48 protein-coding genes and 4 pseudogenes are annotated in these 49,856 nt (G+C 69.5%); 26 read left to right on the forward strand and 26 right to left on the reverse strand.

The genetic code is table 11. From position 1 onward, the window contains the following. Window positions 1-158 precede the first annotated feature (158 nt). Both ACIBN2_RS45935 and ACIBN2_RS45940 read right to left on the reverse strand, forming a co-directional pair. Window positions 159-389 (reverse strand): hypothetical protein, encoded by a 231-nt coding sequence (locus ACIBN2_RS45935; protein ID WP_399143761.1) that lies wholly within the window; start codon window positions 387-389, stop codon window positions 159-161. 37 nt (window positions 390-426) lie between these two features. Then, the gene (locus tag ACIBN2_RS45940) at window positions 427-1,080 is read right to left on the reverse strand and encodes a TetR/AcrR family transcriptional regulator (protein WP_399143762.1); all 654 of its coding nucleotides are present in this window, start codon (window positions 1,078-1,080) and stop codon (window positions 427-429) included. A gap of 187 nt (window positions 1,081-1,267) precedes the next feature. On the opposite strand from ACIBN2_RS45940, the gene ACIBN2_RS45945 reads away from it, so the two are divergent. The 6 genes from ACIBN2_RS45945 to ACIBN2_RS45970 all read left to right on the forward strand — a co-directional run bounded on the left by ACIBN2_RS45945 (window position 1,268) and on the right by ACIBN2_RS45970 (window position 5,846). Continuing rightward, complete coding sequence (locus tag ACIBN2_RS45945) at window positions 1,268-1,816, forward strand: carboxymuconolactone decarboxylase family protein (RefSeq protein ID WP_399143763.1); 549 nt, start codon at window positions 1,268-1,270, stop codon at window positions 1,814-1,816. Window positions 1,817-1,899: 83 nt separating this feature from the next. Next, on the forward strand, window positions 1,900-2,724 hold the full coding sequence (locus ACIBN2_RS45950; RefSeq protein WP_399143764.1) for an isocitrate lyase/phosphoenolpyruvate mutase family protein: 825 nt from the start codon (window positions 1,900-1,902) through the stop codon (window positions 2,722-2,724). A 55-nt stretch (window positions 2,725-2,779) separates the two neighbouring features. Further along, window positions 2,780-3,427: a nitroreductase family protein gene (locus ACIBN2_RS45955; RefSeq protein WP_399143765.1), complete on the forward strand. Its 648-nt coding sequence runs from the start codon at window positions 2,780-2,782 to the stop codon at window positions 3,425-3,427. Between the two features lie 52 nt (window positions 3,428-3,479). Continuing rightward, complete coding sequence (locus tag ACIBN2_RS45960; RefSeq protein WP_399143766.1) at window positions 3,480-4,397, forward strand: NADP-dependent oxidoreductase; 918 nt, start codon at window positions 3,480-3,482, stop codon at window positions 4,395-4,397. A gap of 122 nt (window positions 4,398-4,519) precedes the next feature. After that, entirely contained in the window at window positions 4,520-4,903 is a 384-nt protein-coding gene (locus tag ACIBN2_RS45965; RefSeq protein WP_399143767.1) for an MmcQ/YjbR family DNA-binding protein, read from the forward strand. A 55-nt stretch (window positions 4,904-4,958) separates the two neighbouring features. Further along, on the forward strand, window positions 4,959-5,846 hold the full coding sequence (locus tag ACIBN2_RS45970; RefSeq protein ID WP_399143768.1) for an SDR family oxidoreductase: 888 nt from the start codon (window positions 4,959-4,961) through the stop codon (window positions 5,844-5,846). 739 nt (window positions 5,847-6,585) lie between these two features. On the opposite strand, the gene ACIBN2_RS45975 is transcribed toward ACIBN2_RS45970, so the two are convergent. The 3 genes from ACIBN2_RS45975 to ACIBN2_RS45985 form a co-directional block, all read right to left on the reverse strand. Next, window positions 6,586-7,059: a GNAT family N-acetyltransferase gene (locus ACIBN2_RS45975; protein WP_399143769.1), complete on the reverse strand. Its 474-nt coding sequence runs from the start codon at window positions 7,057-7,059 to the stop codon at window positions 6,586-6,588. A gap of 183 nt (window positions 7,060-7,242) precedes the next feature. Then, window positions 7,243-7,977 carry an SDR family oxidoreductase gene (locus tag ACIBN2_RS45980; RefSeq protein WP_399143770.1) on the reverse strand — a complete coding sequence of 245 codons (735 nt, stop codon included), beginning with the start codon at window positions 7,975-7,977 and terminating at the stop codon, window positions 7,243-7,245. Beyond that, window positions 7,974-8,225, reverse strand: a complete 252-nt coding sequence (locus ACIBN2_RS45985; protein WP_399143771.1) for a hypothetical protein — start codon at window positions 8,223-8,225, stop codon at window positions 7,974-7,976. The genes ACIBN2_RS45980 and ACIBN2_RS45985 overlap by 4 nt, the downstream gene beginning before the upstream one ends. A 311-nt stretch (window positions 8,226-8,536) precedes the next feature. On the opposite strand from ACIBN2_RS45985, the gene ACIBN2_RS45990 reads away from it, so the two are divergent. The 3 genes and pseudogenes from ACIBN2_RS45990 to ACIBN2_RS46000 form a co-directional block, all read left to right on the forward strand. Continuing rightward, window positions 8,537-9,076: a winged helix-turn-helix domain-containing protein gene (locus tag ACIBN2_RS45990; protein WP_399143772.1), complete on the forward strand. Its 540-nt coding sequence runs from the start codon at window positions 8,537-8,539 to the stop codon at window positions 9,074-9,076. After that, window positions 9,073-9,585: pseudogene (locus tag ACIBN2_RS45995) on the forward strand (transposase); the annotation flags it as partial. The gene ACIBN2_RS45990 and the pseudogene ACIBN2_RS45995, both read left to right, overlap by 4 nt. A gap of 423 nt (window positions 9,586-10,008) precedes the next feature. Further along, a pseudogene (locus ACIBN2_RS46000) lies at window positions 10,009-10,442 on the forward strand (transposase); the annotation flags it as partial. Between the two features lie 10 nt (window positions 10,443-10,452). Here the strand turns inward: ACIBN2_RS46000 and ACIBN2_RS46005 are convergent. The 4 genes from ACIBN2_RS46005 to ACIBN2_RS46020 all read right to left on the reverse strand — a co-directional run bounded on the left by ACIBN2_RS46005 (window position 10,453) and on the right by ACIBN2_RS46020 (window position 14,084). Then, complete coding sequence (locus tag ACIBN2_RS46005; RefSeq protein WP_399143773.1) at window positions 10,453-11,385, reverse strand: hypothetical protein; 933 nt, start codon at window positions 11,383-11,385, stop codon at window positions 10,453-10,455. 85 nt (window positions 11,386-11,470) lie between these two features. Continuing rightward, complete coding sequence (locus tag ACIBN2_RS46010) at window positions 11,471-11,641, reverse strand: YbdD/YjiX family protein (protein ID WP_399143808.1); 171 nt, start codon at window positions 11,639-11,641, stop codon at window positions 11,471-11,473. 20 nt (window positions 11,642-11,661) lie between these two features. Then, window positions 11,662-13,809: a carbon starvation CstA family protein gene (locus ACIBN2_RS46015; protein ID WP_399143774.1), complete on the reverse strand. Its 2,148-nt coding sequence runs from the start codon at window positions 13,807-13,809 to the stop codon at window positions 11,662-11,664. A gap of 59 nt (window positions 13,810-13,868) precedes the next feature. Then, window positions 13,869-14,084, reverse strand: coding sequence for a DUF3311 domain-containing protein (locus ACIBN2_RS46020; protein ID WP_399143775.1), 216 nt, complete (start codon window positions 14,082-14,084; stop codon window positions 13,869-13,871). A gap of 168 nt (window positions 14,085-14,252) precedes the next feature. On the opposite strand from ACIBN2_RS46020, the gene ACIBN2_RS46025 reads away from it, so the two are divergent. The 5 genes and pseudogenes from ACIBN2_RS46025 to ACIBN2_RS46045 all read left to right on the forward strand — a co-directional run. Next, window positions 14,253-15,794, forward strand: a complete 1,542-nt coding sequence (locus ACIBN2_RS46025; protein WP_399143776.1) for a sodium:solute symporter — start codon at window positions 14,253-14,255, stop codon at window positions 15,792-15,794. Then, window positions 15,791-16,378: a sigma-70 family RNA polymerase sigma factor gene (locus ACIBN2_RS46030; protein WP_399143777.1), complete on the forward strand. Its 588-nt coding sequence runs from the start codon at window positions 15,791-15,793 to the stop codon at window positions 16,376-16,378. Before ACIBN2_RS46025 ends, ACIBN2_RS46030 begins: the two co-directional genes overlap by 4 nt. Further along, on the forward strand, window positions 16,375-16,683 hold the full coding sequence (locus ACIBN2_RS46035; RefSeq protein WP_399143778.1) for a hypothetical protein: 309 nt from the start codon (window positions 16,375-16,377) through the stop codon (window positions 16,681-16,683). The genes ACIBN2_RS46030 and ACIBN2_RS46035 overlap by 4 nt, the downstream gene beginning before the upstream one ends. Before the next feature lie 11 nt (window positions 16,684-16,694). After that, window positions 16,695-16,793, forward strand: a pseudogene (locus tag ACIBN2_RS46040) (IS5/IS1182 family transposase); the annotation flags it as partial. Window positions 16,794-16,845: 52 nt separating this feature from the next. Then, window positions 16,846-16,956 (forward strand): annotated as a pseudogene (locus tag ACIBN2_RS46045) (LysR family transcriptional regulator); the annotation flags it as partial. 12 nt (window positions 16,957-16,968) lie between these two features. Here ACIBN2_RS46045 and ACIBN2_RS46050 read toward each other — a convergent pair. The 10 genes from ACIBN2_RS46050 to mftA form a co-directional block, all read right to left on the reverse strand. Continuing rightward, window positions 16,969-17,532 (reverse strand): adenylate kinase, encoded by a 564-nt coding sequence (locus tag ACIBN2_RS46050; RefSeq protein WP_399143779.1) that lies wholly within the window; start codon window positions 17,530-17,532, stop codon window positions 16,969-16,971. A gap of 44 nt (window positions 17,533-17,576) precedes the next feature. Continuing rightward, a complete protein-coding gene (locus tag ACIBN2_RS46055) occupies window positions 17,577-18,251 on the reverse strand; it encodes an SDR family oxidoreductase (RefSeq protein WP_399143780.1) in 675 nt (224 codons plus the stop codon). Window positions 18,252-18,277: 26 nt separating this feature from the next. Beyond that, window positions 18,278-20,233, reverse strand: a complete 1,956-nt coding sequence (acs, locus tag ACIBN2_RS46060; RefSeq protein WP_399143781.1) for an acetate--CoA ligase — start codon at window positions 20,231-20,233, stop codon at window positions 18,278-18,280. 124 nt (window positions 20,234-20,357) lie between these two features. Next, window positions 20,358-21,854: a mycofactocin biosynthesis glycosyltransferase MftF gene (gene mftF, locus ACIBN2_RS46065; RefSeq protein ID WP_399143782.1), complete on the reverse strand. Its 1,497-nt coding sequence runs from the start codon at window positions 21,852-21,854 to the stop codon at window positions 20,358-20,360. Beyond that, entirely contained in the window at window positions 21,851-22,636 is a 786-nt protein-coding gene (locus ACIBN2_RS46070) for a mycofactocin-coupled SDR family oxidoreductase (protein ID WP_399143783.1), read from the reverse strand. Before ACIBN2_RS46070 ends, mftF begins: the two co-directional genes overlap by 4 nt. Beyond that, window positions 22,633-23,436, reverse strand: a complete 804-nt coding sequence (gene mftE / locus ACIBN2_RS46075) for a mycofactocin biosynthesis peptidyl-dipeptidase MftE (protein WP_399143784.1) — start codon at window positions 23,434-23,436, stop codon at window positions 22,633-22,635. The genes ACIBN2_RS46070 and mftE overlap by 4 nt, the downstream gene beginning before the upstream one ends. A 136-nt stretch (window positions 23,437-23,572) precedes the next feature. Beyond that, window positions 23,573-24,745, reverse strand: a complete 1,173-nt coding sequence (mftD, locus tag ACIBN2_RS46080; RefSeq protein ID WP_399143785.1) for a pre-mycofactocin synthase MftD — start codon at window positions 24,743-24,745, stop codon at window positions 23,573-23,575. Between the two features lie 48 nt (window positions 24,746-24,793). Then, the gene (gene mftC / locus ACIBN2_RS46085) at window positions 24,794-26,014 is read right to left on the reverse strand and encodes a mycofactocin radical SAM maturase (RefSeq protein ID WP_399143786.1); all 1,221 of its coding nucleotides are present in this window, start codon (window positions 26,012-26,014) and stop codon (window positions 24,794-24,796) included. Next, window positions 26,011-26,304 carry a mycofactocin biosynthesis chaperone MftB gene (mftB, locus tag ACIBN2_RS46090; RefSeq protein ID WP_399143787.1) on the reverse strand — a complete coding sequence of 98 codons (294 nt, stop codon included), beginning with the start codon at window positions 26,302-26,304 and terminating at the stop codon, window positions 26,011-26,013. The genes mftC and mftB overlap by 4 nt, the downstream gene beginning before the upstream one ends. Window positions 26,305-26,312: 8 nt before the next feature. Beyond that, window positions 26,313-26,426, reverse strand: coding sequence for a mycofactocin precursor MftA (mftA, locus tag ACIBN2_RS46095; protein WP_399143788.1), 114 nt, complete (start codon window positions 26,424-26,426; stop codon window positions 26,313-26,315). Between the two features lie 379 nt (window positions 26,427-26,805). On the opposite strand from mftA, the gene mdo reads away from it, so the two are divergent. The 5 genes from mdo to ACIBN2_RS46120 all read left to right on the forward strand — a co-directional run bounded on the left by mdo (window position 26,806) and on the right by ACIBN2_RS46120 (window position 32,582). Further along, entirely contained in the window at window positions 26,806-28,098 is a 1,293-nt protein-coding gene (gene mdo, locus ACIBN2_RS46100) for an NDMA-dependent methanol dehydrogenase (protein ID WP_399143789.1), read from the forward strand. 74 nt (window positions 28,099-28,172) lie between these two features. Beyond that, window positions 28,173-29,348: an AAA family ATPase gene (locus tag ACIBN2_RS46105; protein WP_399143790.1), complete on the forward strand. Its 1,176-nt coding sequence runs from the start codon at window positions 28,173-28,175 to the stop codon at window positions 29,346-29,348. 14 nt (window positions 29,349-29,362) lie between these two features. Continuing rightward, window positions 29,363-30,898 carry a VWA domain-containing protein gene (locus ACIBN2_RS46110; RefSeq protein ID WP_399143791.1) on the forward strand — a complete coding sequence of 512 codons (1,536 nt, stop codon included), beginning with the start codon at window positions 29,363-29,365 and terminating at the stop codon, window positions 30,896-30,898. Between the two features lie 25 nt (window positions 30,899-30,923). Continuing rightward, on the forward strand, window positions 30,924-31,850 hold the full coding sequence (gene mftM, locus ACIBN2_RS46115; protein WP_399143792.1) for a mycofactocin oligosaccharide methyltransferase MftM: 927 nt from the start codon (window positions 30,924-30,926) through the stop codon (window positions 31,848-31,850). A gap of 75 nt (window positions 31,851-31,925) precedes the next feature. Beyond that, entirely contained in the window at window positions 31,926-32,582 is a 657-nt protein-coding gene (locus ACIBN2_RS46120; protein WP_399143793.1) for a GPR1/FUN34/YaaH family transporter, read from the forward strand. Window positions 32,583-32,620: 38 nt separating this feature from the next. Here ACIBN2_RS46120 and ACIBN2_RS46125 read toward each other — a convergent pair whose 3' ends face one another. The 3 genes from ACIBN2_RS46125 to ACIBN2_RS46135 are packed head-to-tail and all read right to left on the reverse strand — an operon-like array spanning window position 32,621 to window position 35,928. Next, the gene (locus tag ACIBN2_RS46125; protein WP_399143794.1) at window positions 32,621-33,286 is read right to left on the reverse strand and encodes a response regulator; all 666 of its coding nucleotides are present in this window, start codon (window positions 33,284-33,286) and stop codon (window positions 32,621-32,623) included. Next, on the reverse strand, window positions 33,276-34,652 hold the full coding sequence (locus ACIBN2_RS46130; RefSeq protein WP_399143795.1) for a sensor histidine kinase: 1,377 nt from the start codon (window positions 34,650-34,652) through the stop codon (window positions 33,276-33,278). The genes ACIBN2_RS46125 and ACIBN2_RS46130 overlap by 11 nt, the downstream gene beginning before the upstream one ends. 10 nt (window positions 34,653-34,662) lie before the next feature. Next, on the reverse strand, window positions 34,663-35,928 hold the full coding sequence (locus ACIBN2_RS46135; RefSeq protein WP_399143796.1) for an iron-containing alcohol dehydrogenase: 1,266 nt from the start codon (window positions 35,926-35,928) through the stop codon (window positions 34,663-34,665). A 232-nt stretch (window positions 35,929-36,160) separates the two neighbouring features. Between ACIBN2_RS46135 and ACIBN2_RS46140 the strand changes: the two genes are divergently transcribed. The 3 genes from ACIBN2_RS46140 to ACIBN2_RS46150 all read left to right on the forward strand — a co-directional run bounded on the left by ACIBN2_RS46140 (window position 36,161) and on the right by ACIBN2_RS46150 (window position 39,456). Continuing rightward, window positions 36,161-37,399 (forward strand): transcriptional regulator, encoded by a 1,239-nt coding sequence (locus ACIBN2_RS46140; protein WP_399143797.1) that lies wholly within the window; start codon window positions 36,161-36,163, stop codon window positions 37,397-37,399. A 117-nt stretch (window positions 37,400-37,516) separates the two neighbouring features. After that, window positions 37,517-39,034: an aldehyde dehydrogenase gene (gene adh / locus ACIBN2_RS46145; protein WP_399143798.1), complete on the forward strand. Its 1,518-nt coding sequence runs from the start codon at window positions 37,517-37,519 to the stop codon at window positions 39,032-39,034. After that, the gene (locus ACIBN2_RS46150) at window positions 39,034-39,456 is read left to right on the forward strand and encodes a DUF779 domain-containing protein (RefSeq protein WP_399143799.1); all 423 of its coding nucleotides are present in this window, start codon (window positions 39,034-39,036) and stop codon (window positions 39,454-39,456) included. The genes adh and ACIBN2_RS46150 overlap by 1 nt, the downstream gene beginning before the upstream one ends. Window positions 39,457-40,779: 1,323 nt before the next feature. On the opposite strand, the gene ACIBN2_RS46155 is transcribed toward ACIBN2_RS46150, so the two are convergent. From ACIBN2_RS46155 to ACIBN2_RS46165, 3 genes are all read right to left on the reverse strand, one after another. Then, entirely contained in the window at window positions 40,780-41,217 is a 438-nt protein-coding gene (locus ACIBN2_RS46155) for a universal stress protein (RefSeq protein WP_399143800.1), read from the reverse strand. 150 nt (window positions 41,218-41,367) lie between these two features. Further along, window positions 41,368-42,606 (reverse strand): MFS transporter, encoded by a 1,239-nt coding sequence (locus ACIBN2_RS46160; RefSeq protein ID WP_399143801.1) that lies wholly within the window; start codon window positions 42,604-42,606, stop codon window positions 41,368-41,370. A 100-nt stretch (window positions 42,607-42,706) separates the two neighbouring features. Continuing rightward, a complete protein-coding gene (locus ACIBN2_RS46165) occupies window positions 42,707-43,015 on the reverse strand; it encodes a nuclear transport factor 2 family protein (protein WP_399143802.1) in 309 nt (102 codons plus the stop codon). A gap of 220 nt (window positions 43,016-43,235) precedes the next feature. Here ACIBN2_RS46165 and ACIBN2_RS46170 point away from each other — a divergent pair, with 220 nt between their 5' ends. From ACIBN2_RS46170 to ACIBN2_RS46185, 4 genes are all read left to right on the forward strand, one after another. After that, the gene (locus ACIBN2_RS46170; RefSeq protein WP_399143803.1) at window positions 43,236-43,511 is read left to right on the forward strand and encodes a hypothetical protein; all 276 of its coding nucleotides are present in this window, start codon (window positions 43,236-43,238) and stop codon (window positions 43,509-43,511) included. A gap of 146 nt (window positions 43,512-43,657) precedes the next feature. Then, a complete protein-coding gene (locus ACIBN2_RS46175) occupies window positions 43,658-44,158 on the forward strand; it encodes an ATP-binding protein (RefSeq protein WP_399143804.1) in 501 nt (166 codons plus the stop codon). Between the two features lie 140 nt (window positions 44,159-44,298). After that, on the forward strand, window positions 44,299-44,478 hold the full coding sequence (locus tag ACIBN2_RS46180; RefSeq protein ID WP_399143805.1) for a hypothetical protein: 180 nt from the start codon (window positions 44,299-44,301) through the stop codon (window positions 44,476-44,478). 5 nt (window positions 44,479-44,483) lie between these two features. Beyond that, window positions 44,484-46,391, forward strand: coding sequence for a BTAD domain-containing putative transcriptional regulator (locus ACIBN2_RS46185; RefSeq protein ID WP_399143806.1), 1,908 nt, complete (start codon window positions 44,484-44,486; stop codon window positions 46,389-46,391). 14 nt (window positions 46,392-46,405) lie between these two features. Here ACIBN2_RS46185 and ACIBN2_RS46190 read toward each other — a convergent pair whose 3' ends face one another. Further along, the gene (locus ACIBN2_RS46190) at window positions 46,406-49,231 is read right to left on the reverse strand and encodes an AAA family ATPase (RefSeq protein WP_399143807.1); all 2,826 of its coding nucleotides are present in this window, start codon (window positions 49,229-49,231) and stop codon (window positions 46,406-46,408) included. Window positions 49,232-49,856: the final 625 nt, after the last annotated feature.

Here is a 49,856-nt window from a genome sequence, read left to right on the forward strand (position 1 = left end):
GCCTCCAGGCCATCGAGCGGGACACCGACGTGGCCTGAGCAGTGGTGCACAGAACTTCGTACTCGGTGGTGCACTCAGACGAGTACGCGGACAGCTGGTCGAGATCATTGAAGAGGAACTTCCGGGGGGCCTGCGCCTTCGTTAGCCAGGCGAACGGGTCACGGATCCGGCAGACGGACCTCGTCGACGTGGTCGGCGAGATAGATCAGGGTGGCCTGCGGGTCCATGCCGAAGGCGGCGGCAACGAGCTTGGGGTCCAGCGTGTTCACCATGTCGACAAGGCGGGTGCTGCGGATCATCCGGGGCGGGAAGCCGCAGTCGTCGAGGACGTGGGAGAGGTAAGCGGTGGAGGCCAGGCTTCGCCCGGCCTTTGTTCCTTTGGTGACCACGACGTGAGGGTTGTCGGTCCGACCCACATGGAGGCGGCTACCGGGCTTGGAGTTCGTCGACGTCGGGCGACGTCGCGAAGGTCTGCAAGTAGTCGATGGCTGCCTGCAACGCCTCTTTGAGTGGGGCGATGTCCTGCGCGACCTGGGCGAGGAGCATGCCGCCCTGGAAGGCGGCAAGGAACAGATTGGCCAGTTGCGTGGGATCTGCCTCAGTGCTGATGCGGCCGAGTTGCTGCATGCGCTCGATTCCCTCGCGGAAGATCCCCCTCCACTGGTCGAACGCACCCGCGAGCTCGTCGTGCACGTCGAGGTCGGTCTTGATGATCTCGCTCGCGAGGGAGCCGAGGGTGCAGCCTTCCTGGTAGGCGCGCTCGTAGCCGACGTAGTAATCCGCCCACGCCCGGACCGCGTCGAGGTTGTCGAAGCCTGCGAATCGCTCGTCACGGTGGAACGAGAGGATGCGCTCGGCCTGCCAGGCGATCACGGCCAGGACGAGACTCTCCTTGGTCGGGAAGTAGTGGTTGAGCTGCGATCCGCTGACGCCGGCGGCGCGGCGGAGCTGCTCGTTGTTGGTTGCGTGGACTCCCTTTGTGTAGATGAGTTCCGCAGCCTGCTCCACGATGCGGGCGCGCGTTGCCTGCCCCTTTGCCGTGAGCGTGTGAGGGGCCCGAGCTGCCGTAGTCGAGGTCATGCTTAACGATACCCCAGATTGGGCTTGACAGCCCAGAAACGGGTGGTGTTCACTCCAGGAAGTGGGCCGGGCAGCCCAAAAAATGTCGCAGGGTTCGCCGTCACAACGGCGACTGGGTCTCTGCAGCAGTAAGAACCGCCCTGGGCCCGACGCTGACCTTTCACAACTCACCGGAGGTCGATTCGCCATGTCACGCCTGAACGTTCCCTCTCCCGACGACGTCCCGGACGGCGCGAAGAGCGTCCTCGACAACATCGGCGCACAGTTCGGCTTCGTCCCGAACATGTTCGCGACCCTCGCGTCGAACCCGACCGTCCTCGACGTCGTCATGACCCTGCAGAGCACCTTGAGCCGGGTTCTGGACGCGAAGACGCGGCACACCATCGCACTGGCCGTGTCACAGGCCAACGGCTGCGACTACTGCCTGGCGATGCACACCTACGTATCGTCCGAACTCGGCGGCATGTCGGGCGATGACATCGACTTGGCCCGGTCTGGAAGCTCGATCGACCCCCAGCGTGCCGCGGTCGCTCGTTTCGCTCAGCAGGTGGTGGAGAGCCGCGGCCAGGTCAGCGACGCCGACCTCGCAGCCGTGCGAGACGCCGGATACACCGACGCACAGATCCTGGCGATCGTGACGGTGACGGTGCAGGTCCTGCTGACCAACTTCATCAACAACGTCAACCAGACCGACATCGACATCCCCGCCGTCAGCTCGGCCGCTACGCCCGCCTGATCGCTGCGCCCCCCGTCGAAGCCGCGCACACAGCCGGTAACCCCTCACCGCCCAAAACGATCACTCGGGAAAGGTTCGTCGGCATGCCGGGCTCCGAACTCTATGAAGAATTCATGGCGCTGCACACCCGAGACGGGGGCCTCGTCATGCCAAACGCATGGGACGGCCTCTCGGCGCTGATGCTGGCCGATGCCGGCTTCGAGGCGATCGCGACGTCATCGGCGGCACTCGCCACCACACTCGGCCGGTCCGACGGGCGTCACGAAGTCACCCGTGGCGAGCACCTCGAGCATGCACGGATGTTCGGCCGTCTCACCGGGCTGCCCGTCAACGGAGACTTCGAGGACGGCTACGGCGACACGCTTGAAGAGGTCGCTGCAACCGTGGAGGTGGCCATCGCGTCCGGCCTGGCCGGTATCGGGATCGAAGACACCTCGGGCAATCCCGATCAACCGATCCGCGACTTCGACGAGGCGGTCAACCGCGTACGCAGCGCCGTCGAGGCAGCCAAAGGGCGCATCGTCGTCACCGGCCGCACCGACAACTTCCTCCAGGGGCGACCCGATCTCGACGACACCATCCGGCGTCTGACCGCCTTCGCCGAGGCCGGCGCGGACGTGCTCTACGCCCCCTTCCCACCCGACCTCGACGCACTCGTCGCGATCGTCACCGCCGTCGCACCGACACCGGTGAATGTCCTCATCTCGCCCGCGGACAAGGTGCTGACCGTTTCCGAACTGCAGAAGGCCGGGGTCAAGCGCATCAGCGTGGGTCCCGCGCTCTACACCCACGCGATGCAGGCACTCGACCAGGCCATCAAGGCTCTCGTCGCGGGTGACCTCGCCTCGGCGACGACTGGCATCAGCTTCGAGCGCATCGGCGAACTACTTGCCCGCGGCACGAAATAGCCCAGACCCTGCGGGCCACCGCTCCTTACCGACTCATCACACGAAGAAGGCAGACATGAATCTCGACAAGCTCATGAACAAGCACCTCACCAGGTATTTCGACCCCAGCAAGACCATCCCGGAAGAAACCCTTCAGCAACTGCTGCGGTTCCTACGCTCCACGCCGTCATCGGTGAACGTACAGCCCAACCACTTCTACGTCCTCGCCACACCCGAAGGCAAAGAGCGGCTCGCCAACAACCTGGGCGAACGATTCCAGGACAACGCCGAGAAGATCCTCAACGCGTCGCACACCATCATCCTCACCACCCGGGCAGATCTGCCCGACACCCACCTCGAGGCGGTGTTCACGAAGGAGAAGGCCGACGGCCGCTTCCCTGACCCGTCCAAGCAGGAGCGGTGGGAATCCATGACCCGGGACTTCCTCAACCTGCGCAACTACGGCTACAAGGACCTGAACCACTGGATGGAGAAGCAGACCTACATGGCGGTGGGCCTGACCATGATGGCGGCCGCCGAACTCGGCGTCGAGGCCACGCCGCTGGAGGGCTTCGACCCGATCACCGTCGACAAGGCGTTCAAGATCCGCGAGAACGGACACACCACCACGGTGCTGCTGGCCCTCGGCTACCCCGACGCGGAGAAGGTGTACACCACTCCGATCTCGCGCTTCGACACCGACCAGCTGTTCACCTTCATCTAGGAACCCGCCCGGAAACGAACACCCACCACACATTCGAGGAAGAGGCATTTCGATGAAAGCCATTGTGGTCACCGACCAGGCCGCGGGAACGGCCGGAATGACGCTGACGGAGCGGCCTGAGCCGATCGCGGCGATCAACGACGTCATCGTTCAGATCCATGCATCGGGATTCGTCCCTACAGAAATGGAGTGGCCCTCGACCTGGGCCGATCGCGCCGGCCATGACAAGACACCGTCGATCCCCGGCCACGAGCTGGCCGGAGTGGTCACCGCCCTCGGCTACGGCACGACGGGCCTCTCGATCGGGCAGCGGGTCTTCGGCCTCGCCGACTGGCACCGCGACGGCACCCTCGCGGAGTACGTGGCGATCGAAGCACGCAATCTCGCACCGCTGCCAGGCGACGTCGACTTCACGGTAGGCGCGTCCCTGCCCATCTCAGGTCTGACCGCGTGGCAGGGACTGTTCCAGCACGGCCGCCTCCAGGCCGGCCAGACCGTCCTCGCCCACGGCGCAGCCGGCGCAGTCGGGACGATGGTCACGCAACTCGCACGTGAAGCCGGCGCCTACGTCATCGGCACCGGCCGCGCCGCCGACCGCGAGAAGACACTTGACTTCGGCGCCCACGAGTTCGTCGACCTCGAGAACGACGCGCTCAAAGACGTCGGCAACGTGGACATGGTCTTCGATGTCATCGGTGGCGACGTTCAACAGCAGTCCGCCGCCCTGATCAAGGCCGGAGGAACCCTGGTGTCCATCGTCGGCCCGGTGGAAGCACGGCCCGTTGACGGCCTGGCCGTGGACTTCGTCGTCGAAGCCGATCGCGCCGAACTCGGTGAGATCGTGCAGCGGGTGCGGGACGGACGGCTGCGGACCAACATCGGTGACATCGCGAGCCTCGACGATGCCATCGGCGCCCTCAACCCCACCACGCGACGCCTCGGGAAGACCATCATCCGCGTCCTTGCGTAGGCAGTGGACGGTCACGGTCCTACCGGCAGGCCTGGTCCTGATCTACGCCGCGGCCAACGACCGGCGGTAGGACCCGAACCGACACACGCCAGGCACTCGAACCGACAGAGGAGTTGATCACCTTGGACGGACAGGAACTGCAGAAGATCGCGCGTGACCACACCGCGGACCTGCCCGGCGCCGACCAGGAGCATCGTTTCGACCCCGACTGGGAGCTCCACAAGGTGAGCGGCAAGGTCTTCATGCTGATGACCGACATGCCGGGACGCCCCGTCGTGATCCTCAAAGCCGATCCGGACGACGTCACCGCCCTGCGTGAGCAGTACGCAGACATCACCCCTGGCTACCACATGAACAAGAGACGCTGGATCACAGTGGAGGGCGGAGACACCGTCGACGGCAACCTGGTGAAGGAACTCGTCACCGACTCCTACCGTCTCGTGGTCGGCGGTCTTCCCAAGTCCAGGCAACCCGTGGATCCGCACATCTACGACCGCCACGCCTGACCCTCGCCATACCCATCCTGCGACGCGGCGTCGCAGCAGCCTTCCGGAGGCTCCCATGCGCGTGTTCGTCACCGGCGCCAGCGGCAGCATCGGTTCAGTCGTCGTTCCCGACCTCATCGCCGCCGGTCACGAGGTCCTCGGCCTCGTCCGCTCCGACAGGGCGGCTGCGGCCGTCGCTGCCGGCGGCGGGACGCCGCTCCGCGGCGACCTCAGCGACCTTGACAGCCTCCGCGCCGGCGCCGCGCAGGGAGACGGTGTCATCAACCTGGCCTTCAGCAACGACTGGAGCAACTTGGAGCAGGGCATCGACGAGGAAGAGCGCGCCGTGCAGACCCTCGCGGCCGCACTCGCGGGCAGTGGCAAGCCGTTCGTCCATGCCGGCCTCACGCCGATGGTGCCGGGCCACCTCTCCACCGAGGAGGACCCCGACACCACCAACGGTCCGGTCGGTGGCCGCGGCCGCACCTCCGACGTGGTGCTGACCCTGGCCGCCCAGGGCGTCCGATCCTCTGTCGTGCGGCTGCCGCGCTCCGTGCACCAGCGCGGGTCGACGTACGGCTTCTGCTCGGTCCTCATCGCCGTCGCGCAGAAAACGGGCGTGTCAGCGTACGTCGGCGACGGCACGCAGCGATGGCCGGCGGTCAACCGGCTTGACGTCGCCCCGCTGTTCCGCCTCGCACTCGAGGAGGCTGCGCCGGGCACGGTCCTGCACGCGGTAGCCGACGAGAGCGACACCATGAGGTCGCTGGCCGAGGCTATCGGCGGAGTTCTCGCGATGCCGGTCGAGTCGGCGCCGCCTGAGCGCTTCGGCCTCATCGGTCGCCTGTTCGCGCTCGACATGCCCGCGTCGAGCGCACAGACCCGGGAACAGTTCGACTGGAAGCCCGCCCACCCGAGCCTGATCGACGACCTCGCAGCCGGCGGCTATCCCGCCCTGGGCTGAATCTCACGAACGTGGCCGCTGAATGGCCAATTGGCCACGGATCTGAGACTGACTGGTCAGGCTCCAGGTGCCATCACGCACAAGGGTGACGATGCCGCCCTGGCCGAGGACTGTGACCTCGGCCGGCTGCTCACCCGTCGGAGTCAGCCCGCGGTGGGGTCGGTGAGAACGTTGGTGGACAACGGGTCGATGGTGACCCTGAAGGCAGGTCCGGGCCGGACGGCCACCAGGGGGCGCCGACCGAGGCCCACAGGACGGCACCGACGCCGCCAGAGCTCGCCAGGGCCGGGCCGACCGGCAGGGCGATGCGGACCCGGAGGGTCCGTGACGCACCCGGCTTGAGGGAGAACACGTCGGTCTCCGTGTACGTTCGCCCGGTCAGGACCTCCCACCGCCCTCCGATCGATCGACCAGCGCACGTGCTGCACGGACGCGTCCTTTGACGCGGGTGACAGGGCAACCGCAATGCGCAGGCCCGAGCGGGTGCGCTCGCCCGCCGAGTTGCGCACCCGCACGGACCACTCCACCGCCGGGCCACCCGGGGCAGCCTTGAGAATGTCCGGGACCGTGACCGTGAGGTGCGTGGCGTCCACGGGAAGACGCAACCGCGCCGCGGCCGCCGTCGAGTGGATGGCCGGGTCCCGACCGTCCTGTCGGGCTGCTACGAGTGGCCATTCCTGGTGAACACGTCGCACACCTCAGATGCCGTGACAGTCATCCACATTGGGACACCGGACGGCTACGCCAGGTCGCGCTCGACCGCGGTGAGCTCCTCGTCAGGTCCGACCCCCGCGGGTTCGTGCTTGGGATAGGCGCCGGCGCCGGGATGGACCTTGTCGATCAGGTCGGCGTACTCCGGGTTGCGCTCGATGAACTCACCCACCACCGGGCAGATGATGGTGATCTTCTTCCCGGTTTCGCGGATCTCGTCCAGCACGCGAGAGACGAGTTCCGTAGCCACCCGATGATTGCGGTAGGCAGGGTCGACCCAGGTCGTCAGCAGCACGACGCGGCCGCCCACGAACCGGTACGAGAGCTCGCCGATGGCTTCGGGACCGAGGGCGGCGACCCAGCGACCGTGCTCCGCGTCGTTGAGGACGTCGAGCTCCCAGCTGGACTCCGCCTCACTGAGACTTGACCTGTTCAAAGCAGCGATGAGCGCAGCGTTGTTCTCTTCCCTGGCGGAAGCCTCGGCTTCTAGATTGATCGCCATGGTCACACTTTCTGTCGGGGGACCTGTAGGTCTGTCCTAAATTGAGTGGTGCAGCCTTTCTGTGCTCCCTGTCCTCCCGAGCGCTTGAGGCCGATGGTCGGCGTACGTCGGCCTGGTCTCCGAAGCGGGCGTCTCCGTACGGCCGGCGCCCGCGCCACCGACGTCGTGCAGGCTCCGTCTCGGTCACGACGTGAGCCAATCCCGGTAGGTGGTTGTGGCGATAACTGCGTCACCCTCGGCTATGAGAGCGTCTCCCGAGGCGGCGGCGTAGATGCCGGCCTTGCTGTCGGTGACGACGCTGCGCTGGTCACCACGCGCGGCCAGAGTGATCCGGCCCAGCTCGTCGAGGGTGAAGACCTCGGGGCCGGCGACGTTGCGGGTGCCCCTCAATGAGGCACCGACGCAGACCGCGGCCACGGCCTGAGCGACGTCTGCCGCGGCTGTGGGCTGGACGCGCGTGGCCGGCAGGCGGACGGTCTTGCTGTCGGAGGTCCACGACATCACCGTGTCCATGAACTCGAAGAACTGCGTGGCGCGGACGATCGAGTACGGCACGGAACCGGCCTTGAGAATGTCCTCTTGCAACACCTTGGCGCGGTAGCACACGAGGCCCGGCACGAGGTCGACGCCGACAATCGAGAGGACCACCGCGTGGCCGACGTCGGCGGACTCGGCGGCCCTCAGGAGGTTTTCCGTCGTCGTCCGGAAAAGGTCGAGAGCGGCCTCATCGGAGGTCGGCGAGTCAGTCAGGTTCGCGACGACATCGGTTCCCGACAACGCCTCGGACAGACCCTTCCCGCTCAACAGGTCCAGTCCGGTGGACCGCGAGTGTGGCACGGCCTCGTACCCGCTCGCGTTCAGGACGTTCACCACCCGCGACCCGATGATCCCGGTCCCGCCGATCACACCGACTTTCATGCGTCCGCCCTTTGGTCACGTCCTGCCACGACGGCGCCGTCCACGTCAACGACCGCACCGGTCGCGCTGCTTGCCTTGAAGAGTGTCGTCACCGCCGCCCGTGCGACCGCGTTGCCCCGAAGAACATGCGGCGCCGGCTCAATTGCCATGTGGTGACCGAGTCCGGCGAGAAGTGGGCATCCCTCGAAACTCACGATCGCCTCACTCGTGGCTTCCCACCACGACACACTCGCCACCAGCACCTTCACCAGCCGTTCCCTCGTCATTCCCTTCGCTGGATCACATCCGCCCCCGCGGCCGACCGCGTCAGCCCAGAGGGACCACTCGGACCACTTCCCCTGCGCGACGGCAGATTAGTGTCAGGGGAGCCGCTGCTTCTTACGCGCGTCTCGACGTCACGCAGCTGATCGGGAAGGCGTCAGCTCATCGGCGTCCGCCGGCAGCCTCGACGCACGGCCAGGCGAGCGCCGGCGCGGGTAGGACAACCAAGGGCTGTTACTGACCGTTCCGTCGAGTTGTCGGGGGTGACATCGCTTGATCCCTGCGGTAGTTCGCGGGCATGAGGTATCCGCAGGGTGGTGGCCTCACTCCGCAGGGCCAGGCCGCGCGGGAGCGGGTGCGCATACTCGCCGCCGACGGCTTCGGACGGGGTGAGAAGAACGCGGTGATAGCCAAAAGCCTCCGGGTCAGCGTGCGGTCGGTGGAACGGTGGCGCCGGTCCTGGCGGGAGGGAGGGCGAGGGGCCCTGTGCACGTCGGGCCCTGCGAAGCGGCCGAAGATCGACGACGGTGACTTCGCCGTACTTGAGCCGCTCCTGCCGGAGGGCGCGATGGCTCAGGGCTGGGCAGATGAGCGCTGGACGCTGACGCGGGTACGACTGCTGATCGCCAATGAGCTGTGGGTGTCGCTGTCGATCCGAGGTGTTTGGGAGCTGCTGCGGCGGCACGGCTGGTCGTGTCAGCAGCCTGCGCGGCGGGCGGTGGAACGTGACGATGCGGCGGTGGCCGGCTGGGTGAAGGAGTCCTGGCCCCGGGCAAAGCCACCGCGGCGGCGCTCGGGGCATGGCTGGTCTTCGAGGACGAAGCCGCCGTCTCGATGACGTCGCACCCCTCTCGCACCTGGGCACCGAAAGGCGGCACGCCCGTGGTCCGGTTCAACGGCGCCTCCCGCGGCCGCATCATGGCCGCGCTGGCCTGCTTCAAGTCCGGCGAACGCAGTCGGCTGATCTACCGTCCCCGCATCCAGGGACATCATCGGGGATTCACCTGGCAGGACTACCGCGACCTGCTTGTCCGGGCTCACCTTCAGCTCGGAGGTCCCCTCGTGGTCGTCTGGGACGATCTGAATGTTCATCGCTGCAGTCGATTACGGCAGTACGCGGCCGAGCACGACTGGGTCACCATCGTCCAGCTGCCCAGCTATGCGCCCGACCTCAACCCGGTCGAGGGCATCTGGTCGTTACTACGGCGCAGCACCACCGCCAACGTCGTCTTCCGCGACCGCGACCACCTCGTCCAAGCCGTCCGCAGCGGCATGCGACGCATCCAACGACGCACCCACCTCATCGACGGCTGCCTCGCCGAAACCGGACTCACGCTCGACACGGCAACGCAACGGAAAGGTCAGGTGGGAGGCGTCGGTGGGCAGGACCGTGTGTGCAGCTGCTCAAACGCCATGGGCCGAACTCGCGGCACTCCCCAACTCGCCCACGTTCAGATCACCGGCGTCGAAGTTGCTCGGGCGCCCACCATGGCGAACGTCACCCGCCTCGGACTCATCTCAGGCGGCTTCGGCTTGCCCCGAATGGAGCAAGGCATCCCGCTGGTGCGTATGAAACAGCTGGACGATCCACGCCGGAACCTCGACAAGGTGCTCGACAAGTAGTCCGACGTGGGAGTCGGGCTGAATCAGGGCGGTCTCCTGCCCTCGTGCAGTTCGTTCCAGGGCCAAGTCGTGGTCGAGGCTGGTGAAGTCGTCGTCGATCCAGATGGCGGGTGCCTCGGTTACTGGCTCTGACAAAAGCGTTTGATCATGTGGCTGTTGGCTTGTCGGCTCGTTGGTCTGGGTGTGGGGAAACGCCAGTCGCGGCCGTGGATCGTGTCGGATGAACTGTGGTCGCTGATCGAGCCGTTACTGCCCGTGCCGGCGCCGAAGCTGGTCGAGGGCAGGCCTCGAGTGCCGGACCGGCAGGCGCTGTGCGGGATCCTGTTCGTGTTGCACACCGGCATCCAGTGGGAGTACCTGCCGCAGGAGCTGGGCTTCGGTTCGGGTATGACCTGCTGGCGGTGGCTGGCGGCCTGGCACGAGGCAGGCGTGTGGGAGCAGTTGCATGTGCTGCTGCTGGAGAATCTGCGGTCGAAGGACAAGCTGGACTGGTCCCGGACGGTGATCGACTCCTCGCATGTGCGGGCTGCCCGTAGGGGCCCAAAAGCGGTCCCAGCCCCGTCGACCGTAGAACCGGAGGAGTAATGACCTTCAGTGTCCGAGACGGTCGCGCCAGTACAGGAACGTGCGCTGCGGTTCGGGCAGCAGTTCCCACGGGTGCAGTGTCATGTGGCGGCCGATGCGCCGGAACACGGCCGCGGCCTCGGCCGGGCGGTGGATGCGGATGAGGGCGAAGGCGAGAATGTTGAGGTCGGCGACGGCCTCCGCGTGCGGTGCGGTGGCAGCGGAGAACCAGTCGGACAGAGCCGATGCCACCTCGTCGGCAGCCCGCGGTTCGTGCCAGTGGCTCTCGGCGCCCAGGGGCATCAACTGCTGCCGGTGCGCGACGAGTTCGACTCGGGCCGCTACGGGGAGCAGCGCGAGCGGTGATCCGTGGGGTGCTCGGTCCGCGGCCTGCTGGGCGAAGTCCAGCATGTCGAGGACCGAGCCGTGACCGCGCGGGGACAGATAGCGCAGCAGCTGGTGGTAGGCGGTTCGCAGCCAGGGGGCGCGGGTGACGGCCTCGCTCCACACCGGGACCGCGTCGCGCGGCGGGACCGCGAAGGAGTGCATCAGCTGCAGCAGCGCCAGCCACGGAGTGGGGTCCTGCGGGCAGCACTCGGCTGCCCGCAGGCACGCCCGCTCTGCCTCCCGGGCGGCGCCCCCTCCTTCGCCCGCGGCCCGGATCGCACCCGCCCAGGCCCCCAGTGCCAGAGCGTTCCCGTCGCCGGGCCGGTCCGCGGACCACCGGTCGCCGACCGAGGGCGGCAGGTTCCGGGCCAGCACGGCGACCCGGTGCACCCGGCGGTCCCAGTCCCGTCCCGTGGCATTCAGCAGGTCGGCGGCCGGTCCCCAGGGCGGACGCGTGGGGCCCGCGCCCAGACCGTGGAGCTGCCGACCCGGACGGAGTTCGTCCAGGATCGAGTGCAGGGCGTGGTCGTCGAGTTCGGGGCGGATCAGCAGGGCTGAGCGGCGTCTGAGCATCTGGGTCCCGGTCCCGGTCTCGTGTGACGGGCGGGCGCGCGGTCGGCGCGCCCGCCGTGGGGCCTGCCGGCGGGCAGGCCCCCGGTCAGCAGCAGCGGCCCTGCGGATGGGCCTCCCGGTGCAGCGTGCGCAGCACCTGGTATTCGCGGCGGGTCGGAACCGGCGCGAGCGGGTGGTGGCGCCGGTGGCGCTCGCAGTAGCGGTCGTACTCGGCCTCCCCGGTCAGCTCGCGCAGGTACCAGCCGACCGCCCGCATCCACCGTCTGGCGTTCACGATCAGACCTCCACCAGCGGCTCGCTGATCGGCTCGGGCACGTCGATGTGGGACTCGACGTACGGCGCCTCGGTGGTCACCGATGTGCCGGGCGACCGTACGGCCCGTACGCACACCACCGCGGCATTCGCGATCACGACGGCGACCAGCAGCAGGAACAGCGAGATCAGCACGCCGTCGACGGTGGAGTTGGTGACCACGGTGTGCATGTCGTCGAGGGTCTTGGCGGGCGGGAGCACCTGCCCCGCGTCGAGGGCGTCGGCGTACTTGGCGCGCTGGGCGAAGAAGCCGACCTTGGGGTCGCCGGAGAAGATCTTCTGCCAGCCCGCGGTGAAGGTGATGGCGGTGACGAAGGCGAGCGGGACGCCGGTGACCCAGGCCCAGCGCAGCCGGCCGGACTTGATCAGGACAGTGGTGCAGACCGCGAGGGCCACGGCGGCCAGGAGCTGGTTGGCGATGCCGAAGAGCGGGAAGAGCTGGTTGATTCCGCCGAGCGGGTCGGTGGTGCCGGAGTAGAGGAAGTAGCCCCAGGCCGCGACGACCAGGCCGCTGCACAGCCAGATCCCCGGCTTCCAGTTGACCCGGCCGATCGGCTTCCACACGTTGCCGAGCATGTCCTGGAGCATGAAGCGTCCGACCCGGGTGCCCGCGTCGACGGTGGTCAGGATGAACAGTGCCTCGAACATGATCGCGAAGTGGTACCAGAAGGCCTTCATCGCGGTGCCGCCGAAGACGCCGGAAAAGATCTCCGACATGCCGACCGCGAGGGTCGGGGCACCGCCGGAGCGGGCGATCAGGGTCTGCTCCTCCACTGCGCTCGCCGCGTGGGTGAGCTGGTCAGGAGTGACGGTGAAGCCGAGGCCGGCCACGGCGTGGGACGCGGACTCGGCCGTCGTGCCGAGGAGTCCGGCGGGTGCGTTCATCGCGTAGTACAGGCCCGGTTCCAGGGCCGCGGCGGCGATCAGCGCCATGACCGCGACGAACGACTCCATCAGCATGGCGCCGTAGCCGATCATCCGGACCTGGGACTCCTTCTGGATCAGCTTCGGGGTCGTGCCGGAGGAGACCAGGGCGTGGAAGCCGGACAGGGCGCCGCAGGCGATGGTGATGAACAGGAAGGGGAAGAGGGAGCCGGCGAAGACCGGGCCCGTGCCCGAGGTGGCGAACTTGCTGACGGCGTCCGCGTGCAGGACGGGAGCGGCCACGACGACGCCGATCGCGAGCAGCGCGATGGTGCCGCCCTTCATGAAGGTGGAGAGGTAGTCGCGCGGGGCCAGGAGCATCCACACCGGCAGCACGGAGGCGACGAAGCCGTAGCCGATGAGGCAGAAGACGAGGCTGGTCGGGCTGAGGGTGAAGGCGGACGCGAGCGAGGAGTCCTGGACCCAGCTGCCGCCGATGATCGCCAGCAGGAGCAGCGCCACGCCGATGATGCTGGTCTCGACGACCCGGCCCGGCCGGATCCGGTGCATCCACAAGCCCATGAACAGGGCGATAGGGATGGTCATCGCGACGGAGAAGGTACCCCACGGGGAGTGTGCGAGGGCGTTGACGACGACCAGGGCCAGCACGCCGAGCAGGATGATCATGATCGCGAACACCGCGATCAGGGCCGCGGCGCCGCCCGCCCGGCCGATCTCCTCCCGTGCCATCTGCCCGAGCGACTTGCCGTCCCGCCGCATGGACAGGAACAGGACCACCATGTCCTGCACCGCTCCCGCGAAGATCACCCCGGCGACGATCCAGAGGGTGCCCGGCAGATATCCCATCTGGGCCGCGAGGACCGGCCCCACCAGCGGTCCGGCTCCGGCGATGGCTGCGAAGTGGTGGCCCAGCAGCACCCGGCGGTCCGTGGGGTGGAAGTCGACGCCGTCCTCCAGGCGTTCGGCAGGAGTCGCCCGGCGGTCGTCCGGCTTGAGCACCCGGCGGACGATGAAGCGGGAGTAGAAGCGGTAGGCGATGGCGTACGAGCCCAGGGCGGCGACGACCAGCCAGACCGCGGAGATCCTCTCGCCGCGGGCGAGGGCGAGGACGCCCCAGGCGACGGCGCCGAGCAGGGCGACGGTGGCCCAGAGCAGGATCGATCGTAGGGATATACGCGACTTTTCAGGCGCCTGAGGATCGGCTTCGGGCAGGGCTGTTGCGGGCATGGCGGCTCCTCACCGGAAACGGTGTGACAACAAACAGGTCAGAAATGAGGAAGAGAGAGTCAGCGGCGATGTCGGTCCGTCAGCGCGTACGCCGCGAGCAGGCAGAGGCCGCACCCCGGCACCCAGGCGAGCTGGTACCAGTAGAAGAACGGCGTGCCGGCCAGCCGTGGCTCGGCTCCGGCGTACCAGGGGACCCACAGCAGGCCTGCGGCGGGCGCGAGGAGCAGTACGGCGATCGCGACGCGCCGTAGCCGGTGATGACCGATCCGTGCCATGACCTGCGCTCCTCTCCCGCTCGCTGTCGGTCTGTGCAAGAGTTGCCCACCCCCCGGGACCGGTTGACAGCGAATTTCAGGGAAATTTCCCGCCGGTTCCCTGTCATCCGTTCACGGGGCACGCGCAACTCTTGCGCGAGGGTTCAGGCACACCAAGGACGGTGACCCATGGCCGACGGCGCCATGACCGCGACGTTCCTCGCCGTGATCGGCGGGGCGTCGCTTCTCGCCGTGACCGCGCGACGCCTGCACGCCAGCGACCGGCTGCCGTCCCTGGAAGGCTGGGCGCTGGCCGACCGCAGCCTGGGCCCGGTGTGGACCTGGTTCCTGCTCGGCGGCACGATCTTCACCGCGTACACCTTCACCGCCGTACCGGGACTGGCGTACGGCAACGGTGCGCCCGCCTTCTTCGCGGTGCCGTACACGGTGATCGTCTGCCCGATCGCCTTCGTGCTGCTGAGCCGGCTGTGGGAGGTCGCCCGCCGGCACGGCTATGTCACCGCCGCCGACTTCGTGCGCGGACGATACGGATCGCCCTCGCTGGCCCTGGTGGTGGCGCTGACCGGAATCCTCGCGACGATGCCCTACCTGGCGCTCCAACTGCTCGGCATACGCGCGGTACTGACAGCCGGGGGTGTCTATCCGCGGGGTGCGACCGGGGACCTGGTGATGGTGGCGCTGTTCGCGGGGCTCGCGGTGGCCACCTACCGGCACGGGCTGCGGGCGCCGACCGTCATCTCGGCGCTCAAGGCGGTCGCCGTCTTCGTCTCGCTCACCGCGGTCACCTGGCTGGTCCTGGAGCGGATCGGCGGGCCGGGCAGGGTGTTCGACGGAGCCGCCCAGAAGCTCGGTACGCCGGCGCTGCTCCTCTCCCCCGCCCAGCAGCCCGCCTACGCCACCCTCGCCCTCGGCTCCGCGCTCGCCCTGCTGATGTACCCGCACGTGCTCACGGCCGGGTTCGCCGCCGACGGACCGCGCACCCTGCGCAAGGTCTCGGTGGCGCTGCCCGCCTGGACCGGGCTCCTCGCGCTGTTCGGGTTCCTCGGCATCGCGGCCCTCGCGACGGGCGTGCGCGCGCCGAAGGGCGGCGCCGAGGCCGCCGTTCCGATGCTGGTCGACCGCTTGATGCCCGGCCCGCTGGCCGGGCTGGTGTTCGGCGCGATCACCGTGGGGGCGCTGGTCCCCGCGGCGGTGATGTCGATCGCGGCCGCCACCAGCTTCGTACGCAACGTGTATGTCGAGTACGTGCATCCGACCGCCACGCCCAAGCGGCAGGTGCGCATCGCCAAGGCGGTCTCGCTGACCGCGAAGCTGGGGGCGGTGGCGTTCGTGTTCGGGCTGCGCGACCAGGACGCGATCAACCTCCAGTTGCTCGGCGGGGTCTGGATCCTGCAGATCTTCCCGGCCGTGGCCGTCGGCCTGTTCACCGGGCGGCTGCATCCTCGGGCGCTGCTCGCCGGATGGGGCGTTGGCATGGCCGCGGGCACCTACCTGGTCGTGCGCGAGGGATTCTCGTCCATCGTGCCGCTCGGCTCCGGCCCGCTGGAGATCTACGCCGGCCTGGCCGCACTGCTGCTCAACCTGATCGTGGCGGTGGCAGGCACCGCCGTTGCCGAACGTCTCGGCGCCCCGCGCGGCGCCGACCTGACCGACCTGCCGCCCCGCCTGAGTGTCAGGCGGAGCCCGGAGACGGGAGCGAACCGACCGTGAGACGCAGACAACCGACTCCCGCGCCGGAGCCGCAGGTCGAGCTGCCGGGCGAGACGCTCGCGCCCGCGCTGCCCGACCCGGCCGAACTGGAGCGCGAGGCCACGCTGGCCCGGCTCTTCGAGCTGCACTACTCCTCGATGCTGCGCCTGGCCGTGCTGCTGGGCGCGGACGACCCGGAGAACGTGGTGGCCGAGGCGTACTACCAGATCTACCGCAAGTGGCGGCGCCTGAGGGACGTGGAGGCGGCGGAGGCGTATCTGCGCTCCACGGTCTGCAATCTGACCCGGATGCGGATACGTCACCTCCAGGTCGCCCGCAAGCACGTGGAGAACCCGCCCGTCCTCCCGGACGAGTCCGTCGCCTCCGCCGAGAGTACGGCGCTGCTGCGCGACGACCAGCGGGTACTCATCGACGCACTGCAGCAACTCCCGTCCCGGCAGCGCGAGGCGCTCGTGCTGCGGCACTGGCTCGGGCTGAAGGAGAGCGAGATCGCCGCCGCGATGGGGATCTCCTCCGGGTCGGTGAAGACCCACACCGCACGCGGCATCGCCGCACTGACCCACGCGATGGAGGCCCGGCGATGACGCAGCGAGACGCGACTCCGTCGCCTGACACCGATCCGGACCGCACCGAGCGGGAACTGAGCGAGGCCCTCGCCGCGCTCGCCGACGGAGTGCGGGCCGCCCCCGACGCCTACCGCACGGCACGCGGCGAGTGGCTGCGGCGCGAACGCCGGCGCCGGCTGGTGCTCGCCGTCCTGATCGCCGTCGTCTTCACGCTGGCCACGCTGATCGGCCTGTGGGTGCTCAACCAGACGCCGTCGCACCAGGGCGTGATCTTCTCGACGACCGCGGTCAGTCACGCGTCACTTCCCCGGCCCCACCCCTGATCGCAGGCGGTGCCCACAGCAGAGGGTGGAAAATCCTGCGGAACTGCCTCCTGAAGGGCAACGGCGTCCATCGGGCCGTGCTCAGCATCACCCGACGACACAGCTTGGCCCAGCGCCACCGCCCCCGGCCCCTCTCCGGTCGACGCCCGACGAACCTCGGCGGTCCGCCACGCCGAGCCCATCGCCGTACGCCTGGCCTGGTGGCGGGACGCCCCGCACCCCGCCACCCGGACCGCCGTCGAACTGCTCACGGCCCTCTGCCGGGGCGACTGACCGGGCGCGCGGTCACCCGGCACGGCGTTCCGCCTCCGACAGGGCCGCCATGGCCCGCTCCGTGATGTCCTCGACGGGGCCCACGGCCCGGACCGTGAGCAGGATCGCCGCGTAGTGGGCCAGGAGGGGTGCGGTCTGCTGCTCGTAGACGCGTTGCCGACGGCGGATGACGTCCTCGGTGTCGTCCGGCCGGCCGCGGCCCAACAGCCGTGCCACGACGACGTCTTCGGGAGCGGTGAACTCCAGCACCGCGTCCAGTGCTGAGCCCGTGGCGCCCAGGACGGCGGCGAGTTCCCGCGCCTGCGGCACCGTGCGGGGGAATCCGTCGAGGAGGAAGCCGTGCCGGGCGTCGGAGTGCGCGAGCCGTTCGCGGACCAACCCGCCGGTGACGTGGTCGGGCACGAGGGCGCCGCTGTCGAGGTAGCGCCGGGCGTCACGCCCGAGCGGGGTCCCGCGTGCCACGTGGTCCCGGAACAGGTCTCCGGTGGAGATGTGAGGGACACCCAGCCGCTCGCTGAGAGCGGCCGCCTGGGTGCCTTTGCCCGCACCAGGAGGTCCGACGAGGACGAGTCTCATCCGTGTTGCGCACCTTTCGGTTCTCGTGTCGTGATCACTTGCGGTCAGGCGGCCTCGAAGGGGCAGGCGGGTTCCTCGTCGAGCACGAACACCGGGCCCTGCGCCCGGCTGGTCCGGCGGGTCAGCAGGTCGCACACGGCCTCGGCCACGCCCGCCCGGTACGCGCCGGTGCCGACCAGCGGACTGGGTACGACGGTGGCGATCTGCACCCGTGGCCCCAGCTCGGCGGCCAGCCACTCCGTCAGCTCGGTCAGCCCGGCCAGGGCCGCGTCCTGCGGACCGCCGCGTGCCGTCGTCGCGACGACATTGACCACTGAGCCGCCGTTCGCGGCCATCCACCGCCGGTACGCGCGCTGCACGCAGGCCAGCGGGGTCACGATGCCGCTGCGTAGGGCGTCGCTCAGGGCCGCCGGGTCCAGTTCCATCAGCGGACCCTGCCGGGGGCGGGTCGCGATCACGTTCACCAAGTGGTCGAGGCGGCCGAGGCGTTCGACGACGGTGTCGACCGCTCCGGCGAGCGCGGTCAGATCGTCGTGGACGCGAGGCAGTGCGAGCACCGGTGCTCCCGGTGGTGCCGTCCGGCGTGCCTGCTCGGCGTCGGGCCCCGCGAGCGCCACCTGGACGCCGCGGGCCAGGAGGCTCTCCAGCACGGTGGTGGTCAGGTCGCCGCCGCCGGTGACCAGCGCGACCCGGCCGGTCTTGGTGCTTGCGCTGTGCATGTCCGTGTCCCTTCGTGCCGCGTGTGTCAGTCGGCCTGCGGAGATCCACCGGCGAGGCCTGCGTTGATCCGGTCCATGACCGAGGAGTCCGCGAGTGTGGTGACGTCTCCGACCTCGCGGTTCTCCGCGACGTCCCGCAGCAGGCGGCGCATGATCTTTCCGGAGCGGGTCTTGGGGAGTTCGGGGACGATCATGATCTGGCGGGGCTTGGCGATGGGACCGATCTCCTGGGCCACGTGGTCGCGCAGCGCCGGAACCACGTCCTCCCCGCCCGCCGCGGCCTCGGCCGCCGCACCGCGCAGGATGACGAAGGCGACGATGGCCTGGCCCGTCGTGGAGTCCGAGGCGCCCACCACGGCGGCCTCCGCCACCGACTGGTGCGACACGAGCGCCGACTCGACCTCTGCGGTGGAGATCCGGTGCCCGGAGACGTTCATGACGTCGTCGACCCGGCCGAGCAGCCAGATGTCGCCGTCCTCGTCGTAGCGGGCGCCGTCCCCGGCGAAGTAGTAGCCCTGCGTGGGGAATCGGGACCAGTACGTCTCCCGGTAGCGCTCGTCGTCGCCCCACACACCGCGCAGCATCGACGGCCACGGGTGGTCGAGCACCAGATAGCCACTCTCGCCCCTGGCGACCTCCCGGCCTTCGTGGTCGACGACCTTGGCGGAGATCCCCGGCAGCGGGGTCTGGGCCGAACCCGGCTTCGCGGCAGGGCCACCGGGCAGGGGCGCGATCATGACGGCGCCGGTCTCGGTCTGCCACCAGGTGTCCACGACCGGCGCTCGGCCGCCGCCGATGTGTTCGCGGTACCAGCGCCACGCCTCGGGGTTGATGGGCTCACCGACACTGCCCAGCACCCGGATCGAGGACAGGTCGTGACGCGCCGGGATGTCCTCGCCCCACTTCATGAACGTACGGATGAGGGTGGGCGCGGTGTAGTAAACGGAGACGCCGTACCTCTCGACGATCTCGAAGTGGCGTCCTTCGTGCGGGGTGTTGGGCGTTCCCTCGTACATCACGGACGTCGTGCGGTTGGCGAGCGGCCCGTAGACGATGTACGAATGGCCGGTGATCCAGCCGATGTCGGCCGTGCACCAGTAGACGTCGCTGTCGGCATCGAGGCCGAAGACGGTGCTGTGGGTGTACGCGGCCTGGGTGAGATAGCCGCCCGAGGTGTGCAGGATGCCCTTCGGCCGGCCGGTCGTGCCCGAGGTGTACAGGACGAACAGCGGGTGCTCGGAGTCGAAGGACTCGGGCGTGTGCCGGTCCGACTGGGCGCCGACGAGCTCGTGCCACCACAGGTCGCGGCCCTCGGTCCAGGGCACCTCGAGGCCGGTACGGCGGACCACCAGCACGTGCTCGACGCAGGGCGTGGCCGCGATCGCCTCGTCGGTGTTCGCCTTCATCGGCTCGGCCCCGCCCCGGCGGTACTGGCCGTCCGAGGTGATCAGCAGCCGCGCCTCGGCGTCCTCGACCCGGGACCGGAGCGCGGCCGGGGAGAACCCGCCGAACACCACGCTGTGCGGCAGCCCGAGCCGTGCGCAGGCCAGCATGGCGAACACGGCCTCGGGAATCATGGGCAGCTGGATGGCAACACGGTCCCCGGTCTCAAGTCCCAGCGAAAGCAGGGCATTTGCGGTCCTGCAGACCTCGTGCTGAAGCTCCGCGTAGGTGATCGTGCGGGTGTCGCCCGGCTCGCCCTCCCAATGGAAGGCGACCTGGCCGCCGTGGCCGGACTCGACGTGCCGGTCCACGCAGTTGTACGCCACGTTCAGCCGGCCTCCGCCGAACCAGCGGGCGTAGGGAGCATTCGACCAGTCGAGGACCTGGCTCCACCCGGTGTCCCAGTGCAGCCGTCCCGCCTGCTCCGCCCAGAACGCAAGGCGGTCGTCCGCAGCCGGCTCGGACGGTCCGGGCGTCGGCCCGCCGCCGGTGGGACGCGGGCTCTCGGGGCGGACGAGGTGGTCGGAGCGCGGGGACATGCGGATCCTCCAGGGGTGCGGGTGCCGGGAGCGGGCGCTGCGGGCGGGTCGGCTCATGGTGGCCGGAGAGGGTTGGTGGGAGGTTGGTGGTCGCGCCGGACGGCGCGCGCACCGCGGCCTTCGCCTACGGTCGCGCCGACGTCCAGCGGCTCACCATCCGCAGCGCAAGGCGTGGCCGCAGCGGTGCCGCGGTCCTGCGGCGCACCGCGCCGTGCCAGACGCCGAAGCCGTAGGCCAGGTCGTCCAGGCGGCGCAGTGCGGCGTGCGTGGGCGCGGAGAGGGAGGTGCCGGAGCGGCGGTGGTCCACCAGGCCTTCGGCGACGGCAGCGGCGATCAGCGCGTACCGGGCGCGGCGGCTGACGGCGGCCGCAGCGACCGCGACCGGCCAGTGGTGGCGGGTGGCACAGGTCAGGAGCTGCTCGCCGGTGCCGCGCAGGGCGGCCAGCGAGAGCAGAGCGCCCGCCCGGGCGGGATGGTCGGCGTCGGGCATCCTGCGGGCCACGCGCACGGCGGTCGCCGCCGTCAGACCCGCGGCCAGCGCGGCCGGGCCCGGCCTGCCGCGCAGCAGCAGCGCGCAGGCGGCCAACGACCAGGGGGCGACGTAGAGCGGCGGCACCTGGCCGGGGTGGCGCAGGGCCAAGTCGGCGGCTCCGGTGCCGTATTGGGCCCGCTGGGCGAGCCAGCTGCACAGGTCGGTGCGGTGCCGGTGGCCCACGCGGGCGGACGGGACGTAGCGCACCCGCCAGCCCGCCTCGTACAGACGCATGCACAGGTCGACGTCCTCACCGACACGCATGGCCTCGTCGAAGCCGGCGCCGACGGCCTCGCGGCGGACCACGATGGTCGCGCTGGGCACGTAGGAAAGGGCCGAGAGGGGGACGACCGGCCCTTCCGAAGCGCCCATGTCCAGCGGCGAGTTGTTCTCCTCGTAGCGGTCGAGGCGTCCGGGATCGGGCACCGGCAGCGCGGTCACGCGTGGTGCGGCGAGGGCCAGCGCGGGATCTGCGAACTGCGCCAGCAGCGTTGCGAGCCAGCCGGGTTCGGGCACCACGTCGGAGTCGCAGAACGCCACGTAGGAGGTACGGGCCTGGCGCAGACCCGTGTTGCGGGCCGCCGCCGGGCCCCTGTTGTACGGGTGCGTCAGCAGCCGGGCGTCGTGGCGCCGGGCCACCGCGGCCAGGGCGGCAGGGTCCCGGGAGCCGTCGTCCACGACCAGCATCGGCAGGCCCGAGGTCGCGGCATCGGCGCGCAGCGCGCTCAGCAGGAGGTCGAGCCGGTCGGCGCGGTCGCGCACGGGGATCACGACGGTGGTGTCGGCGACCGGCGCCGGGACGAGGCGGGGGTGCATGATGCCGGAGTCCAGGAGCCGCCGGGCGAGCACGGCGCTCGCCGCGTCCGTCACGGTGAACCGGCCTTCGCCGAGCCGGCGGACCGCGGCGTCCGTGAGTCGGATCAGCCGCAGCGGAGAGCCGCCGACCATGAGCCGGCCGTCCCGCGATCGGTGGGTGCCGGCGGCGAGTTCGACTGCGAATCCATCGGGCAGTGTGACCTGCGCGGGGGCGACAAGCCGGCCGTCCGGCGCGGACGCCGGGGAATCTTCGGGATGCCGTAGGAGTGTCATGCGGTGAAGCCTCCGTCCGCGTGGAGTACGGAGCCGGTGACGGCGAAGGAGTCGGCCGAGCAGGCCCAGGCGACCACGGCGGCCACTTCCTCGGGCTCCAACGGCCGCCCGGTCAGCTGCTGTTCGGCGAGCTTGTCGACCTCCGGCAGGTCGTAGAGATCCGCCGTGGCCCGGAGCATGTCGGTACGGGTCGAGCCGGGCGACACGGCGACCGCGTTCACCCCGGTGTCCCGCAGGTCGCAGGCGAGGCCGCGGACCAGGCCGGCCACGGCGTGCTTGGCGGCGCAGTAGGCGCCGAGTCCCCACAGTCCGCGGTGCGCGGCGGCCGAGGCGAGGGCGACGAACCGGCCGGTGCGCGGTTGCGGCCGACGCAGCAGGGCGGGTACGGCGGCGCGGGCGAGGTGCGCCACGCCCATGACGTCCACGTCGAGCAGCGTCCGCCACTGCGCGTCGGTCTGTTCCCACACCGCCCCGCCGCCGAGCATGACGGCGGCCGCAGCCACGGCGGCGTCGAGACCGCCGAAATCGCGCTCGGCCCTCTCGACGGCGGCGTGCAGGGCGACCTCGTCGCGGACGTCGGCCTGAAGTGTGCGGACGAGCTCGAACTCCTTTGCCAACATGTCCAGTTGGGCGGGTTCGGCCAGTGGATACGGTACGTCGGGGTCGTCGGCGCAGCGGTCGACGGCGACCACCGCCCAGCCGGTGCGGGCGAGCCTGCGGACGGTCGCCGCGCCGATGCCCCGGGCGGCACCGGTGACGACGGCGACCCTTGGGCCGCTCATCGCATCGCTCCCACGGCCACGGGCTGCCGTTCGGCCGTGCCGAGTCGGCCGCGCCCGGAGACCTGCCAGGCCCGGATGTCGGTGGCGAGGCGGTCCGCCATACGTTCCAAGAGCCGTTCGCCCTCGCTCGCGCGGGCCCCGGCCGGGTCGCCCAGGACGCCGGACGGGCTGACGCCGCGGACCGATTCGGCGACCAGCCGGTCCAACAGCAGATGGATGGGGTCGGTCGGTCCGGCGACGGCCCGGTCCGTGCGTACGGCGGAGCGCCGCAGCCGGAGCATCATCGAGGTCTCGGTGCGGCCCGCGTGGGCGTCGGAACCCGGCGGCAGACACGGCCACCAGGCGACGTCGCGGCTCTCCGCGCGCAGTCCGGTCACCGCGCCGGCCAGGCTCACCAGATTGCCGCCGTGCCCGTTCACCACGAGCAGGCGGCCTGCCCAGCGCAGCATCGAGCGGCCGATCTCCGTGACGAGCAGGCGCAGCGCGTCGTGGCCGACGGACACCGTGCCGGGGAACCCCTCGTGCTCGCCGCTGGCCCCGTACGACTGGGCGGGCGCGACCAGCACCTCCACCTCGCCGCACAGCCGGGCCGCGGCGCGCCCGGCGACCGCCGAGGCCACGGCGGTGTCGGTGTCCAGCGGGAGATGCGGGCCGTGCTGCTCGAATGAACCGAGGGGCAGCAGCACCAGCGGGGCGCGCCCTTCGAGGTCCGGCCAGGCGTGGTGGGCGAGGCGGGTCGACGGCCCGGACGCGTCGGCCTTCGGCCTCCTCGATTCGACCCCTGCCGGTTCGGCCGACACCGTCCCCGATTCGGCCGACGCCGTCCCCGATTCGGCCGGCGCGGGTTCGGCCGCCGACGTCACTGGTGCCTCGGCCGCTGCCGGTTCAGCCGTCGGTCTCCCCCACGTCTTGGCGGCTGCTGGTTCGGCCCGCATCTCAGACCGCGCCCAGGGTGCGGGTGAAGCCCGGCGGGATCAGCACGTCGTCGCGGGTCAGTTCGTGGACGGAGGAGCGGCCGAGGCCCAGCAGGGCGGAGTCGATGCCGCCGCGCAGGATGTCCAGGACGTTCTCCACTCCGGTCTGCCCGCCCGCGGCCAGGCCCCACAGGTAGGCGCGGCCGATCATCACGGCCTTCGCGCCGAGCGCGAGCGCCTTGACGACGTCGCTGCCCCGGCGGATCCCGCTGTCCAGCAGGACCTCGATCTGGTCGCCCACCGCGTCCGCGACGGCCGGCAGGGCGCGGATCGGGGCCGGGGTGGTGTCGAGGTTGTTGCCGCCGTGGTTGGACACGGAGATCGCGGTGACGCCCGCGTCGACGGCTCGCAGCGCGTCGTCCACCCGGCTGACGCCCTTGAGCAGGAACGGCCCGTCCCACTGCTCGCGCAGCCAGCGCACGTCCTCCCAGGACGGCGGCGGGGTCTGCATCCACTCGCCGTACGCCCCGAAGAACGTCGGCGCCTGCCCGCCCGGTTCGGTGAGGTTGGGGGCCGACAGGTCGGGCAGGCTGCGGGACCTGAGGAAGTCCAGCAGCCAGCGCGGCCGGCTGAGCGCCTCCGGCGCGAACCGTGTCATGGCCTTGAGGTCCAGCCGTTCGGGGATCTTCGGGCTGCCCCAGTCGCGCCCGTGCGAGAAGGACCAGTCGAGCGTGACGATGAGTCCCTTGGCGCCGGCCTCGTAGGCGTATTGGATGCGGCGCAGCATCGCGTCCTTGGAGCCCATCCAGTACATCTGGAAGAACGTCTGCGCGTTGGCGGCCAGGACGTCCGTCAGCGGCTTGCTCGCGAAGGAGCTGAGGCCCATCGCCGTGCCGCGGGCCGCGGCGGCGCGGGCGACGGCCACCTCGCCGTCGGGGTGCACGGCCTGCACACCGGTCGGCGAGATGATCACCGGCAGCGAGATCTGCTCACCCAGGACCGTGGTCGCCTGGTCGCGCTTGGCCGACAGCCCGGCCACATGGGGCGCGAAGCCCAGCTCCGCGAACGCCCTGGTGTTGTCGTCGTAGGACGCACCCTTCTCGGAACCGGCGAGCAGTGCGCTGTAGACCGACTTCGGCAGCCGCTTGCCGGCCCTTCGCTGGGCCTCGGCGACCGTCTCGAACCACCCGCTCATCATCAATCTCCTTCTGCCGATTACTTGTTCGTCGTCTTGCGGGCGTGCTCACCCGACCTGGTCCGAGGGCAGCCCGGCCAGCGGGCTCTCGTCGCACATGCGGTCCGGGCGGGCGGTCCGTACCGCGGGCATGCCGAGTGGCACCTTCCGGTGCGAGTGGTCGTTGCCCTGCGGCGGCAGCGCGTCGCGGGCCACGGCCGAGAGCGCGGCGGCGCCGTGGCCCTTGACGCACTCGGGGTCGGGGCCGTCCAGCGGCAGACCGGTGAAGAACTTCGCCGCCATGCAGCCGCCCTGGCAGCTGTCGTAGGCGGAGCAGCCCGAGCAGGCGCCTCCGGTGGAGGGACGGCGCAGCTCGGCGAAGAGCTCCGACTCCCGCCACACGCGGTCGAAGCCGCCCGGCGAGCGGACATTGCCCGCCTTGAAGGCGTCGTGGATGGCGAACGGGCAGGCGTACACGTCTCCGACCGGGTCGATCAGGCACACCACCCGGCCCGCGCCGCACAGGTTCAGGCCCGGGATGGGCTCCGAGCCGAGTGCGTTGAGGTGGAAGAACGAGTCCCCGGTGAGCACCCGTTCGCCGTGTCCGACCAGCCAGTTGTAGATGTCGTACTGCTGCTCGGCGGTGGGGTGCAGGTCGTCCCAGACGTCCGCGCCGCGGCCGGAGGGCCGCAGCCGGGTGATGCGCAGCTGGGCGCCGTAGCGGTCGGCGATCGAGGCGAAGTCGTCGAGCTGGGAGACGTTCTGACGGGTCATCACCACAGAGATCTTGAAGTCGCGGAAGCCCGCGTCGGCGAGGTTCTCCATGGCGCGGATCGCCATGTCGTACGAACCCGCGCCGCGCACCGCGTCGTTGACCTCGCGGGTGGCGCCGTCCAGGGAGATCTGGATGTCGACGTAATCGGTCGCGGCCAACTGCCGGGCCCGGTCGGGGGTCAGGCGCAGGCCGTTGGTGGAAAACTTCACACCGACCTGGTGGGCGATCGCGTAGTCGAGCAGTTCCCAGAAGTCGGGGCGGACGGTGGGTTCGCCGCCGCCGACGTTGACGTAGAAGACCTGCATGCGCTGGAGTTCGTCGATCACGGACTTGATCTCGTCCGTGGACAGCTCCCGCGGGTCGCGCCGGCCGGACGAGGACAGGCAGTGCGCGCAGGAGAGGTTGCAGGCGTACGTCCACTCCCAGGTGAGGCAGATCGGGGCGTGCAGGCCGCCCTTGAACTGCTCGACGAGGGCGGGCACCCGCTCCACAGGTGGGTCGTGAAGGGTGGTCATCCTTGCGCTCCGGTTCCACTGCGCCGGGGAATGATCATGTCGGCGGCGGCCAGGGAGGCCAGCGCACTCAGGAAGGCGCCGCGCCGGGCGTCGGGCACGCCGGCGAGGGCGTCCCCGGCGCTGGAGTGCCGGTCCAGGCCCCGGACCAGTTCGACGAGTTCCGGTGCCTTCAGGAAGGACAGCCGACGGTTGCCGAAGTGGTAGGCGAGCGCCCCGAACGGCTCGGGGCGCAGCGCGACGGAGGGGTTCAGCCGGTAAGGGCGGGCCGCGTCGAACGTCTGGGAGGTCATGGCGGGGCTCAGTAGACGCCGCACATGCCGTCGATGGAGACCTCTTCGACGAGGACCTCCTCGACGAGTTCGCCGGCGGCGTCGATCGTGTCCTGCTCGGCCCTTGTCTGATCCTCGTCCATGGCAAAGCTCCTGATCGGTAAGGGAATTGGGGGCGGCCGGTCCCGTCCCGCGGTGACCGGGCCGTTCTCGACGCTACGGCGGGGCCGCCGCGCCGCTCGCCCTGCTTCCGGCCGCCCTCGCCCCCTCCGGTCGAACAGGTGTGATCCGCCGGGGCCGGGCGCCGCCCGGCCCCCTGTCCGATCGGTCAGGTCACATCCCCTGCGTCCGCGCCCGGCTGCTGCCCGGGCGACCGGTGTCGCGCCGCGGCCCCCTTCCCGGAAGGTGAGTCACGCCACGAAGTCCGGCACGTCCGTGCTCCCCCGGACATCTGCGCCGCAGGCAACGGAGCAATCGACGCAGGACGCGCGGTCCACCCGCGCGGAGAGGAATGTCGCGATCATGCAGGTCGAAGAACTTCTCAAGCCGTTCCCGATCAAGGAGTTCCACCCCTTCCCCCGGGCGCTGATGGGCCCGGGCGCCCATGAGCTGATCGGTCCGGAGGCGAAGAAGCTGGGCTTCCGGCGCACGCTGGTGATGACCACCGGTCTGCGCGGCAGCGACACCGTGCACAAGATCGCCGAGTCGATGAAGTACCACGGCCTGGAGGTCGTGGTGTACGACAAGGTCGAGTCGAACCCCAAGGACTACAACGTCATGGACGCCGTGGCGCTGTACCAGGAGAACAAGTGCGACTCGTTCGTGTCGATCGGCGGCGGCTCGTCGCACGACGCGTGCAAGGGCGCCCGTATCTCCGTCGCCCACGACGGCCGCAACGTCAACGACTTCGAGGGCTTCAACAAGTCCGAGAACCCCAAGAACCCGCCGCACATCGCGGTGTCCACCACGGCCGGCACCGGTTCTGAGACGTCGTGGGCGTACGTCATCACCGACACCACGACCGACCCCGACAACCCGCACAAGTACGTCGCCTTCGACGACGCGTCGGTGGCCACCCTCGCCATCGACGACCCCACCCTCTACTACGACTGCCCGCTCGACTACACCGCGCAGTGCGGCTTCGACGTGCTCGCGCACGCCTCCGAGCCGTACGTCTCCCGGCTCAACTTCCAGCCCTCGCTGGGTAATGCGCTCCATGCCATCAAGTTGACGGCCCGTCATCTGCGGGAGGCGGTGTGGAACGGCCAGGACCTGGCCGGACGCGAGGGCATGATGTACGCGCAGTACATCGCCGCGCAGGCGTTCAACTCCGGCGGTCTGGGCATCATCCACTCCATCTCGCACGCGGTCAGTGCGTTCTACGACACCCATCACGGCCTCAACAACGCCATCGCGCTGCCCCGCGTCTGGGCCTTCAACATGCCCGCGCACTACGAGCGGTTCGCGGACATCGCCGAGGCGATGGGCGTGGACACGCATGGCATGACCAAGGTGCAGGCCGCGGAGGCCGCGCTCGCCGCCGGCATCAGGCTGCTGCGCGACGTCGGCATCCCGGAGAAGTTCACCGACGTCCAGCAGGACAGCTACTCCAAGAACCGTCTGGGCCAGGGCCCGACGAAGTTCTACCAGCAGGCGAAGGAGATCAAGGGCGACGCCGGTGACGTCGACCGCATCACCCACCACGTCCTCGGTGACGCCTGCACCCCGGGCAACGCCAAGGAGTGCACGTTCGAGACCGTCCGCCCCGTCGTGGAGCACTGCATGACCGGCGACCTGGACGACCTGCTCGGCTGAGCACCTCGTACCCGGGAGCGGGGGGCAGAACCGGTACGTCGCCCCCCGCTCCCGCCCCACCGGACGGAGGAAACGTGCCCGCCACACCCGACAACCCCGCGTTCGGCTCGGTGGACGACGTCGCCGAGCGGTTCGCCGCCCACGGCTACATCGCCGACCGCCGCCTCGCCACCACCGTCTTCCTGCAGACCAGGCTCGACAAGCCGCTGCTCCTCGAAGGTCCGGCCGGTGTCGGCAAGACCGAGCTGGCCAAGGCCCTGGCAGCCGCGACCGGACGCCGGCTGCTGCGGCTGCAGTGCTACGAGGGCCAGGACGAGAGCCGCGCCCTGTACGAGTGGGACTACGGCAAGCAGCTGCTGTACACCCAGATGCTCCGGGACAAGATCGGCGACCTCACCGCGGACGCCCCTGACCTGGCCTCGGCCGTCCTCCGGATCGAGGAGCAGGACAGCGTCTTCTTCTCCGACCGCTTCCTCGCGCCCCGCCCGCTGCTGGACGCGGTGCGCGGCGAGCAGCCGGCGGTCCTGCTGATCGACGAGGTCGACCGGGCGGACGAGGCACTGGAGGCGGTGCTCCTGGAGTGCCTGGCCGAGTACCAGGTGTCGGTGCCGGAGATCGGCACGTATACCGCCAAGGTCCCGCCGTACGTCGTCCTCACTTCCAACAACACCCGTGACCTGTCCGCCGCGTTGAAGCGCCGCTGCCTGCACCTGTTCCTCGACTACCCGGACGCCGGGCGGGAGTTGGAGATCGTTCGGGCCAAGGACACGGGGCTGCCCGAGGCGGCGGCGCGTCATCTGGTGGACGTGGTGCGGGGCTTGCGCGAGCTGCCGCTGCGCAAGAGCCCGAGCATCTCCGAGACGATCGACTGGGCCCGCACCCTCGCGGTGCTGGGCGTCGACGAACTCGGCCCGGACGTCCTGGCCGACACCGCCAACGTGGTCCTCAAGTACGAACGGGACCTGCACCGTGCGCTGGACGTGCTGCCGCGCCTGGTCGACCCCAACCGCGCGCTGCCGGAACCCGGCCACCATCACCACGACGGCCACCATCACCACCATCCGCACGGGCACGGACAGCCGGACGAGGAGACCGACGGACGCGATGTACGGACCGCCATGGACCGCCAGGGCCGGCACGACGAGGGCTACTACGGCGCCCCGGGTGCCGGGCCGACCCATCGCACCGCCCCCGGCGCCGGACAGGGCGCCCGCTCCTTCGCCGCCGTCGCGCGGCGCCGTACCGACTGATCAGGGAGGCGTGCATGGAAGCCGGCGTGCACCGATTCGTCCGCGTACTGCGGCTGTTCGGGCTGCGGGTCTCCGTCTCGGAGGCCATGGACGCCATGCGGGGCGCGGCCCAGCCCGGCGTGCTCGCCGAGCGGGAGACGTTGCGCGAGGCCCTGCGCATGACGCTCGTGAAGGACCGGCGCGACCACGCGCTGTTCGACGAGCTGTTCACCGCGTTCTTCTCGCTGCGCCCGGTGGACGGCGCCGACGGCGACCACGGCCACAGCCACGCGCACGACGATCTGACCGACACCGGCGAACTGGAGTCGTTCACCGTCTCCGACGAGCCGTCCGAAACGCCGCAGCAGGGGCACAGCCACGGCAAGCCGTCCGACATCCGCGACTTCTTCGACCAGCAGGACCTGGCGCAGCAGTACAACCTGCACCAGGAGGCCAACAAGATCGACCTGGCCTCGATGACCGACGAGATCGTCCTGTCCAAGGACGGTACGGCGGGCCCGGGCGAGGAGAGCCCGTCCGTGCAGCTGGAGACCGAGCGGCTGCACGGCGCCGGGGTGCCCGGACGGCTCGCGCCGGCGACCGGGCAGCCCGTCGACACGATCCTGACCGTCGCTCAGCAGGACGCCCTGCTCGGCTGGCTCGACGGCCAGGACGACGGTCCCGACGACCAGGAACTCAATGCGCTGCGGCGGCAGTTGGCGGGCATCATCGAGAATCTTCCGGAGTTGCTGAAGCGGCATCTGGACCGGCTGGCCGAACTACGGTCGGTGGCCGTCGAGTCGGCCCAGCTCGCCGAACGGGCCCGTCTCGAAGCGGTCGACGAGGAGGAGCGGGGCCGGCTGGAGGAGGCGTTGCGCCGGATCGGCCGGTCCGTGCAGGGCGCGCTGACCAGCCGCAAGCGCGCCACCCCGGCGGGGCGTGTGCATCCCGGCCGCACGATGCGCCGCAACATGCGCTACGACGGCGTGCCGTTCCGGCCCGTCACCGTCACTCGTGCCGAGGACCGGCCCCGTCTGGTGGTCCTCGCCGACGTCTCGCTGTCGGTGCGTGCCACGGCCCGCTTCACCCTGCACCTGGTGCACGGGCTCCAGTCGCTGTTCGGGCAGGTGCGGTCGTATGCCTTCGTCAACGAACCCACCGAGATCACCGAGCTGTTCGCCGAGCATCCGCTGGAGCGGGCGCTGGGGCTGGTCTTCGACGGACTGCCGGCCGGTGGTCTGCTGGACGTCGACGCGACCTCCGACTACGGCCGGACCTTCGAGACGTTGCTGACCGAACACACGCAGGCGCTGGGCCGTCGCACCACGCTCCTGGTGCTGGGCGACGGCCGCGGCAACGGCAATCCGCCGCGCGCCGAGGCGTTCGCGGAGATCACCCGCCGGGTCCGCCGGACCATCTGGCTGACGCCGGAACCGCGTTACTCCTGGAGCCTGGGCGCCTGCGACCTGCCCCTTTACGCCGAGTACTGCGACCGGGTGCAGGTGGTCGCCGATCTCGCCGGCCTGGAACGGACGGCTCTGCGGATGGCAGGGGAGACGGCCGGCCGATGAACACCGACCTTCAGGGGGAGCCGTCTTGAGTGTCCCGAGCCTGCGCAGCGCGATCGCCGCGCGCCGCATCGACCCGCTGGCGCCGGGCGCACCCGGCCTGTACGCGGACCACCTGGTCCGGGTGGTCCGCGACGGCCCCACCGCGCAGGGCGCGAGCCCCCGGCCGATCGTGCGCACCGAGCACTTCACCCTGCGCCGCCGCGGCCGCCGCGTCGAACTGGGGCACACCCTGCGCCCCGATCAGCTCGACAACGACCTGGCCGGGCTGCTCGCCGAAGAGCTGTTCGCGCCGGGCTGGCTGTCCGGCAGCGACGTCTTCGAGCGGGTCTTCACCGGCGTGGTGCGCTCGTGCGTGGACGGGCCGCTGCCCGCCTGGACCACGTTCTACGACAACACCCTGGCCCGGATCCAGATGTACTGGCAGGCTCCCGCGCCGGCCGGGCACTCCTCCATCGCCGGGTTCGCGCCCGTCTACCGGCACACCCTGGACCTGGTCGGCCCGGGCACCGTGCTGGACGTCGGCTCCTGCTTCGGCTTCCTGCCGCTGCTGCTCGCCGAGCGGGAGCAGTGCACGGTGATCGCCTCCGACCTCTCGCGGGCCACCATGCGGCTACTGAAGGCCGTGGCCCACGCGCGGGGCCTCGCGCTCGACGCGCTGGCCTGCGACGCCTCCAGGGTGCCGCTGCCCGACCGCGCGGTGGACACCGTCACGGTGATCCACGTACTGGAGCATCTCGAACCCCGTCACGGCGACACCGTCGTACGGGAAGCGCTGCGGCTGGCACGGCGGCGGGTGGTGGTGGCCGTCCCCTACGAGGACGAGCCGACCGCCGCCTACGGCCACGTGCGCTGCTTCACGCCGGCCGAACTCAAGGCCCTGGGCGACCGCACGGGCCACCCGTTCTCGGTCGCCGATTTCCACGGCGGCTGGCTGGTCCTCGAACCCGGCTGAGCCCCGGCCCGCGCACTGCGCCGAACCCCTGAACTGCGCCGCCCCGAAGAAGAAACACAACGCAAAGGAGCGTTCATGTCCCTCTCGGAAACGGCCGCGGCAGCGCCCGCCGCCGCATCGCACGCGACATCCCGATCCGAGGCCGCGCCCGGCCCGCTGGACGGGGACCCGGCGCTGATCGGCGTGCCCACCTTCGTCGTGGGCTCGATCGCCCTCGGCCTCACCCTGGTCGGCTATCTCCCGGCCGAGGCCGCCGGAGCGCCGATCGCGATCATCCTGGCGGCCACGGCACTCGGCCAGTTGATCGCCGCGGTCTGGGCGGCCGCACTCGGGCAGAGCGCCGTCGCAGCCATCTTCGGTGTCTTCACCGGATTCTGGCTCAGCTACGCGGTGCTGGTCCTCGGGCTCATCCACGGCTGGTTCGGCATCACGGCCGGCGCGACCACCCGCACCCAGGGAGCGTTCCTGATCTCCTGGCTGGTCACCATCGTCCTGCTGACGGTGAGCACACTGCGGTTGCCGGCCGCCTTCACGGTCCTGTTCACACTGATCGACGTTGCGCTCGCACTGGTGCTGTGGGCGACGCTGAACGGGTCCGGCGGCGTGCGCACCCTGGGCGGGTACGCCGTATTCGCCTTCGTCGCGGTCGGGTTCTACCTCTTCCTGCACGTGACCTCACTGGCCACAGGAGGAGGCGGGCTGCCGCTGGGCCGCCCCGCCGTGCGCGGATGACATGAGCGAGGGAGCCGGGCCGGCCCGGCTCCCTCGCGTCAGATGACGCCCAACTTGCTGGCGCCGTAGACGACTTCGGCCCGGCTGCTCGCGTCCATCTTGCGCATGATGTTGCGGACGTGGAACTTCACCGTGGTCTCGGAGATGTACAACTCGCCGCCGATCTCCCGGTTGCTCAGGCCCCGGGCGAGCAACTGGAGCACTTTCAGCTCCCGTTCGGTGAAGGTCGGCTTCTCGGGCTGCACCCGCATCGAGCGGACCATCGCGGCGGCCGCGTGGGAGTCGAAGGCGCTCTCGTTGCGGGCCACCGCGCGGATGGAGCGCAGCAGTTCGGTGGTATCCACATCCTTGACGACGTAGCCGCGCGCACCGTGCTGGATCGCCTCCACCACCAGCGAGTCGTCGAGGAAGGTGGTGAGCACCAGCACCGCCAGCTCCGGATGGCTCCGCGTCAGCCGCGCGCACAGCTCCAGGCCCTCGGTGTCCGCCGCCGTGGACAGCTTCAAATCGAGCAGCACGATCGACGGACTCGTCCGCTCGACGACGGCGGCGGCCTCGGCGGCGGTGCTCGCCTCGCCGACCACCTCCAGGTCGCTCTCGCGTTCCAGGATCGACCGCAGCCCATGCCGGACGATCGCGTGGTCGTCGACCAGCACGATCCGCAGGGCCTCGGTGGGCGCCTGGGCCCGCTGTTCAGTCGTCATCGGCCGCCTCTCGTGCGCGATTCACCGGCAGCGGGACGTCCGCGCGCAGCAGGACGCCTCCCATGCGCGACCGGCGGATGGACAGTCGGCCGCCGAGTTCCTCCGCCCGGGCGGCCATGTTCGCCAGCCCGCGGTGGCGGCCGGCGAGATCGGTGGCGCGGGACAGCCGCAGGGCGCGGCGCAGCTGTGTCGGGTCGCCGCCGCCGTCGTCGGAGACGGTCAGCACGACCGCCTCCGGCAGATACCGCAGCCGGACCAGCGCCCGGTCCGCCTTGCCGTGCGTGGCGCAGTTGAACAGCGCCTCGCCGGTCATCCGCAGGATCGACCGCTCGGCCTCGGGCGGCAGCGGCACCGGAACGCCCACCACCTGCACCCGTACGTCGAGTTCCGTGGTCAGGTGCACCGTGGAGAGCCGCTGCAGCGTCACCGGGAGCGGGCCGGCCGGTTCCTGCGAGGTGTGGTGGAGCGCGTAGATCGCGGCCCGCAGCTGCTCGACGGCCTGCCGGTTGAGGTCCTTGGCGTCGGCCAGCCGGCCGGCGATCTCCGCGGCCTGCCCGCCGAGGTCGGCGAGGTCGGCCCGGCACACCTCGACGGTCATGCCCGCGCTGAGCACGTACTGCGAGACGTTGTCGTGGAGTTCGCGCGCGATACGGCGCCGCTCGTCGTCGAGCGCCTGCCGTTGCATCGCGTCGAGCAACCGCGCCTGCGTCTCGGCCAGTTCGGCGCTGCGCGCGGCCAGGTCGCGGGCTTGGCGCTGCGCCGCCTCGGACAGTTCCTCGGCGCGTCCGCGCAGAGTGGTCGCCGCGTGGAACAGGAAGGTGTGGTGCAGCGCGACCGCCGCCTGGTTGGCGAGGACCCGCAGGATGGCCAGGTCGGTGTCGGCGACCTCGACGCCCGCGCCGGGCTCCGCGGCGATGCCGCCGACCGGTTCGCCGTCCAGGGTCATCGGCGCCCGCACCCAGCCCCGGCCCCGGTCGGGCTCCTGGGCCTCCCAGGGTCGGGTACGCAGCACCTCCAGGTGCGCCCGCACCTCGGCGGGTATCCGCGTCTCGTCGTCGATGAGCACGTCGTCCGCGTACAGCAGGAAGCGGGGCCGGGCGGCCCGCAGCGCACCGTCGGCGACGGCCAGCAGCAGCCAGCGGGCCCGCAGATGCTCGGCGGCGGTCCGTACGACGGTCTCGACCAGGGCGCGCGGGCCCTCCGCCGTGCGCACCAGGGCGCGGGAAATGCCGTCGAGTGCCTCCACCGTCCGCTCAAGACGCTCGGTGGAGCGCACGTACGCCGGGTAGAACGACCGCTTGCCGGACCGCAGACCGGTGAGGACGCCCAGGTCGGCGGTCCGGGGGGACCGTTCGGTGTCGCTCACCAGGACCGCCTCACAGTGCCTCGCGGAACAGTGTCTCCACGTCCCGCACCTCGACGTCTCTGGGGTTGGTGGCCATACAGGCGTCCTTGAGCGTCGTACGGGCCAGGATCGGCACGTCACGCTCGACGACCCCGAGGCTCGCCAGCCCCTTGGGCACACCGACGTCGTCCGCCAGCGCGCGCACCAGGTCCGCGAGCTGCTCGGCCACCTCGTGCGGCGGCACACCGTCGACGGGCAGACCGGCCGCGGCGCCCAGGGCGACGAAGCGGTCCGGCCACGTCTCGGCGTTGAACCGGATGACGTGCGGCAGCAGCACGCCGTTGACCACGCCGTGCGGGGCGTCGAGCAGGCCGCCGACCTGGTGGCTCATGGCGTGCGTGGCGCCGAGAATGGCGTTGGTGAACGCCATGCCGGCCTCCAGCGCGGCCTGCGCCATGGCGAGGCGGGCCCCGAAGTCCTTGGGGTCGACCTGGGTCCGCAGCAGGTTCTGGGTGATCAGCTCGACCGCGTGCAGGGCGTGGCCGTCGGTGAGCGGGTTGTGGGCGCGGGAGACGAACGCCTCGATGGCGTGCGTCAGCGCGTCCAGACCGGTCGCAGCGTTCAGCCAGCTCGGCATGGTGGTCAGCAACCGCGGGTCGATCACGGAGATCTCGGGGACCAGCGTGCGGCTCACGATGGTGATCTTGATGTGCTCGGTGGTGTCGGTGATCACGGCGAACTGGGAGACGTCCGCGCCCGTGCCCGAGGTGGAGGGCACCATCACGGTCGGCGGGATGGGCTGCACGACCTCGTCCACGCCCTCGTAGTCCAGGATGTGACCGCCGTTGCTGGACAGGATCGCCACGCCCTTGGCCGCATCGATGACGGAGCCGCCGCCGACGCCCACGATCACGTCGCAGCCGCTGGCCGCGTACCGCTCGAAGCCGGCCTGGATCTCGTGGTCCTTGGGGTTGGGCGTCACGTCGCTCCACACGACGGGCCGCAGCCCCGCCCTGCGCAGGTGGGCCACCGCCTCGTCCACCCAGCCGGCCTCCAGCAGCCCGGGGTCGGTGACCAGGAACGGGCGGCGGCCGCCGAGGCGCAGCGCGCAGTGCCCGAGCTCAGTGAGGGAACCGGGCCCGAACACGATCTCCGGCACATGGAACTTGGCGAGGCGGGCGGAGCGCCGTACGGCGTCCGTGCTCGTGCGCTGCGGTCCCAGCAGCTCACACTGGCACTCGTCCCGGCTCCAGTCGGCACTGGGATCGTTACCGCCCGCCGGCTTGGCTCGGGACATGACCGACATGCGACCTCCAAAGGGCGGGAAAGCCCGCACCGCAGACGCAACCTTGATTTTACCGCCGGGTTGTCCGATAACTGTCGGCGGACCCAGGACCACGTTAGGTGCATGTGTCCGGCGCGGTACCTGTCCGATCGGGTAGGTACCGCGGCCCGGCCGGGCAGGTGCACCGGAGCGGTCATTGCGGACAATAATCGGTTGTCCCCGTTCGACGGCAGGGGAAAAGCACATGTCACAGCGCAGTGACCTCCGGCGGCGCCGAGCCGCTCTGGAGAACGAATGGTCCCGCCTGGTGCCGCAGATGAGGTCTGCCGGCTCCACGCCGGGAGGCGTCGAGGCACTGCCGGACGCCGTGACCGACTCCTGGGTGCGCTCGCTGAGCAGCGTGGACCCACGCAGGGACAGCGCCCCGGTGACCGACGGGGGCGCGGTGCACCACCGCTGGAGCGACTCGCCGCTGCGGCGGCCGGTCGACGGCCTCGCCGACGAGCTGACCAGCATCGCCGAGGACGCCGGGTTCGTCACCGCCCTGACCGACGAGTCCGGCACGATCCTGTGGACGTGCGGCGGGCGCACGATGCGACGGCGGGCCGAGCGCGTCAACTTCGCTCCGGGCGGCCGCTGGGACGAGCAGGCCATGGGCACCAACGCCCTGTCCCTGGCACTGCGCACGGGCCGTCCCAGCTCCGTCTTCTCGGCCGAGCACCTCGTGACGGCCCTGCACGACTGGGTCTGCTACTGCGCCCCCGTCCACGGCGCCGACGGCCGCGTCCTGGGCGTGCTGGACATGTCCACCACCTGGGACCGCTCCAACCCCCTGGCCATGTCCACCGTGCGCACCCTGGCCGCCACCGTCGAGGCGCGGCTGCGCACCGAGCCGCAACTGCGTCTTCGCGACACCACGGACCCCTTGCGCCTCACCTGTCTCGGCGCCGAGCAGGTCGTACGCCATGGCACCCCACTCCCCCTGCGGCCACGGCAGTTGGAGATCCTGACCCTCCTCGCGCTGGAGCCGGACGGCTACACCCCCGAACGCCTGCGCGAGGCCGTCTACGGCGACCGGCCGGTCACCGCATCCACCTTCAAGGCGGAGATCTCCCATCTGCGCCGCGCCCTCGACGGCGGCGTCGCCACCCGCCGCTACGCGCTGACCACCCCCGTGACCTGCGACGCCGCCGAAGTACTGCGCGCGCTGGAGAACGGCGACACGGACACCGCCCTGCGCCTGTACCGAGGCCCGCTGCTGCCCCGCTCCGAGGCACCCGGCATCGAGGAGTGGCGCACTCATCTCGAAGTCGCTGTGCGCGAGGCGGTGCTGGCCAGCGCCCGTCCCGAGCACGCGCTGCGCTACGGCGAGCGGGCCGCGTACGACGTGGAGGTGCACGAGCACGCCCTGCGCCTGCTCGACCCGCGCGACACCCGACGCGCCGTCGCGGCCGGCCGGCTCACCACGGCCCTGCGCGACTGACGTCCGGACACGAGGGCAGGCGCCAACCTCCCGCCAACCTCGGGCGTTCACAGTGCACGGCAGCACGACGGCGTGGGCCGTCGGACCGCACTCGCCATCCCCCCGAGGAGAGCCGCCATGGTGTACGCGCAGCCGGGAACAGACGGCAGCATCGTCAGCTTCGCCCCGCGATACGACAACTTCATCGGCGGCGACTGGGTCGCTCCCGTGAAGGGCCAGTACTTCGAGAACACGACTCCTGTGACCGGCAAGGCGTTCTGCGAGGTCGCCCGCTCCTCCGCCGCCGACGTCGAACTCGCTCTGGACGCCGCCCACACGGCCGCCCCGCGCTGGAGCCGCACCTCCACGACGGAGCGCGCGAACATCCTCAACAAGATCGCCGACCGGCTCGAGGAGAACCTCGAGAAGATCGCCGTCGCGGAGACCTGGGAGAACGGCAAGCCGGTGCGCGAGACGCTGGCCGCCGACATCCCCCTCGCCATCGACCACTTCCGCTACTTCGCCGGCGTGGTCCGCGCGCAGGAAGGCAGCATCGCCGAGATCGACGCCGACACCGTCGCCTACCACTTCCACGAGCCGCTGGGCGTGGTCGGCCAGATCATCCCGTGGAACTTCCCCATCCTGATGGCGACCTGGAAGCTGGCGCCCGCGCTCGCCGCCGGCAACTGCGTGGTCATCAAGCCCGCCGAACAGACCCCGGTGAGCCTGCTGCTGGTGATCGAGTTGATCGCCGACCTGCTCCCGCCGGGCGTCCTCAACGTCGTCAACGGCTTCGGCGTCGAGGCGGGCAAGCCGCTCGCGTCCAGCTCGCGCGTGGCCAAGGTGGCGTTCACCGGCGAGACCACTACGGGCCGCCTGATCATGCAGTACGCCAGCGAGAACATCATCCCCGTCACGCTGGAGCTGGGTGGCAAGAGCCCCAACATCTTCCTGCCCGACGTCACGGCCGCCGACGACGACTTCCTGGACAAGGCCGTCGAGGGCTTCGTGATGTTCGCGCTCAACCAGGGCGAGGTGTGCACCTGCCCGTCGCGGGCCCTGATCCACTCCTCGATCTACGACGAGTTCATGGCCCGCTGCGTGGAGCGCACCAAGGCGATCGTCAGCGGCGACCCGCTGGACCCGGCCACCATGATCGGCGCCCAGGCCAGCAACGACCAGTACGAGAAGATCCTCTCCTACATCGACATCGGCAAGAAGGAGGGCGCCGAACTCCTGACCGGCGGCAGCCCCCGCGCCGTGGCAGGCCTGGACGGCGGCTACTACATCGAGCCGACCATCTTCCGCGGCACCAACGACATGCGGATCTTCCAGGAGGAGATCTTCGGCCCCGTCGTCTCCGTCACCACCTACGACTCGGTCGACGAGGCCCTGAAGATCGCCAACGACACGCTCTACGGCCTCGGCGCCGGCGTGTGGACCCGCGACGGCAACACCGCCTATCGCCTCGGCCGCGAGATCAAGGCCGGCCGCGTTTGGACGAACTGCTACCACGCCTACCCGGCGCACGCGGCCTTCGGCGGCTACAAGAAGTCCGGCATCGGCCGCGAGACGCACAAGATGATGCTGGACCACTACCAGCAAACCAAGAACCTGCTGTTCAGCTACTCCGGCCAGAAGCTCGGGTTCTTCTGATGGACGCCCGCACCAGGCGCGTCGAGCTGTCCCCGGCCGCCGAGGACCTGGTGCGGCGGCTCGCCGGAACGCACGGGCCGGTGATGTTCCACCAGTCCGGCGGCTGCTGCGACGGCAGCGCGCCCATGTGCTATCCGCGCGGCGAGTTCCGGGTCGGCGCCGCGGACGTCCTGCTCGGCCGCGTCGCCGGTGACACGCCGTTCTGGATGAGTGCCGACCAGTTCGCATACTGGCAGCACACCCACCTCACCGTCGACGTGGTCCCGGGCCGGGGCAGCGGCTTCTCCCTCGAAACACCGGAGGGCGTGCGCTTCTTGATCCGCTCCCGGGTCTTCACAGACGAGGAGTGGACCCACCTCGCCGCGGAGCCAACACTCCCGTCCGGGGCGGACACCGACGGCCGCCTGGAACACGGCAGTTGAGGACGACCACCGCGCCGGCGCAGGCGGTGGCGACAGCGGGGCCGGACACCTGAGCGTCCGGCCCCGCGCCGTTGCACACACTCCACCCCACCATGGAGAGGTGTGTCGTGGACAAGCCCGCCGAGATGTTCGACCGCGACTTCGAGTGGGCCGAGCTCACCCGCTTCGCGGCCCTGCCCGGCCCCCCGTGCCACCCTCGACGTGGTCTCCGGCCGCCGCCGCCAGGGCAAGTCCTTCCTCCTCGACGCCCTCACCCGCGCGAGCGGCCCGCGAGTTCGCCCAGTGCGATGCCCCCACCGGAGCGGACGACTTCGACGCCTGGGTCACCCGCGCCGTCCTTAATCCCGCCTGCCCGCTCTCCGCCGCACTCGCCATGCCACGATTATCGACCGGGTCATCATGCCGACGAAGGTGCAGATGGCTGTAATCATGCGCGAAGTAGAACAGAGGGGCGACACTCCCAAGGGCTGTCCGGTAGGTGGTCTCCCGGCCGGTTGCGACAGAGGCCGCCCTTGCCCCCGCATGGGTTGACAGCGGGTGACCATCTCCACCTTGTCCAGAGAGATGCCGGGGCGTCCGTCGCCCGGGTACCAGCCTCCGAAGTCCTCATCACACCGCAGCCCGTCCAGCCGGTGTCTCACCCACGTCGGCGTCGTACCGTCCGGATGGCTGGCCACGAGCAGCGTGACCCGTACCGGGAGGAGCTGGCCCGTATCAGTCGGCGTCCAGGGCGATGCTGTGCACGCTCACCTACACCGCCGCACGCGGCGGACAACGCACCGACGCCCTGAACTTGACCGAGGAGGCCCACCGCGCCTCCCGCCGCCTCCCCGGCGCGTACCCTGCCGGCCGCCTCTTCCCGATCACCCCCGCCGCCGTCGACCTGTACGCGGTCAGCGTCCATTGGGCACTGGGAGACGCCGGGGCGCCCTCAACGCGGGCAAGAACCTGCGCCTCGCTCAGTTCCCGACCGCGGAACCGCGCGCCCGACTCGGAACTGAGATGGCTCGCGCCTGGTGGCAGTGGCAGCGCCCGGCCGACAACTCAACGGAAACCTCAGTAGGCGCAACGGCACGTGGGCGCATTACCAGGCCCGCCCGGCACCGCTCGATCGGCCCGAGGGCAGAACCGTACGTAGTCGACCCATCCTGCGATCACACGGCGACAACCGACTGCGTAGACCACCGGCTCGACGAACAGAACTCGCGGATTCTGGACCGGCCATGTCTGCGGCCACGGCGCCGTTGGCCACTGCCATCGCACGCAAGGGCAATCGCTCGACCCCCTCCCAGGGATCGAACGACCAAGGCGCCTCGGCCTGGTTCAGCTGTCGGCGGCCTCGGGCCTTTCCGGAGCGAGGAGGACGGCCGTGTGGCTGGCGTGCGTGACGATGTCGCTCACGCGGGGATTGAAGAGGGCGGCGACGGCTCCGCGGTGGTGCGGGCTGAGGACGATGAGGTCAGCGCCGAACTGCCCGGCCGTCTCGTTGATCAGGGCCGGCACATCGTTGAGCAGACCGCCGGCGAGCGTGCCGTCCGCCTTGATTCCTTCGTCGCGCAGAGCAGCGACGGCCTCGTCGAGGATCGTCCTGGCTTCGGCGTCGTCCTCCAGGCGTACGACGCTGTCGAGTGTGGCGGTCGCTGTGACGACATGCAGAACGTGGACGGAGGCACCGGCCAGCCGGGCCATCTCACCGGCCATCCGTACGGAGTTGAGCCGCGAAGGGCTTGGATCAACCGCGACCAATATGCGATGGAACATGTGTGTGCTCTCCCTGAGGAATGAAGTTCGGCGAGACCGCCGCGGCGGTGTCGGCGCAATGACGGCAGGGGATGACCAACAGCTCCGTACAGGCCTTGATCGACGCCAACAGCCGTCTGATCGCCCGGTGGCCGCCGGCCGTCCGTTTGGCTATTCGACGTCCTGGCTGTTCGCGATCGCAGCGACCTGCGGGTTGCGTGCGCCGAGGAGGGTGAACACCGTGGAGACGAAGGCAAGTCCGCCGTAGCCGAGCGAGATCTGTGGCAGCGAGAAGGTGTGGGTCAGTTGGCCGGCGATGAGGGCGGGGATCGTCGCCCCGCTGTAGGAGAGGAGGTAGATCACGCTGAAGGTTGGTGCCCGGTCGGCCAGGGTGCTGCCGTGCAGCAGGCCTCGGGTGGCGGCGCTGATGGCGATGCCTTGACTGGCGCCGGCGAGGACAGTCGCGGCGATGAACAGCACCAGTGTGCCGGTGACGATGGCTGTGATGACGCCGATCATGCCGACCAGGAAGCCGATCATGCCAACGCGCTGGGCTCTCGCGGGTGTGAACCGGCCGCCGAGGGGAGCGCCGAGGACGCTGGGACCCATGTAGGCAGCGAATGCCACTCCGAGGATGAGTGTGCTGCGCGTGTGGAGTTGGTCTTCGACCAGTGCGGGCACGAACGCTTGGTAGAAGGCCCCGGCCGCCCAGGTGGCCAGGAACACCGCTGCCGCGACGGGGAGCAGCCGCCTGACTCGGGCGGGGACGCCGACCCGGGGCCGCAGTGATCGCCAGGCGCCCGGCATGGGAGTCGCGGTTTCCGGGCTGACGGCGATGAGTGCGATGGACAGGAGAAGGAGGCCGATGACAACCAGGTAGATCAGCTGGCGTGGCCACGGCCCGTACTGGACCAGGGCGCCGGAGGTGACGGCGCCGACGGCGAGGCCGAGCATGACTGTCTGGCTGGAGGCGACCGACGCCAGCCAGGCCGGCTTGGGGGGTGCGGCGTCGACGATGTAGGAGGTGAGGCTGCTGCTGGCGAGTCCGGCGCCGAGGCCCATCATGACCCGACCGGCAATCAGGATGCCGATGTCGTGCACGTCCAGCAGCAGCAGACAGCCGAGCAGGAGCAGGCTGAGGCTGGCGATCGCCAGGGGCCGTCGACCCAGATGACTGGACAATCCTCCGAGGAACAGCAGAGTGGCGAGGGTGGCGACGGAGTAGGCGACGACGGTGATCGAGATGTCGGCGTTGGTGAACCCGTCCTCAGCCCGGTAGACGTTGAACAGCGGGATCGTCGAGCCCACGGCGGCGAACACGGCCACCAGGGAGACCACCGCGGAGAAAAAGGCAAGCCGGAGCGTTCCGACCCTGGTGACAGGGTCGATCACTGGTGCCGTGTTGTGCATCGAATAACGTCCTTCTCTTGTCCTGAGCCACCCCTGGGCTTCTGGGGCTCCAGTGCGAGTGCACGGTTGTCTCGCGACCGGGGCCCCGCGGGGGTACGGGTCAGGTGCCCGGAGCCTCCGCTCCATCGGCGGGCACGGTGTAAGTAGCGCGCCCGTGGATCAGCGCAACATCGCTGAGGATGCGCATCTTGACGTCGTGCACCGCGAAGTCCTTGAAGGGCCGCGGTTGAGCGATGTATTCGAGGAACTCGGCGCGGTTGCGGGTGACAGCCGGAGTCCGCACGATGAAATCTTCAGCGAGGAGCTCGCTGAAGTGCTCGGCGTCGCTCGCCTGGTCGGACTTGACGTGGTCAAGGTTCAACTGCCCGAGGATCGCCAGGTCTTCGGCCGACTGGTTGGTGTCGCTCATTCTCCTACTCCTTCTGTGAGCGGTTCGGCGCTTGTCGTGGGAGCCCCGGTCCAGTGGTGCACAGCGGCCGGCGTCATCGTGCAGCCAGTTAGTGTCGGCTCGTCGCGCCGTCTTACCGACAGCGTCACGATCTCGCTCGTATCCGGACGCGGATCGCGATCGAGGCGGTGACGGTCCAGGAGGCCGCGGCGGCGCATGACGACTCGCCGTCATGGCACCAGTGATCGTCGCCACCCACCCGGTGCCCTACACCACCTCGGACAAGCCCGCCTGGCGGGCCTGCGGCCTGTCCGAACGCTGCCAGGACGTGACGGTTCCGGACTTCGGCGCCTACCTCGAAGCAGGTATCGTCGCGGATCTTCTTGCGCAGGGCGGTGTGCACCGCCGCCAACGGTATGGCCGGCTCGACGGGCGCCCTGGCACGGCCTCTTCGGAGCCGGATCTCCGGCCACCGGACGCCTTGGGCCGCGACCGGTACAGCGCGAGCGCGTCTTGAACTGCGGCGGACGGAGGCCCCAAAACATTGGGGGCCATCCCTAATGCCCGGCTTCATCGGGGCTCGTAGAACAGAGGGCGTAAGGATTTCACCGAAAGGGCCCGAGATCGATGAGGCCGTTTCCCGCAGCACGGGACGTGATCGCCATGTACACCACCGTCGAGGACCTGGTGCGCCCGGCCCAGGACATGTGCCAGACGCGTGACCGCGCGGACACCGCGGTGGCCGGCCCGGGTGCACCGGCCGGTGGCGCGGTCAGCCAGTCGCTGGAGCACCGGCCGGTCGCCGCGGGTGCGGCACGAGCGATCACCCGCGCCGTCCTCGAGGACTGGCACGTGGACCGGGACGCCGCGCAGTCGGTGCTGCTGGTGGTGTCCGAACTGGTCACCAACGCCGTCGAGCATGCCTTGCCGCCGGTGGCTCTGCACCTGTACCAGGATCGGGCCGGAGACCATGTGTGGGTCGGCGTCACCGACGGAGGCCCGGCCCGGGACGATGGCGCCTGGACCTCCTCCTGCACCCGCGAGGAGCACGGCCGGGGCCTGGCCGTCGTCGCGGTGCTGGCCACCAGCCACGGCACATGCTCCCACCCCGGCGGCACCGCCACACACTGGGCCCTCCTGACCGTTCACGAAGCAACGGCCTGAAGCCGCCTCCTGCACGAACTGCCCCGCACCTCCCGGTGCACCCGCCAAGGGCTACTGGACGCCCTCACACGTGCTGCAGGGCAACTCTCCAGCTTCCCGACCCCATCCACCCGCGCACCGATCACAGAACAGGGATCACCATGAGCTCTCCTGACCTGGAACTCACCATCGACGTGGCAGTCGCGGTCACCTTCGACCAGCACGTACGTGTGCCCGTGCGCTTCTCGTACGCGGATACCGACCTGTATGCCGTTCAGGTCTCGGCCGCAGGACTCGGCGACGTGAAGTTCTCCCCCATCGAAGAGCATTCGGGGCGGTAGAAGTCATGAACGCAGACATCCAGTTCTCGGTCCTGGGTCCGGTCCGATTGCACAAGCAAGGACTGGAGGAGGCGGCCGGCCAGCCCAGGCAATGCGCAGTACTCGCCTCCTTGTTGCTCAGGGCGGGCAGGCCGGTGAGCCTCTCGAGACTCGTGGAGGACGTGTGGGGCGATGAGGCCCCACTGTCGGCCATAGGCTCCGTGCGCACCTATGTCTACCGGCTCAGGCGAGCACTGGGTGAGCGGAGTGACAGCTCGGTGGACCTGGTCGACGGGGGTTATCTACTGCACATCCAACCGGACGCTGTGGACCTGAACAGGTTCAAGGAAACGACGGCCAAAGCACGAGAGGCCCGCAGCACCGGCGACCTGGCGGCCGCGTCGAACCTGCTGTCCAAGGGCCTCGAGATGTGGAAGGGAGAGGCCCTCGCCGGGGTCCCGGGGCCATTCGCAGGCCAGCAGCGCAGCGTCCTGGGCGAGTTGCGTCTCGCATGCGCCGAGGACCAGCTGGCCTGTGAGGTGGAGAGGGGGCGCTACGCCGAGGCCGCTGCTGAACTGTCCGCTCTCCTGGTCGAACACCCGCTTCGAGAGCGCGTATGCGCCCTCCTCATGACCGCGCTGTACGGCGCGGGACGGCAGTCCGAGGCCCTGACGATCTACCACACGACCAGTCACCTGCTGCGTCAACGCCTCGGTGTCAGCCCGTCGCTGGAACTGCAGCAAGTCCACGAGCGCATCCTCTCCGGGCGATTCCAGCTTCCGAAGGACACCAACGGCTCAGCCGGCGGGCGACACACCGCCTCTCCCCGGCCACGGGCCCAACTACCGGCAGCCCTGCCCCACCTCGTTGGGCGTGAGAAAGAACAAGAGCAGGTCGAGCAGTTGATCGCCGATGCCGAGGCGTCGTCCTCGGTGGCCGTCTGCGTGGTCGGCGGAGCGGCAGGCATCGGCAAAACAGCTTTCGCCACCACCGTCGCCCACCGCCTGGCAGAGCGCTTCCCGGACGGCCAGCTCTTCGCCGACTTGCACGGGGAAGGGCCAGGAGCCGAGCCGAGGGACCCTGCAGGGATCCTCGCGGACTTCCTGCAGTCTCTAGAGGTACGGCCCGAGGCCGTACCCGAGACCACGCAAGCTCGCGGGCTCATGTTCCGGGACCTGCTGGCCAAGCGCCGCATGCTCATCGTGCTCGACAACGCCTGGAACGCAGACCAGCTGAAGCATCTTCTCCCAGGCAGCCCCGGTTCCATGGCCCTCATCACCAGCCGCATGCAGCTGCACGCGCTGGTAGCCGGCTACCAGGCGCTCCCCTTGACCCTGCTTCCACTGAGCCAGGCGGACGCACGCAGCTTCCTCGCCCGCCGCCTCGGAGCAGCCAGGACGGATGCTGAGCCCGAAGCCGTCGACCGCATCATCCACCTCGCCGGACGCCTCCCCCTCGCACTGGCCAACGTCGCCGCCCGCGCGGCCTACCGCCCTCAGACGCCTTTGGCAAGCCTGGCCGACGAATACGCACCGTCCGAGCACAGTGCCTTGGACGCTTTCACCAGCGACGGGGACCCGGTACTCGACGTTCGCGCCTCCATCGCCCGGTCCTACCGTCTGCTCGACCCGGAGGCCGCCTCCCTCTTCCGCGCCCTCGGCGCCTGGCCCGGCCACGTGTTCGCCACGTCCGACGCGGCCAGCACAGCCGCGCAGTCGGAACAACGGGTGCGCCAGACCCTTTCGCGGCTGATCCACGCACACCTCGTCTCAGAGATCGTGCCGGGCAAGTACAACTGGAACCGACTCGTGGCCGCCTACGCCGCAGAGCAAGCAGGCTCAGGCATGCATGAAGCACCCGACCGGGCCGTCAGTCACGATCCGCCACCCGCTTCCGGTTCGGCCCCTGCTGTGCCAGTGGATTTCCCCCGGTGAAGTCTCCACCCCATTCACGACACACCCAGTGCGGCGGGAAGCTGTACACGGCTGGTAACGCACAGCTTGCGATAACAGTTTGAAAGGTGGACCTCGACGGTCTTAGGGGTGACGAAGAGAGTTTGCGCGATCTGCCGGTTCGTCTGGCCATTTGCCGCCAAGTCCGCAACTCTTCTTTCGGACGCGGTGAGCGCACCTGGACCGGTGAGTGCTGTGCGTCGGCGGCGGGCTCCTGCGGCGGCGAGTTCAGCACCGGCTCGGTCCGACAGGGGTACTGCACCGCAGCGGGTGGCGAGATCAAGGGCCTGTCGTAGCGGCGGACGAGCGTCGTTGCGGTGACCAGCCTTACGCAGTGCGGCCCCGAGGTCGACCAAGGCCTTTGCATATTCAAGGTGTGCAGGGGACTCTTTGAGTACGTCTACTGCCTCTTCGAATAGTTCGATTCGGTCCCGTTCGGGCGAAATGAGGCCAGACACGCGCAAGGCCCGACCCAGAGTGCGAGGCGCACCCCATCGTCGAGCACGGTTGAGATTCTCATCCGCCATGACGCGAGCCTCACCGTCGCGATCAAGATAGTGAAGAGCCAGTGCAGCCAGTGTCCTCCAGTCCGCGACTGCCGGATTTTGAATCTGATAGAGACGGCATGCCTCCTCTGCCTGCCGGGCGATCTCGTAAGCCGTTTCATAGTCGCCTCGGACTCTTTGCAGCCGGCTGAGCGCAGTCAGAGACAGGTACACCGGTCCTGGCGGGCAGGTTGTTACGGTGACTCCCACCTCCGCAAGAGTCCGCTCAGCCTCATCGAGACGTCCTTGCTCGATCAAAGCCTCGGCCAGGACCGTGCACCCCAATAGGCGGGCAACAGCCGAACCGTTCAGTTGTCCCACTCGAATTGTCTCGCGTCCATCTTGTTCCGCCCCTGCAAGATCACCGTGCCACAGCAAGGTGTAGCCGCGATGAATGTAGACGGACGCCAATGTGAAGAGGGAACCGCCCACATGGGCTCGCTTCACCGCACTGTCCAGGCTGGCTATTGACGCGTCGTCGTCAGCCGCCGCCAGGGACCACCATCCGCAAGCCAGCGGCCCGTTGGGGTCCGCTTGGTCGACGAACGCATCATCTGCCAGGGTCTCGCGCGCGCGAAGCACTCCGGACGGGTCTCCAAGAGCAGTATTGCGACCAGCAACCGCACAATACAGAAGGCGGTCTCCGAAGCCGTGGCCATACGGGAGTTGACGTAGTTCTGGCAAGCAGTCCACTATGTCTTCCCTGCCGGGGACATACCAAGTACTGGAACTGAGAAGACATGCCTGAAGGCGCTTCTTGAGATCATCATCAGTGGCCGGAAGGCCTGAAATTGTTGATTTTTGTACATCAACTCCAACGTCCGGCTTCGCGAGGTAAATATAGGCCATACCCAAATAGGGAGCGATTTCCGCGCGTTCAACGGGGCCCATCCCTTCCCACGCTTCTTGCAGAAGACGGGCCCCAGTCACCACATCAAACAGTAGTGCCGTTTTCCCGGCTTCCAGTAGAATCGCTCGCCGCTCGTCGCCCTTGAGTGACTCGTCAAGACTTCGACGCAAGTAGACATAAGCGCTCTCCGGAGCGCCGCGTGCTGCTGCAGCAGCAGCGGCAGCACGCAGGTCCGTAACGGCCACCGGATCCATGGTTGCCGGTATTCTCATCAGATGGTACGCCACCTGCTCTGCAGGAGAGCCGCTTTCCCGCAAAAGAATTGCGGCACGGTGATGTGATGTGGTGCGCTCGGCACGGTCAAGGGATTCATAGACGGCATTACGCACAAGGGGGTGCACAAAGGAGAGAGTCGGCGAGCCGTACACCTCGTCGATACGTATAATTCCCCTCTGCTCCAAGAGGATGGCGCACTCAAGTGCCCTACTGATTGAATCCTGTCCTGCCAGATGCGCAGCGCGCATCAGCGGCGAGCGGTCGCCCAGAACTGCGACCGCCCGAGCCAACGGTGCGCAAGCCGCCGGCAAAGCCATGAGGCGGGAGGCGACCAGATCGGCCACCGCAAGCCCCCCGAGATCAGCCACCCGCCCGGCGTTCCTGTCGCTGGCCGACAGGCCCTGCGCGGTGAAGGTAAGGCCGAGTTCACGCAACATCAACGGGTTCCCACCGGTGGCCCTGTGACAGATGACCGCGAACTCTTCCTCTACCTCGCCATCCATTACCTGCTGCAGCAAGTTTGCCGTCGCCTCGGCGCTGAGCTCCTTCGGATTCAGTTCTGCGAGCACCGGAGCGGAGATTACGTGCTGCAGCAGTCGCTCATCAGTAGCGTGCTCCCCTGTGCGTAGCGCCACAGCTACCAGCAATGGCTGCGTCTCAATGCGGGGCAGGAGGTAAGCCAGATACCGCAGTGACGGCCTGTCGCACCACTGAAGATCGTCCACCACCAATACAAGTGGGCGATCTTGACATGCGTTGATGGTGAGCCAATAGAGACCGTGCAGAACCGCGAAATCGCCAGGCTCACCAGCACCGGTGATGGTCTCAATGGCTTCTCTCGCCTGCCTGGCCGCCCCCGACCACAAGGACTCCCGAGCGGTCCGATCAGCCTTGAACGCCAACTCTTCAAACAGTTGCCGCACTACACCAAAGGCAAAATCCTGTTCGAACTCCGTGCCGCGTGCAGTGGTCACACCAAACCCGGCCTGGACCGCTGCAGTCCGAATCTCTGACAGTAGTCGGCTCTTTCCGGTACCAGCCACTCCCTTCACCAGGAGCAAGCCGCCGCCCTTCTTAATCCCTTTGATGGTGTTTCTTATAAGCGCAGACTCAGTCACTCTTTCGAGCAGTTCAAGCTCCCTGCGTGCCATTGCTCCAGTGTTCCCCCATATGTGCTGTCCATCAAGGCTCAGGGGCATCTGCGGCAGCTGTAGATCAAAGAGGCTGCACGTACCGGGTCTCTTCACCTGGTCAGGGTGTGACCGGTTGAGGTGCGTGACAGAAAAGGCACGAGGGCGTGTGCAAGTTCCTGACAGATGCCCCGCGTCGGCCCGCGGGAGAGCTTCCGGGCCAGGTTCGGCTGCTGGACCTGGTGAAGCGCATGGATGCGCTCAGCAGTGCAGGATGCGCTGATGGATGAGCCCTTGGGGGTGACCGTCGAGCGTCCGACGCTCGATCAGTTCAAGGTCGAGGTCGGCCGCACTCCCTGAAGATCGAGTCGATCCCGGCATGACCGCTGATCACTGCGAAGAGCATCACCCCGGACGAGGGCGACGGCCCCCTGCGACCATGGCCAGGAGCGGCGGTACGGGTGTCGTACGTCTGCCGGCTGCTCCCGAAGTAGCGCGGCGGTGGGGTGCGAGGAGAGGGGCAGCGGGGACTGGGCCCGTCTCCTCGGCTCGGGGGGCCTCAGCCCATCTCCTCCAGCGCCTTGCCCTTCGTCTCCTTCACGAACTTCAGGACGAACGGGATGGAGAGCGCCGCGAAGGCCGTGTA

Origin of the sequence: Streptomyces sp. NPDC050534, assembly GCF_044457745.1 — a bacterium.
Classification (GTDB): domain Bacteria; phylum Actinomycetota; class Actinomycetes; order Streptomycetales; family Streptomycetaceae; genus Streptomyces.

Coding starts and splice junctions, on each gene's coding strand:
- ACIBN2_RS45940 (WP_399143762.1), bottom strand. CDS start 1,080: ATGACCTCGACTACGGCAGCTCGGGCCCCTCACACGCTCACGGCAAAG.
- ACIBN2_RS45945 (WP_399143763.1), top strand. CDS start 1,268: ATGTCACGCCTGAACGTTCCCTCTCCCGACGACGTCCCGGACGGCGCG.
- ACIBN2_RS45950 (WP_399143764.1), top strand. CDS start 1,900: ATGCCGGGCTCCGAACTCTATGAAGAATTCATGGCGCTGCACACCCGA.
- ACIBN2_RS45955 (WP_399143765.1), top strand. CDS start 2,780: ATGAATCTCGACAAGCTCATGAACAAGCACCTCACCAGGTATTTCGAC.
- ACIBN2_RS45960 (WP_399143766.1), top strand. CDS start 3,480: ATGAAAGCCATTGTGGTCACCGACCAGGCCGCGGGAACGGCCGGAATG.
- ACIBN2_RS45970 (WP_399143768.1), top strand. CDS start 4,959: ATGCGCGTGTTCGTCACCGGCGCCAGCGGCAGCATCGGTTCAGTCGTC.
- ACIBN2_RS45975 (WP_399143769.1), bottom strand. CDS start 7,059: ATGGCGATCAATCTAGAAGCCGAGGCTTCCGCCAGGGAAGAGAACAAC.
- ACIBN2_RS45980 (WP_399143770.1), bottom strand. CDS start 7,977: ATGAAAGTCGGTGTGATCGGCGGGACCGGGATCATCGGGTCGCGGGTG.
- ACIBN2_RS45990 (WP_399143772.1), top strand. CDS start 8,537: ATGAGGTATCCGCAGGGTGGTGGCCTCACTCCGCAGGGCCAGGCCGCG.
- ACIBN2_RS46005 (WP_399143773.1), bottom strand. CDS start 11,385: ATGCTCAGACGCCGCTCAGCCCTGCTGATCCGCCCCGAACTCGACGAC.
- ACIBN2_RS46010 (WP_399143808.1), bottom strand. CDS start 11,641: ATGCGGGCGGTCGGCTGGTACCTGCGCGAGCTGACCGGGGAGGCCGAG.
- ACIBN2_RS46015 (WP_399143774.1), bottom strand. CDS start 13,809: ATGCCCGCAACAGCCCTGCCCGAAGCCGATCCTCAGGCGCCTGAAAAG.
- ACIBN2_RS46020 (WP_399143775.1), bottom strand. CDS start 14,084: ATGGCACGGATCGGTCATCACCGGCTACGGCGCGTCGCGATCGCCGTA.
- ACIBN2_RS46025 (WP_399143776.1), top strand. CDS start 14,253: ATGGCCGACGGCGCCATGACCGCGACGTTCCTCGCCGTGATCGGCGGG.
- ACIBN2_RS46035 (WP_399143778.1), top strand. CDS start 16,375: ATGACGCAGCGAGACGCGACTCCGTCGCCTGACACCGATCCGGACCGC.
- ACIBN2_RS46050 (WP_399143779.1), bottom strand. CDS start 17,532: ATGAGACTCGTCCTCGTCGGACCTCCTGGTGCGGGCAAAGGCACCCAG.
- ACIBN2_RS46055 (WP_399143780.1), bottom strand. CDS start 18,251: ATGCACAGCGCAAGCACCAAGACCGGCCGGGTCGCGCTGGTCACCGGC.
- acs (WP_399143781.1), bottom strand. CDS start 20,233: ATGTCCCCGCGCTCCGACCACCTCGTCCGCCCCGAGAGCCCGCGTCCC.
- mftF (WP_399143782.1), bottom strand. CDS start 21,854: ATGACACTCCTACGGCATCCCGAAGATTCCCCGGCGTCCGCGCCGGAC.
- ACIBN2_RS46070 (WP_399143783.1), bottom strand. CDS start 22,636: ATGAGCGGCCCAAGGGTCGCCGTCGTCACCGGTGCCGCCCGGGGCATC.
- mftD (WP_399143785.1), bottom strand. CDS start 24,745: ATGAGCGGGTGGTTCGAGACGGTCGCCGAGGCCCAGCGAAGGGCCGGC.
- mftC (WP_399143786.1), bottom strand. CDS start 26,014: ATGACCACCCTTCACGACCCACCTGTGGAGCGGGTGCCCGCCCTCGTC.
- mftB (WP_399143787.1), bottom strand. CDS start 26,304: ATGACCTCCCAGACGTTCGACGCGGCCCGCCCTTACCGGCTGAACCCC.
- mftA (WP_399143788.1), bottom strand. CDS start 26,426: ATGGACGAGGATCAGACAAGGGCCGAGCAGGACACGATCGACGCCGCC.
- mdo (WP_399143789.1), top strand. CDS start 26,806: ATGCAGGTCGAAGAACTTCTCAAGCCGTTCCCGATCAAGGAGTTCCAC.
- ACIBN2_RS46110 (WP_399143791.1), top strand. CDS start 29,363: ATGGAAGCCGGCGTGCACCGATTCGTCCGCGTACTGCGGCTGTTCGGG.
- ACIBN2_RS46120 (WP_399143793.1), top strand. CDS start 31,926: ATGTCCCTCTCGGAAACGGCCGCGGCAGCGCCCGCCGCCGCATCGCAC.
- ACIBN2_RS46125 (WP_399143794.1), bottom strand. CDS start 33,286: ATGACGACTGAACAGCGGGCCCAGGCGCCCACCGAGGCCCTGCGGATC.
- ACIBN2_RS46135 (WP_399143796.1), bottom strand. CDS start 35,928: ATGTCCCGAGCCAAGCCGGCGGGCGGTAACGATCCCAGTGCCGACTGG.
- ACIBN2_RS46140 (WP_399143797.1), top strand. CDS start 36,161: ATGTCACAGCGCAGTGACCTCCGGCGGCGCCGAGCCGCTCTGGAGAAC.
- adh (WP_399143798.1), top strand. CDS start 37,517: ATGGTGTACGCGCAGCCGGGAACAGACGGCAGCATCGTCAGCTTCGCC.
- ACIBN2_RS46150 (WP_399143799.1), top strand. CDS start 39,034: ATGGACGCCCGCACCAGGCGCGTCGAGCTGTCCCCGGCCGCCGAGGAC.
- ACIBN2_RS46155 (WP_399143800.1), bottom strand. CDS start 41,217: ATGTTCCATCGCATATTGGTCGCGGTTGATCCAAGCCCTTCGCGGCTC.
- ACIBN2_RS46160 (WP_399143801.1), bottom strand. CDS start 42,606: ATGCACAACACGGCACCAGTGATCGACCCTGTCACCAGGGTCGGAACG.
- ACIBN2_RS46165 (WP_399143802.1), bottom strand. CDS start 43,015: ATGAGCGACACCAACCAGTCGGCCGAAGACCTGGCGATCCTCGGGCAG.
- ACIBN2_RS46175 (WP_399143804.1), top strand. CDS start 43,658: ATGTACACCACCGTCGAGGACCTGGTGCGCCCGGCCCAGGACATGTGC.
- ACIBN2_RS46180 (WP_399143805.1), top strand. CDS start 44,299: ATGAGCTCTCCTGACCTGGAACTCACCATCGACGTGGCAGTCGCGGTC.
- ACIBN2_RS46185 (WP_399143806.1), top strand. CDS start 44,484: ATGAACGCAGACATCCAGTTCTCGGTCCTGGGTCCGGTCCGATTGCAC.
- ACIBN2_RS46190 (WP_399143807.1), bottom strand. CDS start 49,231: ATGGCACGCAGGGAGCTTGAACTGCTCGAAAGAGTGACTGAGTCTGCG.